The organism is Brevibacillus fluminis, assembly GCF_003710825.1.
Lineage (GTDB): Bacteria > Bacillota > Bacilli > Brevibacillales > Brevibacillaceae > Brevibacillus_D > Brevibacillus_D fluminis.
In genome coordinates this window covers 1-57,671 of record NZ_RHHQ01000020.1, presented here as the reverse complement: position 1 = coordinate 57,671, position 57,671 = coordinate 1, and the positions used below count along the sequence as shown (strand labels likewise).

Below are 57,671 nucleotides of genomic sequence, written 5' to 3'. Positions count from 1 at the left end.
CGCCGGATGGCAAAACGTACACATTCAAGTTGCGCCAAGGCGTCAAGTTCCATGACGGCACCGACTTCAATGCCGAGGCAGTCGTGTGGAATTTCAACCGCTGGATGGACAAGAGCAATCCGTTCCATAACAAAGACGGCTATGTATACTACAATGACATGTTCGGTGGCTACAAAGGCGACAAAGACCATGTGATTGATACGGTGAAAGCGATCGACGCGAGCACAGTGGAATTCAAGCTGTTCCGTCCGGTGTCTCCTTTCCTGAACAACCTGGGGATGTATTGCTTCGGAATCTCCTCTCCGACTGCCGTACAAAAATTCGGCGACAAATACATCGAAAACCCAGTAGGAACCGGTCCGTTCAAATTCGTGGAATGGAAGCGCAACGATTCCATCACGCTCGAGAAAAACCCAGACTACTGGAACAAAGGTCTGCCTAAGCTGGACAAACTGGTCTTCAAAGTCATTCCGGACAACTCTGCACGCTTGACTGCACTGAATTCCGGCGAAATCGACATCATGGATGGTCTGAATCCAGATGACGCGCAATCTGTCAAAGACAACAAAGACCTGCAGCTGTTCCTACGTCCTGGTATGAACGTCGGCTTCCTCAGCTTCAACGTGGAGAAAAAGCCGTTTGATAATCCAAAAGTTCGTGAAGCAATCGCGTATGCAATCAACAAACCAGCACTGATCGAAGCATTCTTCGCCGGTCTTGGCGAGCCAGCTGTTAACCCAATGCCGCCATCTGTATGGGGCTACAACGATGCGATCAAAGACCGTGAGTACAATTTGGACAAAGCAAAACAACTGTTGGCAGAAGCGGGCTTCCCGAACGGCTTCAAAACGAAGTTCTGGGCAATGCCGGTGCCGCGTCCATACATGCCAGACGGTCAAAAAATCGCAGAAGCAATCCAGCAAGACCTGAAAAAAATCGGCGTCGAAACCGAGATCGTAACGATGGAATGGGCAACGTACCTGGAAAAAACGAAAAACGGTGAACAAGACATGTACCTCTTGGGTTGGACAGGTGATAACGGTGACCCTGACAACTTCCTGTACGTCTTGCTCGACAAAAACAACATCGGCAGCGGAAACCGCTCGCGCTATGCAAATGAAGAGGTGCACAAGCTCTTGCTGCAGGCGCAATCGGAGCCGTCGAAAGATAAACGTACCGAGCTGTACAAACAAGCGCAAGAACTGATCTACAAAGATGTACCGCTAATTCCGATCGCGCATGCAACACCCCCGATCGCGGGTAAAGCAGGCATCACTGGCTACCAACCGCATCCAACAGGTTCGGAGAGCCTGGAAAATGTAGAGTGGAAATAGGTCTGTAGGAACGAAAAAGCTCCCATTGCAGATGGGGGCTTTTTCCTGATAGGATGAACAAGAAAACAAGGAGAGGATGACGCGCAGATGGATCAACAAAAATTGCAAACGCTTCATACATATATGAATGAGCAAGGGCTGGACGCTATGCTGCTCACCACACCAAAGCATGTCTATTATCTCACCGGATTTTTGAGCGATCCGCACGAGCGCTTCCTCGGATTGGTGATCCCAAAGCAAGGCGAAGCAGTGTTGATCGTACCAGCGCTTGATCTGGAAGCAGCGCAACAAGCCTCAAGCGTAAAGACGATCGCGACGCACACGGATACGCAAAACCCGTATGAGGTCCTGCAAGCCCACCTTCCTGCAGGGATCAAGCGATTGGGACTGGAAAAGGGCGATTTGACGGTCAGCCGTTTTGAAGCGCTTGCAGCGGTTATCCAAGCAGCCGATTATGTAGATGTCGATGTGCCTATTCGCCAGATGCGAATGGTAAAATCTGCAGACGAAGTCAGCCGGATCAAAAAAGCTCTGCAAATCACCGAGGATGCCCTGGCAGCCGTCGTGGGCCAAGTCAAAGTAGGCATGACTGAGCTCGACGTTGTAGCGGAGCTGGAGTATCAAATGAAAAAGCTAGGCTCGGAAGGACTCGCATTCCCAACGATGGTGCTGGCGGGCGAAAAGTCGGCAATGCCGCATGGCGCTCCAGGCAATCGCACTATCCAGGCTGGCGAGCTGCTCTTGTTTGACCTGGGTGTAGCCTATGACGGCTACTATTCGGATATTACTCGCACATTTGCGGTTGGCGAGGTCGGAGCGAAGGAACAGGAAATCTATCAAACGGTGCTAGCAGCGAATCTGGCAGGGATCGAGGCGACTAAAGCGGGCGTCACCTTGGCGAACATCGACCGCGCAGCGCGCGATGTGATCGCAGCAAAAGGGTATGGCGACTATTTCATCCATCGTTTGGGTCACGGGCTCGGCATGGATTGCCACGAATATCCATCCGTTCATGGAGAAAATCAGGATTTGCTACAGACCGGGATGGTTTTCACAATCGAACCGGGCATCTACGTTCCTGGCATTGCGGGTGTCAGAATCGAGGATGATGTCTGGGTGACGGAAAACGGCTGCGAAGTGTTGAGCCGGTTCCCGAAAGAGCTGCAAGTCATCGGGGTGTAGCGAAACAAAAACATAAACAAAAACAAAAAGTCGATCTGTCACGGGAATCACAGGATTCTCATAGCGGATCGGCTTTTCTTTTTGGCTATTGATGGATAACTCATTTCAGATCAAGAATGTCAAGGTAGTCATCCAGGAGTGCGGACGTTTTGGCAAAATACTAGTTCGATTAAGATCAGAACATGTACACGAGAGAGAGTTGAGACCGACAAGATGGGTTATGTAATCCTACCAGAAGGGATTAAAATTGATAGAATTTTGCATAAATAATGCGAGAATTTTGACATTTGTACTCACGCCCGCTCGCTATAATGAAGACAAATCCAAAAAGCCGGGGCAAATCAGTAAGGAGTGTGCACATGAGCGAGTGGGACGTATTATTGCGCGAGCTAGATGAAATACCAGGCGTCAGTGGGGATGAGGAACGGGTAGCGGCCTATATGCGCCAAAAACTGCTGCCTCTATCGAACGGTCATTGGGAAGATGCTTTGGGCAACCAGATTTTTGTCAAACATGGCAGCCGTCCGGATGTGAAACTTATGCTTTCGGCCCATATGGACGAGATTGGCTTCATCGTCCGGCATATTGATGAAAACGGCTTTGTTTACTTTCACCCGGTCGGCTATCACGACAGCCGGATGCTGATGAACCAAGTGTTGACCATCCATACGGAAGCTGGGCCGCGGCAAGCGATCACAGGGACGATGCCGGCACATCTGCTGACGGCCGAGATGGCCCGCAGATCCATTCCGCTTGCGGACATTTACCTTGACCTCGGTACCTCTAGTCGGGCGGAAACGATGGCGCTTGGCGTACAAATTGGGGACATGATCACGTTTGAACGAAAAGGAACCTTGCTGAACGGAAGCAAGCTGTTTACGGGCAAGGCCGTAGACAATCGCTCAAGCTGCGCCGTTTTAATTGAAACGATGAAGCGACTGAGCGGCAAACAGGTTCAACCGACGATCTATGCGGTAGCATCCGTTCAGGAGGAGGTAGGGCTGCGCGGAGCAGGAACAGCGGCGTTTGCTATCAAGCCTACGGTGGCGATCGCGATTGATGTGACATTTGCCGGAGATTCACCCGCGCTGCCTGCCACCCTGCCGCCGATGAAACTGGGGGGCGGTCCGGTCATTAAGTACTATGATTGGACACCGGATACTGGACAGGGGAACAACGTGCCGAAATCGCTGACCAGACAGCTGGTGCGCACAGCAGAATCGCTGGGAATTCCCTATCAGCATCAAACGGTGTTGAACGGAGGGACGGATGCAGCCACGATCAGTCTCGCTGGAGCGGGAGCTGTAACCGGCATCATTTCCTTGCCATCCCGCTATATTCATTCCGCTACAGGCTGCGTCCATCTCGATGATTTAGCTTACACGGTTGATTTGCTTACGGCTTTTATCGAACAAATGGAATAGTTCGTGAAAAAAACGGAACTGACTCGTTCCGTTTTTTCTTTTTGTAAAAAAATCCGTAACAAAAGTTATGCAGCTGCATCTAAACAAGCGAGAGAGAATAAAGAGGTGAGGATGCTGGCTGATACGGAACAATTGCAGAAAACCCCGGAGGCTGTTCTCGCGCAGCTGATGCAAGAATATGGCACTCGGGTGCTGCGCCTCGTAACCTTGTTCGTGAAAAACAAAAGCCTAGCGGAAGATATCACACAAGATGTGTTCGTTAAGGTGTACCGGAAGCTTCCAGACTTCCGCGGCGACAGCTCGGTTAAAACGTGGATCTATGCAATCGCCGCCAATGAGTGCAAAATGCAGATTCGATCGTGGTCGTTCCGAAACCTGATCTTCAAATCGTGGGTGGACCGCACAAGTGAGAAGTCGGTGGAGATGGAAGTGGTGAGCGAATCGGAACGGGAGCAACTGCTCGCACAAGTGCTTGCTCTCCCGTATGCATACCGCCAAGTCATTGTTCTGCACTACTATGAGGATCAGAAAATTAGCGAGATTGCCTCAATCTTGTGTGTGCGGGAAGGAACCGTGCGGACGCGGTTGCACCGAGCAAGACACATGTTGAAGGCTGCGCTGGTCGCAGAGGAGGGAGGGGCTGAATGGATTTCGACAAGTCGCTGAACGAATTAAAAGGATACGCAAACAAAGGCTTGCTGCGCGATGTGGAATTTACGGCAGAGATGCAGCGGGCTGTGCAAAAGAGGATCGCGAGCATACCGCGGGCCGGTACAGGCATTCACTTTGGCTGGAAATGGCTCGGTGGCGCCGTTTGCGCCTGCTTGATCGGTTTTGGCTTGCTTGTGCCGAACACCCCCAACCCCTTGCCACCTGAGGCTTCCGACGGCAATCTTTGGCAGCCTGCCGCTGAACACACGACGCCTTTCGAAGGTAAATCGTTCACTTATCTGGGCGAAAAACCGGTGCGGGTCATCACAGGGGACATGTATGAAAAGCAGGGGCAAAAAGTGATGTTTTTGCTGAACGGCCCGCTGATGGCAAATGAAAAGGTGCAGTTGGTCGGCGAAAATCAGCAGGGCGAGCGAATCGATTTGGGCAAGTATGCGATCGGAAGTAAGCTGTACGATGCCGATGGACATTTTCCAACGGGGCTCACGCTTCCGACAGCAGGCTTGTGGAAAATCGAAGTGCGGTATCGCAATGAAGTGCTCGGAAACGTTTTTTTGACGATCAAGGCGGGCGTTTCACCATCCAATGAGTCGCTCGTCCTGCCGCTCATCACGCAATTTTTGCAAGCGACAGACGATTTTGCTTGGATTGGCGATAAACGCAAAGTAAGCCTGGAATTGCTTGGTGTCGACAGCCCAAATGCGGAGCAGCGCATCGTCTACGCAAAGGTGACGATCGAATCGGAGCAGACGAATGGATCGGCTGTTGCAGCCCCAATGAAATTCAACATTGTGTATCGGGGCGGCGATTACCGCGTGATCGATTATCAGATGCCCCGGGACGGAAGTGACTATTGGTTGGATATACAAACGATTTTCCCGTCCGAGATCGTCGAGAAGCTCAGAGCAAGCGGTCACGCAAAACAAGGATAACGACTTTAAGAAAAAAAGTGCGGCAAGCCCACAATGGCTTTCGCACTTTTTTCTTACTGTCCGATGATGATCCTCTCGGTCGGATAGCGATAATGTGTAATTTGATCGTCTTTTTTCAAGAAGAGCAGCATGTTGATAATCCCAATGCGTCCGATCACCATCAGGACGATCATGATGATTTTTCCCGTCGGGCTGAGCGAAGCGGTGATCCCGGTAGACATGCCGGTGGTCCCGAACGCCGAGCATACCTCGAACAGGAGCTGTTCCATCGGCAATCCTTCGGTCCAGGCAAGCAGGATGACAGCGGCGATGACCAAGCTGATCGCGAAAAAGAACACGAGGAACGAACGTAAAATATCGTCATCCGCCAGCTCCCGCCCAAACACTTTTACCCGCTTGTACCCGCGCATGTAGGACAAAATGGTTGCGTACAGGATGAAAAACGTTGTGGTCCGTATCCCGCCGCCTACGCTGCTTGGCGACGCACCGATGAACATAAGCAGCGACATCATGATCAGCGTCGGTGTAGAGAGCATGCTGATATCCATCGTAGTCAAACCGGCGCTGCGTGCCGAGACGGATTGAAACAACGAATAAAAGACGGACGGGATGAAACCTTTATCCGCCAAAAAGGCGCCCCGCTCAAACAAATAAAACAGAAGCGCACCCGCTACTAACAGGGTAAAGAAAGTAGCAGTCGTCACTTTCGTGAATAAAGAGAAGGTAAAGCGAGGTTTGACCCGTCGGTGCAAAACATAATGCTGCAGCTCGATCAGCACAGGAAAGCCGATCGCCCCGCAGATGATCAACAGCATATGGATCGTCTGGAACACATAGTCGTGCGAAAAATCGAGCAGAGAGTTGCCGTACAGATCAAATCCAGCATTGGTAAACGCGCTGACAGAGGCGAAGAATCCGTGGAAAAAAGCCATATACCAATGATCCACATAGCCGCGCAGCAGCAAGTAACTGCCCAACAAGAGCGTGCCGGCGACCTCGATGATGACGGCGAGCAGCAAGATGTTGCGCATCAGGTCGACCATCCCCGCCAATTTCGGCCGGTTGTGGTCAGTCGCGATCCAGATGCGTTGTTCAAGCCCGATTTTTTGGCGGAATAAGAGCCAGAAAAACGTGCCCAGCGTCATAATCCCGATCCCGCCTACCTGAAACAGCAGGGCGAGCAAAATGATACCTGCATGATTAAAGAAAAGATCGATTTGGATGACGGAAAGTCCAGTAACGCTGATGGCGCTGGACGCGGTGAAGAGGGCATCCAAATAAGTCAGCTGAACGCCGGGCTTGTGGAAAATAGGCATCCATAATAAAAGAGACGAGATCAAAACCGAACAAATATAAAAGCATACAATAATTTGTACGGAGTTTAACCGTCTTTTTTTCGATTTCGGCGGCAAAACACACGTCCTCCTGAAGTCATTTTTTCTCCTATCTTATCCAAGAAACGCGTTTCATGCAAAAAGCGCTTCGATCAGCAATGGATGGCGATCATTCGGCGTTGTTTCCCTCAAGCAGGATTCCGGTCGGATCAAAGTAAGCGAATGAGTAAGAATCGGCTGATTCCAGGCGTAGCGTCGCATTCGCAAGCGGGAAAAGCGCGGCATGCATGTCGGTGAAGTTCAGTTGGGTGCAGCTGATTTTCAAGATTTTCTCCAGCAGGCTGGAATCTGCAGTAAGCGTCGTGGTGCGCAGGATCGCCGCTTGGGGGAAGCCGGACGCAGACGGACGCGGCTTATCATACTGGATGAACCAAGGCAAATGTGGATAGGAACCGACCATGCGAAAGCTGACAGTTTGGCCGGTCGGATCGGTGACCTCGTGTACCCCGCTGTCCGAAACCGGATATTGCTCCTCCTGCAAGACGCGGATCACATGTTCCAAGTCGTCGGTTTCGAGGACGAGTGAAGTATAACCGTCGCCGTTTTCTGCTAAAAAGTCGCGAAGCTCATGTCCACCTTCCGAGGAATCGAGCTTGCTTTCGTCCGTAACATAAGCAACTTCAAGAAATCCGCCACCAGGGAACGGATAGGTGCGCGTAGATATGCCGGGAAAGGATTGGCCTGTGGCGGCAAGCGTCAGGCCACGCTTTTCGGTCAAAAATTGATGGAGCCAGTCCGGTTTAGCAGTTGCATAAATCAATCGGTCAATTTGAAACATCGTAACTCTCCTTTCATATCCCATCTACAATACCATGAAATTACCAGCCGGAGGGTGAAAAACGTTGTAATGCCGCAAGATAATCTTTATTGCTACACAAAAACGGCTTTGTTATAATAAATCTTAGTGTTTTTTTCACCGATGCCTTGTCCAGTGGCAAGGCAAGGACGTGAAACGCAGGAGGGAACGGAATTAATGGATCGCCTGGAAAGACAGAAAAAAATTCGCAATTTCTCTATCATCGCACATATTGACCACGGTAAATCAACGCTTGCCGACCGGATACTCGAATTGACAGGCGCATTAACCGCTCGCGAAATGGAAGCGCAATTCCTCGATACGATGGAACTGGAAAAAGAGCGCGGCATTACGATCAAGTTGAATGCAGTACGTCTCAATTACAAGGCGGATGACGGTGAGGAATACATCCTACACCTGATTGACACACCGGGACACGTCGACTTCACCTATGAAGTATCGCGCAGCCTGGCTGCCTGTGAAGGGGCACTACTCGTCGTGGATGCGGCCCAAGGGATTGAAGCACAGACGTTGGCAAACGTTTACCTCGCCCTTGACAACAATCTGGAGATCATTCCGATTATCAATAAAATCGACTTGCCAAGCGCGGAGCCTGAGCGCGTGAAACAGGAAGTGGAAGATGTAATCGGCTTGGATGCGAGCGAAGCGTGCTTGACATCCGCAAAAGCGGGTATTGGCATCAAGGACGTGCTGGAAGCCGTCGTGAAAAAAGTGCCAGCGCCAACAGGCGACCCGGACGCACCGCTGCAAGCCTTGATTTTTGACTCGTACTTCGATCCGTATCGCGGCGTTATCGCATCGGTGCGTATCGTAAACGGTACGTTGAAAAAGGGCATGAGGATCAAAATGATGGCAACAGGCAAGGCGTTCGAGGTTACCGAGGTGGGAACATCGACACCGCGCCAAACGCAGGTGGAAGAGCTGACCGTCGGGGATGTAGGCTATGTTGCCGCTTCGATCAAAACGGTAGGCGATACGAGCGTGGGTGATACGATCACAGATGCGGCCCGTCCGGCGGTAGAACCGTTGCCAGGCTACCGCAAAATCAACTCGATGGTATTCTGCGGTCTTTATCCGATCGACACAAGCGATTACAATGACCTGCGCGACGCCTTGGAAAAATTGCAGCTCAACGACGCATCGCTGCAATTCGAGCCGGAAACGTCGCAAGCCCTTGGCTTCGGCTTCCGTTGCGGATTCCTCGGACTGCTGCACATGGAGATCATCCAGGAGCGCATCGAGCGCGAGTTCAACATTGACCTGATCACGACGGCACCGAGCGTAATCTACCGCGTCACGCAGACGAACGGGGATACGTACGAAATCGACAACCCGTCCAAAATGCCCGACGTGCAAAAGATCGAAAAGATCGAAGAGCCTTACGTGACAGCGACCGTCATGGTACCGAAAGAATACGTCGGCGACGTAATGCAGCTTTGCCAAGGCAAACGTGGCGATTTCCTCGACATGCAATACCTCGGCGAAAACCGTGTGCAGCTGAAATACGACATGCCGTTGTCCGAGATCGTCTACGATTTCTTCGATCTGTTGAAATCGGGCACAAAAGGCTATGCATCCTTTGACTACGAGCTGGCTGGCTACAAACCATCCAAGCTGGTCAAAATGGACATTTTGCTCAATGGCGAAGAGGTGGACGCCCTGTCCTTCATCGTCCACAAAGACACGGCGTATCCGCGCGGTAAAGTGATTTGCGAAAAGCTGAAGGAACTGATTCCGCGCCAGCAATTCGAAGTGCCGATCCAAGCAGCGATCGGGCAAAAGATCGTTGCCCGCGAAACCATCAGTGCGATGCGCAAAAACGTACTCGCGAAATGCTACGGCGGTGACATTAGCCGAAAGCGGAAGCTGCTTGAGAAGCAGAAGGAAGGGAAAAAGCGGATGAAAGCCGTTGGTTCCGTCGAAGTACCACAAGAGGCGTTTATGGCCGTGCTCCGCATGGATGAGAAAAAATAGGGAGTTGCACAGACCTGACGAAAGCTATGCGTCAGGTCCTCTTTTTATCGCAGGCCCTTTACCCATGAACGAATGATCATCAACAGACAGGAGGGGAGCAGCAGTGACCCCGCAATCGGTTTACATTCACATTCCATTTTGTACAAATAAATGCTTTTATTGCGATTTCAACTCGTTTGTCACCAATAACCCGCAGCTCGTCTGGGACTATTTGGAGGCGCTGAAAAAAGAAATGCAGCTGACATTTGCCCAAACACCGCCGGAGCGAATCAAGACGATCTTTGTTGGCGGTGGGACACCGACGTTTCTCGATGCCGAGCAGATGCGCTTTTTCCTCCAATCCGTACAAGAGAATCTGGGGCAATATCTCGAGAGCGATCTTGAATTTACCATGGAAGCCAATCCGGGCACGACAGACCGCGAAAAGCTCAAGGTGATGCGCAGCTTCGGCGTAAACCGACTTTCGTTTGGGGCGCAATCGTTCGATGATGAGCTATTGAAGCGGATCGGACGCATCCACGATTCGGCTGCGATCGGCAAAAGCATTGAGAATGCACGCCTCGAAGGGTTCGAAAATCTCTCCATCGACTTAATGTTCGGCTTGCCGGACCAAACGATGGACAAGTTCGCGGATTCACTTGATCGGGCGTTCGAGCTGCCGACCACGCATTTTTCCGCTTACAGCTTGAAAGTCGAGGAGAACACGCTGTTCCATACTCTCTATCAAAAGGACCAGCTGCCATTGCCGACAGAAGAGACCGAGCTTGCCATGTATCTGCTTTTGATCGAACGGATGGAGACGCAAGGCTATCGGATGTATGAAATTAGCAATTTTGCCAAGCCGGGCTTTGAAAGCCGGCACAACCAGACGTATTGGCGCAATGAAGCCTACTACGGTTTGGGAGCTGGCGCACATGGATATGTGAACGGGCAGCGTCATGTGAATGCAGGACCGCTTGCCATGTACATGCAGATGGCCAAAGACGGGTTGCCACGCGTGGAGCACTTTGCGGTTACGCGCGTGGAACAGATGGAGGAGCAGATGATTTTGGGGCTGCGCCTTCGTAGAGGAGTCGACATCGCACAATTCGAGCGTAGATTCGGCGAGTCAATGACGCAAAAATTCGGTGCGGTGATCGAGGCTGAGAAGGCCAAAGGGATGCTGGAGGAAAGCGAAGGCTATTTACGGTTGACTCAGCAGGCACTTCCGCTTGGCAACGAGGTTTTTGCCAAATTCCTTGGTATAGACAAGTAGAAACGGCCCATTACGTCGTTTTTGCCCACAAAGTTTCCCAAGGAAGCGTCCAAGAGGCGTTGACAAATGATCGTTCACTTGATAAGTTAATACTATATTTAGCACTCAATCGCGCTGAGTGCTAACAAAACGATCTTGCATCGTTTGCCAAAGGGAGGCGACCGTTATGTTATCAGAACGACAACGTTTGATTTTGAGTGCGATTATCGACAATTACATTCGTTCCGCAGAACCTGTCGGCTCCCGAACCATATCGAAGCGCGATGATGTTGGATTTAGTTCCGCTACGATTCGCAACGAGATGGCCGACCTCGAAGAGCTGGGCTATCTTGAACAGCCGCATACATCGGCGGGACGCATTCCTTCTACGCTAGGCTACCGTTTTTATGTGGACCATCTCCTTCAACCACAAGGTTTTAATGAAGAGGAAATGGGAAACTTTAAGCAGGTATTCGCTGAGCGCATCATGCAGTACGAGCAAGTTTTTGATTACACAGCGGCAATGCTGTCGCAAATGACCAACTACACCTCGATTGTCTTGGGACCGGAGATGTTTGAGCACCGGTTGAAACATATCCAGATCGTGCCGCTCTCGGAACAACAAGCGGTAGCGATTGTGGTGACGCACACAGGTCGGGTGGAAAACAAGCTGATCGATATCCCTGCGGGCGTACCCGCCTCGGAAGTGGAGAAGCTGGTTAATTTATTGAACCACCGCTTGCAGGATGTGCCGGTATGGCAGCTGCGACAACGGTTGTACCAGGAGATTGCCGACGAGATGAAGCGTCATATGGAGCACTACGAACAGATGCTGCACATGATCGAGGGAACATTCGAGGAGGATGTCTCCGATCGTTTTATCCTGCACGGCACAACCAAAATTATGAACCAACCGGAGTTTCGCGACGTAGAAAAGGTAAAGGATATATTGGAGCTTCTTGAGCAGAGCGACCAGCTAGTTAACTTGTTTGGCATGCCCCAGGACGGCATGCAGATTCGCATTGGACAGGAGAACCAAGTGAATGCCGTGAAAGATTGCTCGATAATCACAACATCCTATTATCTCGACGGCAAGCCGGTAGGGAAAGTAGGTATTCTTGGGCCGACCCGCATGGATTACAACAAGGTGATTTCCGCATTGAACTACATCGGGCACGGACTGTCGCGCTTGCTCGCCAAACAGTTCGATTCCAAGTAAGCACATAAGCAAGACCGGTTCTTCCTTCGCAAGAGCCAGTACCTAGAAGACTTATTTCGTACAGACAGGAATCCGTCAACTTTCTTGTCCAGTATAAGAAAACCGATAGCTCTGCCAACAACCGCAGGGCAGTCCGGTTTTCGAACCAGGAGGGTATCAAGGTGAGCGACGAAAAAACAGCTGTGGACCAGCAAAACCAAGCGGAATTTCCCGAAGACGCACAGGAGCAGGTTGAACAGCCTGCAGATGCTGTAAATTTGGGAGAGGAAGCGGAGCGCTGGAAAAAAGAGGCGGAGGAAACCAACGACCGTCTGCTGCGGGCCATGGCCGATATGGAAAACATGCGCCGCCGTTTCCGCAAAGAGCAGGAGGATATGCAGAAGTATGCAGCTTTGCCGGTAGTGGAAGCACTGCTTCCTGCGATCGACAATTTCGAACGCGCTATGTCCGTCGATAAGGAAAACCTGACGGTCGACTCTTTGCTGCAAGGCATCAATATGGTGTACCGTCAAATGGTGCAAGTGTTTGAGAAAGAAGGCCTGCAAGCGATTGAATCGGTAGGGAAGCCGTTTGACCCTCATATTCATCAGGCGGTCATGCAGGTGGAAGACTCGGCGTATGAGCCGGGAACCGTTGTGGAAGAACTGCAAAAAGGCTACCAATTCAAAGACCGGACCGTGCGCCCGGCGATGGTAAAAGTAAACGGATAAGAACAACAACAATTAACTACACTTTTCTGTGATCATTCAAGGAGGTTTTTTTTCATGAGTCGCGTAATCGGTATTGACTTAGGTACAACTAACTCTTGTGTTGCGGTAATGGAAGGCGGAGAGCCAGTCGTTATTGCCAATCCGGAAGGCAATCGCACTACACCATCTGTTGTGGCATTCAAAAATGGCGAGCGCATCGTCGGTGAAGCGGCGAAGCGTCAAGCAATCACCAACCCTGACAACACTGTTATCTCCATCAAGCGCTGGATGGGGACAAACCATAAAGAAACGCTGGAAGGCAAAGAATACACACCGCAAGAAGTATCCGCAATGATTTTGCAAAAACTCAAAGCTGACGCAGAAGCGTATTTGGGCCAACCGGTGACCCAAGCGGTTATCACCGTTCCTGCTTATTTCAATGACAGCCAGCGTCAAGCAACAAAAGACGCAGGTAAAATCGCGGGTCTGGAAGTTCTGCGTATCGTCAACGAGCCGACAGCAGCTGCACTCGCTTACGGTATGGAGAAAACAGAAGACCAAACTGTACTTGTTTATGACTTGGGCGGCGGTACGTTCGACGTATCCATCCTCGAACTTTCCGAAGGCTTCTTCGAAGTAAAAGCGACTTCCGGCGACAACAAGCTGGGCGGCGATGACTTTGACCAAGTGGTTATCGATTATTTGGTAGCCGAGTTCAAAAAAGACAACGGCATTGACCTTTCTAAAGACCGCATGGCGATGCAACGTTTGAAAGACGCAGCGGAAAAAGCGAAAAAAGACTTGTCCGGCGTGTTGACTACAACCATTTCCCTGCCATTCATCACGGCAGATGCAACCGGTCCAAAGCACTTGGAGCTGAACATGACTCGTGCCAAATTCGAAGAGCTGTCTGCTCATCTGGTTGAGCGCACATTGGGCCCAACTCGCCAAGCGCTGCAAGACGCTGGCATCTCCCCAAGCGAACTGCATCGCGTCATTCTGGTCGGTGGTTCCACTCGTATCCCGGCTGTACAAGAAGCGATCAAAAAGCTGACAGGCAAAGAACCGCACAAAGGCGTTAACCCAGATGAAGTAGTTGCACTTGGTGCTGCTGTTCAAGCGGGCGTTTTGACCGGTGATGTAAAAGACGTGGTACTGCTCGACGTAACACCGCTTTCCTTGGGTATCGAAACATTGGGCGGCGTATTTACCAAGCTGATCGACCGCAACACCACGATCCCAACAAGCAAATCGCAAGTGTTCTCTACTGCGGCTGACAACCAGCCATCCGTTGAGATCCACGTGCTGCAAGGGGAGCGCCAAATGGCAGCGGACAACAAAACATTGGGCCGCTTCACCCTCAACGAACTCCCGCCAGCACCGCGCGGCATTCCGCAAATCGAAGTTGCTTTCGACATCGATGCGAACGGTATCGTAAACGTGCGTGCGAAAGATCTGGGAACCGGACGTGAGCAACGCATCACGATCACTTCCAACTCCGGCTTAAACGATGCCGATATCGAGCGCATGGTAAAAGACGCAGAACTCAACGCGGAAGCGGACAAAAAGCGCAAAGAAGAAGTGGAAGTGCGCAACGAAGCAGATCAACTGGTGTTCACGACTGAAAAAACCATGAAAGATCTGGAAGGCAAAGTGGATCAAGCGGAGATCGACAAAGCGAATGCAGCCAAGGAAAAAGTGAAAACAGCACTGGCTGGTGGCAACTTTGACGAGATCAAAGCAGCGAAAGACGAACTGTCCGAAATCGTGCAGCAGCTGTCTGTGAAGCTGTATGAGCAAGCGGCTCAAGCACAGCAGCAAGCGCAAAACGCGCAAGGCGGCGCTGACGCATCCGACAGCAAAAAAGACAATGTGGTCGATGCGGACTACGAAGTTGTAGACGATAAAAAATAAGGTTAGACATATGGAAAAAAGTCAAAGTCAAGCTACCTTGGCTTTGACTTTTTTCCTGTCTGCATCCTGAAGCAGGCACTTTGACCGGGTTTTCTCCATAACCATACACGCGTTCATTGAAGCTTTGATGATTGCGTGCTATGATAACATTTGACTGTTTTCGACACGGGAGTGATTTGTTGCATGAAACGCGATTATTATGAAGTGCTCGGAGTGGCGAAAGACGCGGACGCGGAAGATGTCAAAAAAGCGTACCGCAAGCTGGCGAGACAGTACCACCCCGATGTAAATAAAGAAGCGAACGCAGAAGAGAAATTTAAAGAAGTAAAAGAAGCCTACGATGTTCTGTCGGATACCCAGAAGCGTTCTCAGTACGATCGATTTGGTCACCAAGACCCGAATCAAGGGTTTGGCCAAGGTGGATTCGGTGGCTTTGACAGCTCTGGAATGGGTGGTTTTGGCGACATTTTCGACATGTTTTTCGGCGGTGGTGGCGGCGGACGGCGCAGCAATCCGAATGCACCGCGCAAAGGTTCTGATTTGCAATACAGCATGTCCATCGAATTCACGGAAGCCGTGTTCGGCAAGGAAGCGGACGTGGAAATTCCGAAGGAAGCGGAATGCGACACGTGCCACGGTACAGGCGGCAAGCCTGGTGCTGACGTGGAAACGTGCAAAACGTGTAACGGTTCCGGACAGCAGGAAGTGCAGGCGAATACGCCATTCGGCAAAATCGTCAACCGTCGCGTTTGCCAAACGTGCGAAGGAAAAGGAAAAGTGTACAAGGAAAAATGCGGAACGTGCCGCGGCGCTGGCCGCGTTAAAGTGCGCCGCAAAATCCATCTCAACATTCCTGCCGGTGTGGATGACGGAGCACAGCTGCGCGTAACCGGCGAAGGGGAACCTGGCTTTAATGGCGGGCCAGCAGGCGATTTGTATGTGGTGCTGCGCGTCAAAAACCACGATTTCTTCGAACGTGAAGGCAACGACATATATTGCGAAGTGCCGATCTCCTTTGGGCAAGCGGCTTTGGGTGCAGAAATTGAAGTGCCTACGGTCGATGGCCGTGTGAAATTGAAGGTTCCAGCTGGTACGCAGACCGAGACGTTTTTCCGTCTCCGTGGAAAAGGCGTGCCGTTCCTGCGTGGAAGCGGCCGGGGTGACCAGCATGTGAAAGTGCGCATCGTGACGCCGAAGAAACTGACGGATCGTCAAAAAGAATTAGTCATGGAACTGTTTGAGATGAACGAAGGTGCGGTTGTGGAAACGCACGCATCGGATGAGAGCTTTTTTGAGCGAATGAAACGGGCATTCCGTGGAGAATAATTTTACTTTTGCAACCCTATCGTCATATGGCGATAGGGTTTAAGAAACGGGGAGAAGCGATGAAGTGGTCAGAAATCAGTATCCATACAACGGCTGAGGCAGTGGAAGCCGTCTCGAACATTTTGCATGAAGCAGGAGCGAACGGAGTTGTCATTGAAGATCCGGAAGTGCTCTACCGTGAATGGGATACACCATTTGGCGAGATTTATCAGCTCTCCCCGGATGATTTTCCGAAAGAAGGCGTGCTGGTCAAAGCGTATCTGCCGGTCAACAGCTATTTGGGAGAGACGGTAGAGGAGATCAAAGGGCAGCTAAACGAGCTTTTGCTCTATGGGCTTGACCTCGGCAGTGGCACCATCACCGTGACGGAAGTGCATGAAGATGAGTGGGCGACCGCTTGGAAAAAGTATTACAAGCCCGTCACCATTTCCGAGCGGATCACCATCAGTCCGGTCTGGGAAGAATATCAGCCGAAGAGTGCCGATGAGCTGGTGATCGAGATGGACCCAGGTATGGCTTTCGGCACAGGGACCCATCCGACAACCGTATTGTGCATTCGTTCGATCGAAAAATACTTGCAGCCGGGCGACCGCGTGTACGATGTAGGAACAGGAACGGCGATTTTGTCCATTGCGGCTGCCAAACTCGGCGCTGACCACATTTTGGCAATGGATCTCGATGAAGTCGCTGTCCGCTCCGCAGAAGCGAACATCAAGATCAACAAGGTTGCAGATAAAATCAACGTGAAACAAAACAACCTGCTGGATGGCATCGAAGAACAGGTGGAAGTGATTGTCGCTAACATTTTGGCGGAAGTGATCCTGCGCTTTACCGATGATGTGGCCAGATTGCTCCTACCTGACGGAACCTTCATTGCGTCCGGCATCATCAAAGCACGTGAAGCGGATGTCGTTGCGGGCTTGGAGCAAAGCGGGCTTACGATCTTAGAAACAGTTTACATCGACGACTGGGTAGCAATTGTGGCAAAAAAACGTTAAAATATTGAGGTCAATCCCTATGCAAAGATATTTTATTGATCCGAGCCAGTGGTCTCTTACTCAGGTGGAAATCACCGGAGACGATGTTCATCATATCGTTAATGTGATGCGATCAGCCGTTGGTGAGGAAATTATCGTAAGCGATGGTGCAGGCAAAGCTGCATTGGCTCGCCTGGCCGTCATTGAACCGAAGCGGGTGGTCGCTGACATCGTCGAGCCGCTTGCAAGTGAGAGTGAACTGCCAGTGCGCGTGACAATCGCGCAAGGCTTGCCAAAAGGCGACAAAATGGAATGGATCTTGCAAAAGGGAACGGAATTGGGCGCGTTCGCCTTTTTTCCTTTTTCATCGGAGCGTACGATCGTGAAGCTGGATGCCAAAAAAGAAGCGAAGAAGCTGGAGCGGTGGCAAAAAATCGCAAAGGAAGCCGCGGAGCAGTCGCACCGTGCGGTTTTGCCCGAGATTTACGCACCGGTCAGTTTTGAAGCGCTGCTAAAAGCATCGAAGAATTATAGCGCTGCTGTCATCGCCTATGAAAAGGAAGAGGAGAACGGCTTGCGCGGCGTGCTTACCGGCCTTACTCCGGGAGATTCCCTATTAGTGCTGATAGGCCCAGAAGGCGGCTTTAGTGAAGATGAGGTGAGTCGGGCACAGGCGGCAGGTATCCGTTCTGTCACATGCGGGCCTCGTATTTTGCGAACGGAGACAGCCAGCCAGTACGTATTGTCTGCTGTCTCGTACCAGTTTGAGATGTAACTAGGTTGGAAGGAGGATCAGCAATGTCTACCGTTGCTTTTCATACACTCGGCTGTAAAGTGAACAGCTATGAAACAGAAGCGATCTGGCAGCTTTTTGAAAAAAACGGCTACCAGCGCGTAGATTTTGAAGAAGATACGGCAGATGTCTATGTTATCAACACATGCACGGTCACCAATACGGGGGACAAAAAGAGCCGGCAAGTAATTCGCCGTGCCATTCGTCGTAACCCGGAGGCAATCATCGCCGTTACAGGGTGCTATGCGCAGACGTCACCGAAAGAGATAGCTGATATTCCGGGCGTCGATATCGTGCTCGGTACGCAAGGAAGAGACAAGCTGCTCGACTATGTAGAGCAGATTAAAGCGGAGCGTACGCCGATCAATGCGGTGGGCAATATCATGAAAGCCCGCGATTTTGAGGAGCTTGACGTGCCGGCATTTACGGACCGCACTCGTGCTTCCCTGAAAATCCAGGAAGGCTGCAACAACTTCTGCACCTTCTGCATCATCCCTTGGGCGCGCGGTCTGATGCGTTCCCGCAAACCGGAGAGCGTTGTAGAGCAAGCGCGCAACCTCGTGGCGGCTGGCTACCTAGAGATCGTGCTGACCGGCATTCATACAGGCGGCTATGGCGAAGATTTGGAAGACTACAACCTGGCGAAATTGCTGGTTGATCTGCATCAGGTGGAAGGCTTGAAACGGATTCGCATCAGCTCCATCGAGGCAAGCCAAATCACGGATGAGGTGATTTCCGTCATCGACGGCTCCGACCTGATTTGCCGCCATCTGCACGTTCCGCTGCAAGCGGGCGATGACGATGTGCTGAAACGGATGCGCCGCAAATATACGACCGCCGAGTTCAGAGAGAAGATGGAGAAAGTCCGCAAAGCGCTGCCGGGCGTTGCGCTGACTACGGATGTGATCGTCGGTTTCCCTGGCGAGACGGAAGAGCAATTCGTAACTGGCTACAACTTTATCAAGGAAATCGGCTTCGCGGAATTGCATGTTTTCCCGTATTCGATGCGCACAGGTACGCCTGCCGCACGGATGGAGGATCAGGTTCCAGATGAGATCAAGCGTGAGCGCGTTGCGAAGCTGATCGAGTTGAACAACGAGGAATTGACGATCAATTACGGCAAGCAATTCGTCGGCGATGTGCTGGAAGTCATTCCAGAACGTTTGTATAAAGAGGATCCCGAAAGCGGCATGCTGATGGGTTACTCCGACAACTATCTCAACATCGTCTTCCCGGGAACGGAAGACATGATCGGGAAAGTGTGCAAAGTTCGCCTTGATGAAGTGGGCTCTGAATACTGCCAAGGCACGTTTGTACGCGTACTCGACGATGCTGCGGTCCTGGTAAAGGACAAAGCGGTATGATCGAAATTTCGGCAGGTGGAGTTGTCTACAAGGAAGAAAACGGCGAATTGCAGTTTCTTCTGATTGAAGATCGATATGGCAAGCGGACGCTGGCCAAAGGAAAGCAGGAACCGGGCGAAACGCTTGAAGAGAATGCGCTGCGTGAAGTCTTGGAAGAAACGGGTGTTAGGGGTCAGATTATCAAGCCGCTATATACTGTCCACTATCAATACAAGCACGCGAAGACCGGGGAACTGGTCGACAAAGAAGTGCACTACTATCTCATCGAGGCGTTGTCAGGTAAGCTTGCTGCCCAAATCGAGGAGATCAATGCGGTTCACTGGCGCAGCCCTGCTGATGCTTGGCACGATCAGGTGACACAAGGTTATTCGAACAATGATCAAGTGATGAAACTGGCGCTTCACCATTTCGGGATCGAGGTGTAGGCATGAAGCTGAACAAATCCATCTACCATATGCTTCACAAACAGGAAGCGACGGCAGTCATGTTTGGCAAACTGTGCGCAGACGCCACATCGCTTGCGTTGGTGAAAGCGGGTGCGATCCGGATTAGGGCTAGTGCGGGCGTTTCGATCGTTTCGAGAGAAGAAGCTACAGAAAGCGGCTACTAGGCGATAGAACTCGACCAAAATGGTCGGGTTTTTCGTTTTTGTAAGTGCAACCGCGGCTACGCCAAAAAGATCGGCGTATCCAGGTTTTCTAATCGTATAAGAATGTATAAGTGCTTGCGCTTATAAAATCTGGAGCGGAAGACGGAGTACCTCAGCGTCACTTCCAGCATAGGCATCGGTAAAAGCTTCCACAGATCGAAGGATCTGCTTCTTGAAAGGACTTCTAAAAGAAGTTTTTCTTATGCGATCGACTTGCAGGAAAGGGGAATCGGAAGAGATGTGGGGATGGGTTATTATCTTTGCGTTTTGGGGCCTTGGGGTTGTTTGCAACCAGTGGCTGCACATTCCATTTCCGGGCAATCTGCTTGGAATGCTCTTTCTTGTCGTCTTTTTAGCGTTTGGCTGGATCAAGCTTGATCTTGTCGAAAAAGCAGCGTCGTTTTTGATGAAGCATATGCTCTTGTTTTTCGTACCAATCATGGTCGGCGTGAGCCAGCAATTCCATATGATTGAAGAGAATCCGTGGCCCATTCTTTTGGCCTTGACGATCGGTACGGCAGTGGTGATGCTTGTCTCTGGGACGATTATGGAACAATACATGCGCCGCAAAAAAGCAAAAGAGAGCCAACATTCAATCGTGTCAGAAGAGGGAGAGGTGCGCCGCAATGCTTAGCGCAGCAGCCATTATTCTTACATTGATCGTGTATGCAGCGGTACGCCGCTTTTCCCATCGGTTGAAGTGGGTTCACCCGATTATCGCAGCATCCGTGGTAATCGGGGTGATCTGGTATGTGACAAGCGGCGATTGGGCCGCTTATGCTGCTGGCGGACAATGGATTACCGTCTGGCTCGGCCCGGCAACGGTGGCTCTCGCCGTGCCGCTTGCCAAACAGTTAAAAGAGCTGAAAACGTTATGGCCGGGCATCTTGCTTGGCGTCGGGATCGGCTGCGGCACATCCATTGCAATCGTGTGGGCGCTTGTCAGCTTGTTTGGAGGCGATCCTGTCGTACTCCACAGCATGCTGTCCAAATCGGTCACGACTCCAATTTCTGTTGAATTGGCTAAGGTGGTTGGCGGCAATCCGTCACTGGCGGCCTTGTTCACGGCAGGAACCGGTTTGGTCGGAGCAAGCATGGCGCGCAGCCTGTTGAAAATTGCCCGCATTAACGATCCGTGGGCGGCCGGCATCGCTGTCGGCACGACCGCACATGCGATCGGAACCGCAGGCTTTCCACAGGAGGAGCAGCAAAAAGTGGCGGCGTCCACGCTTGCGATGATTATGGCGGGGATCATTACATCACTTTATTTGGTTCCTTTCCATTTGGGATGATCCAGTCCATCCATTTGGCCAGAATCGACACGAACGGCAGCGCAATGACGGAGCAAGCCACATTGAAAATCGATTGGGCATGTGCGATCTGTTGAGACGGATCGTCCGTAAGCGTAGCGGTGATGCTGGCCAAACTACCTAACAACGGAATGAAAGAGATCGCGCCGGCCAAGTTGAACAGCGTATGGAACCAGGCGACTTGTTGAGAAGCGCGATTTGTGCCAATACTGGCGATGAGGGCGGTAAAGCAGGTTCCGACGTTGGCGCCGAGCACGACTGCGAGTGCGGTGTCCATGTTCATCACGCCATGGGCCAAAAGGTTCATCGTGATGGCGATCGTCGCAGATCCACTCTGGATCAATCCGGAGAAAAGTGTGCCGGTGATCAGGCCGATCCAGATAGAATGGCTGCTCTCCAAAAAGAGGCCGCGAAACGTCTGAGATTCCTCCAACGGGCGGGCCATGACCTGCATTGTGTCGATCCCGAGAAAAATCAACCCGAAACCAGCGATGATCAGCCCGATGCAGCGGTACAGCTTGCGGGATTGCAGCCAAAAGATCACGCCGATCAACAGCATCGGCACAGCCAGCTTTTCTAAGCGAAGCGCAATCAGCTGCGTCGTGATGGTGGAGCCGATATTGGCTCCCAAAATAATGCCGATCGTCTGGGCGAACCGAATGATTCCCGCTTGTGTCAAGCCGATTGTAAGCACGGTGACAGCACCGGAGCTTTGCAGCACGAACGTGGAAATCAGCCCAGAGAAGAAACTGTGCACCGGTGTGCGGGTAAAGCGCATCATCAACGCTTTCATCCGGTCGCCGGCGAGGTTTTGGAAGCCGATGCGCATCGCGTACATACCCAGCAGAAAAAAGGTAAGGCCGAGGGCAAAAGGAACGGCTATGTTATAGAATGGCGACATGGTACGTCCATTCCTCCTCACATTTGGTCGATAGTAAAACGTTATGCTTGGACTAAGACAGGCATGACAAGGAGGCGTAAGCAAAATGGCAAAGGTATTCATGGTGAAAAACCGTAAAAAACGATTGGAAAACGGGCATCCGTGGATTTATCAATCGGAAATTCAGGAAGTCGTAGGCGAGTATGAGCCGGGTGACATCGTGGAGGTCGTCAACCATCAGGGGCACTTCCTGGCAAAAGGCTACATCAATCCGAGCTCGCAGCTGATGGTGCGGGTGATGAGCTACGATCCGAAAGAAGAGATCGATCTCGATTTTTTCATCCGGCGCATCTCCCGGGCAGCCGCCTATCGCACGCGTTTTGTCAGCAATCCGGAAGCGTGCCGCGTCGTATACGGCGAGGGCGACTTTTTGCCTGGCCTAATCGTCGACCGCTACAACGATATTTTGGTTGTGCAAATTTTGTCGCTCGGCATGGAAGTGCGCCGCGACTTTATTCGCGATGCGCTGGTACAGGTGTTTGAGCCAAAAGGCATCTATCTGCGCAATGACGTTCCGGTACGCGAGCTGGAAGGCCTCACGCAAGCCAAAGAAGTCTTGTACGGGGAATGCCCGCGTGAGATCACGATTCAGGAAAATGAGCTGTCCTATGTCGTTGATATCGTTGAGGGGCAAAAAACCGGATTCTTCTATGACCAACGCGAGAACCGTGCGTCGATCGCTCCCTTAATGAAAGGCTGGGGTGCTTCACATGGAATAACGATGCAGCCGCAGGGCGAAAATGGTGCTTTGGTACCGGTTGACAAAAGAGGCAAAGTGATGAAAAATCCTTTTTGGGACGGCGCTGAAGTATTGGAGTGCTTTACCCATACCGGATCCTTCACATTGAATGCTTGCAAACACGGGGCAAAAAAAGTGACTGCTTTGGACATTTCTGAGCATGCTATAGAGACAGCCCGCCGAAACATCACGATGAACGGATTTTTGCATCGCGTCGATTTTGTCGTTGCGAACGCGTTCGATTATTTGCGTGAATCGGTGGAGGCTGAAAAATCGTGGGATGTAGTGATTCTGGATCCACCTGCCTTTGCAAAATCCCGCTCGGCTGTAAAGGGTGCAACCCGTGGTTACAAAGACATCAACCTGCACGGCATGAAGCTTGTCCGTCCAGGCGGCTATTTGGTCACCGCTTCTTGCTCGTACCACATGTCGGAGGAGCTGTTTCTGGAGACAATCCAGGAGGCTGCGTACGACGCGAAGAAAATTTTGCGCTTGGTTGATTGGCGTGGAGCAGGCAAAGATCATCCGCAAATTACAGGGCAAGAAGAGGGCCACTACCTGAAATTTGCAATTTTTGAAGTTCGCCCCCGCAAATAGCTTTCTTTTCTGAAGTTTTTCTGGTAGTATTGATATTCTGTGACACTTGGCGGTAAAAGGAGCAATTTTAACGTGAAAACCTTTCAAGAATTTGAGTTACACCATTCTTTAACTCGTGCCATTTCCGAGATGGGATTCGAAGAAGCTACGCCGATCCAAGCCCAGGTAATTCCACTGGCACTGACCGGCCGCGATTTGATCGGCCAGGCTCAAACCGGAACTGGTAAGACGGCGGCATTCGGTATCCCGCTTCTCGAAAAAGTAGATATAGACAATGATAAGGTGCAAGGTCTCGTTCTCGCACCTACACGCGAGCTGGCGATCCAGGTGGCGGAAGAATTGTCCAAAATCGGAGCGCATAAACGCGTTAAGATTTTGCCCATCTACGGCGGGCAGGACATCGGGCGCCAAATCCGTGCGCTGAAAAACCGTCCACATCTGATCATCGCGACACCAGGACGGCTGATTGACCATCTGGAGCGGCATACTGTTCGTCTGGGTGACGTGGAAACCGTCGTATTGGACGAAGCGGACGAAATGCTGAACATGGGCTTCCTCGAGGAAATCCAAAAAATCTTGTCTCAAGTACCGACTGAGAGACAAACCATGCTGTTCTCTGCTACCATGCCTGCGCCAATTCGTAAGCTGGCAGACCAGTTCCTGAACAATCCAGAGCACATTTCGGTCATCCCAAAAGTGGTGAAGGCACCGTCGATCGCACAGTTCTACTGTGAAGTGTCGGAGCGTCAAAAATTTGACGCCCTGTGCCGCATGATCGATATTGACGGTCCTGACCTGGCAATCGTTTTCGGACGCACGAAGCGACGCGTCGATGAGCTGGCTGGCGCTTTGCAGAAACGCGGCTATATGGCTGAAGGGCTGCATGGCGACCTGTCGCAAAATCAGCGCGACCAAGTTATGCGCAAATTCCGCGAAGGCCAAATCGAGCTTTTGGTTGCGACTGACGTAGCTGCACGCGGAATCGACGTTTCCAACGTGACTCACGTCTACAACTTCGACATTCCGCAAGATCCAGAAAGCTACACCCACCGTGTCGGCCGTACCGGGCGTGCGGGTCGCGAAGGTACTGCGACGACATTCGTCACACCGCGCGAAACCGAGCATCTGCATTTCATTGAGCGTATCAGCAAATTTAAAATCGCCAAGCGGCAAATGCCGACATTCGCTGATGCAGTCAACAAACAAATGCAAAATGCCGTTGAAAAAATCGTGGATACAATCGAATCCAACGAATTGGATACGTACATCACCATGGCAAATGAACTGTTGGATGAGCATGATTCCAATCGTTTGATCGCGGCGGCGCTGAAGCTGTTGACGCGCGAAACCAATAATGTAAATATCGAGCTTACGCCAGAAGCGCCTCTGCGCAGCAAAAAGCCGAAATTCGGCGGTGGTGGTAGCCAAGGCTCGTACCAAGGCAACCGTCGTCGCGACGATTTCCGCGGCGGTAAACCAGGTACAGGCGGCAGACCAGGCGGCTATGGTAGCAAGCCTAGTGGCGGCAAACCAAGCGCTGGCAAACGCGGCTTCTATGATGAACTTCGCGGCAAGCGCAAAAAAGAAGATCGCCCATTCAAAAAAGAAAAAGACTTCGTGAACGTGTAAGCGAACCACGAAGGAAAACAACAAACCCGACCATGCTCTGATAAAGAGCGGTCGGGTTTTTGTGCTATGCAAATTGTTTGTCGCGCAGGACACGCTCAACGACCTCCAGCGCTTTCTTCATCGCCAGCTCTTTTCCTAAGAGAACCTGCGATTCCGCGGGTGTCGCTCCCTTCATTGAGCTGATCTGCTCCAGCTCATAGCGGAGCAAATGGTCGATGATGTGCACCTGAACGCGCCCGATTTCACGCTGCTTCCTACGGTCTCGTTCGTTGAATTCCTTCTGCGCCCTGCTTTCCTCCACGTATTTATCGATATCATCCTCTAAGAAATGTGCCGCCGTGCAGATGATGGTGCGGTACTCATCCGTTTGAGAGGGGATGACACGCAAGGTATGCCCCAAATGCGCGAGTAAAAACTTGTTCAGCACAATGCTGTTGTGTGTATAGTCGTTGAACAAAAGGGAGTACTCGCCTAGAAAGTTGCCCGTTTCCTTTTCGAACTCGTGCAAGAGCGTATAATTCGAACAGTACGTACAAAAAAGCAGATAATCTCTCATCCCTGCTTCCTCCTAAGTAAGTGGCCTCGACTGGTCAAATTGTTATTGTTACTTTATGTGGCTGGGCCAAAAGTAGTGAACTGCTTGGGCTCTTGAATTGGCTGGGGAGAGAGTGTATGCTTGGAAAGAAAAAATGACAGACAACAGATAGGCGCACCTATCGTCCGCCTGGCATACCATGACAAAGAGATCAAGATTGTACTGACGGTAGTAAAGAGAGGGATTGGAACATGGGGAACAAAATTCGACTGGGCATCATATACGGAGGCAAATCATCGGAGCATGAAGTCTCCCTCCGGACGGCACATTCCATTATGAAGGCGGTCGATCCAAATAAATACGAGCTAACACCGGTTTATGTGACGCTTGATGGCGGTTGGGTGCAGGGCAGTCCGATTGCCGAGCGGATCGAAAGTGTCGAGCGGCTTCGCTTGCAGCCGGGAGAAGCTGCAGCTGACGCGGCGGAAACCGGAGTGCAAAAGGTGGAGACGAAGCAATCGTCACTTCTGAATCTGGGCGGAAAGGTGGATGTCATTTTTCCGGTCATTCATGGACCGAATGGCGAGGACGGGACGATCCAAGGCTTGCTGGAGCTTGCAGGTCTGCCATACGTCGGCACAGGCGTGATGGCATCGGCAGTCGGCATGGATAAATGGATGATGAAAAACGTATTCGCGCAAGCAGGGCTCAAACAGGTTGCATTCATCGGCGTACTTCGCTCCCGCTTGGAACGGGAAGAGGAGCAGGTCGTCGTGCAAATCGAGCAGGAGCTGGGCTATCCATGTTTTGTGAAACCGGCAAACATGGGTTCGTCTGTCGGGATCAGCAAAGCGAAAAATCGCGAGGAACTGCACGAAGCACTTGCACTTGCTGCCAAGTTCGACCGACGTCTCGTTGTGGAGGCGTTCGCAAAGGGACGTGAAGTCGAAATCGGTGTTTTGGGGAATGACGAGCTGATCACATCGGTCGTGGGCGAAGTGATTCCAGCGAAGGAATTTTACGACTATGAAGCGAAATATAAAGGCGCGGGAACCGAATTACAGATCCCGGCCCAGATCCCGGATTCCGTGTCCGAGCGAATTGCTGAGACCGCGAAGCAGGCGTTTGTGGCGATCGACGGCTCCGGCTTGTCGCGCGTCGACTTTTTCTGGGATGAAGAAAGCGATGAGCTGTATATTAACGAAATCAATACAATGCCAGGCTTCACTCCGTTCAGCATGTATCCGATGCTGTTCCAAGCGGCTGGCATTGAGTACAGCGAGCTGATTGACCGCTTGGTTACGCTGGCGTTGGAGCGTCACCGCGAAAAAGAGAAAAACATCGTCGCCGCTGAAGAGCTGGAATAGCAGCGAAAGAGACAAAAAACCCGAGGCACGGTCAGTTGCCTCGGGTTTTTACGTATCAATGAATAATTACAGGGCTGCTGACAATTCCGCAGGGAAATCTTTCAACAAAGTATTACGAGATGCTTTGAACAAAATTGCGTTGCCGTTTACCGCAAGTGATGACAAAAGCGGAGCGGAATCTTGTTTCGTCGCGAAATGCTGCTTTTCTCCCGCATACGCATTATGAATGTGGAGGGCTTCTGTACCAATCGTGATGACAAGTGCGAAACGGTCGCGGTAGACATTCAAAAGCTCACCGATACCTGTATGCATCGCATCGCTGTCAGGCCCCAGCTCAAGCATGTTTCCGAGGACCAAGATACGCTTCTTGTCTGGGAAAATGCCTGCAAATGTTTCGATTGCAACTCGCATGGAGGTAGGGTTTGCGTTGTAAGCGTCGTTAATGAAGATGGCGCCAGTAGGTGACTTGATAATCTCGAAACGCATGGCAGAGAGGCTTACAGACGCCAGAGCGGCCTGAATCTCTTCTTTGGTAAGGCCGAATCGGAGGGCGATCGCAATTGCTGGCAAGCAATTGGAGACGTTATGCTTCCCGAACAACGGCACGGACACAGTAAAGCGCACGCCATCGGTCGATACGTATGTAAAGTGCGTACCTTCTTGCGTGCTGGTAATGTCTTCTGCCCAAATGTCTGCGGTGCCTTCCACCGAGTAGTACATAATGCTTCCGTCGTACAGATGGCTGACGCGACGCAAATACTCATTGTCACCGTTCAGGAATACGACCCCGTTCGGATCGGTGTGCGGCAACAGCTCCGCCTTCGCCAACGCCACCTTTTCCTTGGTGCCGAAATATTCAAGATGTGCCTCACCGATATTCGTGATCACGCTGTATTGCGGACGTACGATGGAAGCGAGCAGATCGATTTCGCCAGCGTGGTTCATCCCAAGCTCCATAACGGCTGCCTGATGCTCGTTCTCAAGCTGCAGCAAGGAAAAAGGCACACCGAGATGATTGTTCAAATTTTTATACGTTTTGTAAATGGTCAGTTTGCTTGCCAGCAAATGCCCGATGACATCTTTTGTCGATGTTTTTCCGACGCTGCCGGTGACGGCCACAAACGGGATGTCAAACGTGTTGCGATAGGCCTCGGCCACTTTTTGATAGGCGCGCAGGGTGTCGTTGACCAGAACCAAGGCAAAGCCATCTGGCAGATTGTGGGGTAGCTTCTCTTGATCGGAAATGATCGCGGCACAAGCGCCTTGGGCAATGGCGGCTCCAAGGAAGTCGTGTCCGTCCCGATCACCTTTGATCGCAATGAACACACCGCCGCTTGCAAGCTCGCGACTGTCGAAATGAAAGTGGTTGACCGCAAGCGCCGGATCCCCGCTCAAGAGCAGGCCACCTGCCATTTTCGCCACCTGTTGAATGGTAATCGGATTCATTGTTCGCTCTCCTTCTTCCCAAAAGTATCGAAGCCATGCTATCATGCTAAGGTGAGCATAGCAAGCATTGGTTATAAAATCATCGTCAACACAGTAAATGTATGGTGAATCACCAAGAGCTATGTACGGGATAACAGGGGTTTTGGTGCATTCTGGCAAATTTTTGGGATAAACCTTCGCATTGTAGGTTGACCAAAGGTGGGTATCTGTCCTATAATGTAATTTGACAGTCTGTGCTTATACAGTTGTCCCACGGTTTCAAGCGGAGGGAGGGAAGACAGATGGCAGAAATTCGCGTTCGTAAAAACGAGTCCTTGGAAAGCGCACTACGCCGTTTTAAGCGTGAAAGTGCAAAGGCTGGTGTGATGGCTGAGCTTCGCAAACGCCGCCACTTTGAAAAGCCTAGCATTAAGCGTAAGAAAAAATCCGAAGCGGCTCGTAAGCGCAAGTTCTAATTTTCGGAGGGCGAATCATGAGTGTAATGGAGCGACTCAATCAAGATTTAAAGCAAGCGATGAAGGACAAAGCAGCAATTAAACTCTCCGTTATCCGCATGGTGAAGGCCGCTATTAAGAACGAAGAGATAAACAAAGGCAGCCTTTTGTCCGAAGATGAAGAGCTTTCCATCTTGACCCGTGAGTTAAAGCAACGCCGTGAATCCCTCCAAGAGTTTGAGAAGGCCGGTCGTGAAGATTTGGCGGAGAAAATCCGTGAAGAAATCATTGTGTTGACTTCTTACATGCCTGCTCAATTGAGCGAAGATGAAATCCGTCAGATTGCAACCGAAGTAATTTCGCAAGTCGGAGCCTCCTCGAAAAAAGAGATGGGCAAAGTGATGGGAGCAATGATGCCGAAAGTCAAAGGTAAAGCCGATGGCAACCTCGTGCAAAAAGTTGTTTCCGAGCTTCTACCATCGTAAGTATAGATACGAACCAAGACCCAGTCTCTGATGAGGCTGGGTTTTTCCATAGGGCGAAAAGAAACTTGAAACTTTTCCACATTTCTGCCGTAATTCATACAGAAGATACGACACGTAAAGCGAGGAGGGAAACGAAGTGTATGATACGAAGCGAACCGCTCGCCGCAGCAGGCTGATCGGTTGGCTGTCGCTCGTCGCCCTACTATTCGTCGGGTTAGCCTATTCCCAGGCCGGGTATGCTGCGGAATATAAGAAAGTAGTCCGCATACCGGTAGACCAAGGAATAGAGCGCGGCTTGGAAAGCTTTCTGGAACGCGCATTCGCTACGGCTGAGAAACAAGGTGCCGATTTGGTCATTTTGGACATCAATACGCCGGGCGGCGAGGTAAATGCCGCCGACCAAATCGGAGCGCTGGTCCGCCAAGCCCCGATGCATGTCATCGCGTTTATCGATAACCAGGCTTTCTCGGCAGGAACCTACATCGCGCTCAACGCCAATGAAATCGTCATGACGCCGGGAGCAAGCATCGGAGCGGCGGCGCCAATCGATCGAGCGGGCAACACTGCTGACATCAAGACCATCTCAGCATGGTCGGAAAAAATGGAGGCGGCAGCCAAGCTGAACCACCGTAATCCGGATATCGCCCGGGCGATGGTGGAGGTAGAGACGGAGTTTCCGGGCATCAAGCCAAAGGGCACTGTTCTTTCGCTTGAAGCGCAGCATGCCAAGCAAGTAGGCTATGCGGATCGTCTGGTTGCAAACGAAGCAGCGCTTTTTCAGGCGTTAGGCGTCAGCCAGGATCAGGTGACTGATATTACGCCGACGCTGGGTGAAAAAGTGGCGCGAATCGTCACGAGTCCTTATGTCATGAGTCTTTTGCTCGTCATCGGCCTTGTCGGCTTGGCGATCGAATTGATCGTGCCAGGATTCGGTATTGCTGGTACAATAGGGATCTGTGCCTTTGCCCTTTACTTTTTTGGGCATGTGATCGCTGGCTTTGCGAGCGGCATCCACATCGCGCTGTTTGTAATCGGTGTACTGATGCTTATCATGGAGATATTCCTGCCGGGCGGCATCGTCGGCACGCTGGGCGTAATCAGTATGGTGAGCGGCCTTGTGCTCGCTGCCTATGATACTGAGCAAGGATTAGCCTCCCTGGGAATCGCTGCGCTGATTACAGCGGTCGTCATCGTCGTTCTCGTCAAATATTTGGGCGTGCGCGGAATGTGGAGCAAGTTCATCCTGAAGACCGAGCAAAGCAAAGAGAGCGGCTATGTCGCACCGCGTGACCAGAGTTCCCTGATCGGCAAAGAAGGGATTGCAATCACACCGATGCATCCGTCGGGCATGATTCGTATCGACGGAAAGCGGATTGATGCAGTAAGCGTAGGCGGCTTCATCAAAGCGGGCACGCCAATCTGTGTCATCCAGGTTGAAGGAACGCGCATTGTCGTGCAGGAACAAGAACAGTAAATAAAAAAAGTGTAGGTGAGATGAATGTTGGAATCGGGTTTACTGCCACTTATTTTAATGATTGTGGTAGCGTTGATCGTTTTGTCAGTCTTCTTTTCATTCGTACCTGTTATGCTGTGGATTTCAGCATTGGCGTCAGGCGTGCGAATCGGCATCATCACTCTGGTCGCAATGCGGTTGCGCCGTGTTTATCCGGCTCGTATCGTCAATCCGCTGATCAAGGCGCGCAAAGCGGGCCTGGAGCTGGATACGAACCAACTGGAGAGCCACTACCTGTCCGGTGGTAACGTTGACCGCGTTGTGGACGCACTTGTAGCCGCGCAACGCGCTGACATCCCGCTCGGCTTCGAACGGGCGGCTGCTATTGACCTAGCGGGACGCGACGTGCTACAAGCCGTGCAAATGAGCGTTAATCCGAAAGTAATTGAAACGCCTGTTGTTGCTGCAATGGCGAAAAACGGTATCGAAGTGCGTGCCAAAGCGAAAGTTACGGTACGTGCAAACATTGACCGGTTGGTCGGGGGTGCTGGCGAGGAAACCATTATTGCCCGCGTCGGTGAAGGAATTGTCACAACCATCGGTAGCTCCGAAATGCACAAGGACGTCCTGGAAAATCCGGACCGCATCTCGCAAACCGTTTTGAACAAAGGGTTGGATGCTGGCACGGCGTTTGAAATCCTCTCGATCGATATCGCGGACGTGGATGTAGGGAAAAACATCGGTGCACAGCTGCAGACGGATCAAGCGGAGGCAGACAAGCGGATCGCTCAGGCGAAAGCGGAAGAACGCCGCGCGATGGCGGTGGCGACCGAACAGGAAATGAAAGCGCGCGTACAGGAAATGAAGGCAAAAGTCGTGGAATCCGAGGCGGAAGTACCGCTTGCGCTCTCAGAAGCGCTGCGTTCCGGAAAGCTCGGCGTTATGGATTATTACAATCTGCAAAATCTCGTGGCAGATACTACGATGCGCGAGTCGTTTGGCAGCACTACGGATAATAAACATAAGGACATCGAAGGCGAGCAGAAATAGGAGGGAGGACCATGGACGGCCTGCTGGATCTGTTTTTTGCACTGCTCGCTCTGGCTGGTAAGTACTGGTTTGTTGTACTTGGCTATGTGATCTACCGAATGCTCGGCCTCGATAAAAAGAAGAGCGCAAAGGAAGCGAAGCGCAGCCAATTGCCGCCGCTCACGCCTACGACATCCGGTGGGGAAAATAGACGGATGACAGTCGGTCAAAGACCTGCAGCATCCCAGCAGCAGGACGCGCAGCCGATGCCGGACGAGACGGGAGAAACGCTTGAGAACAGGGATGACGAGTGGAAGCCGATCCCGAAAGCGACCTTGACGCACGTGGAGCAAGGCGAGTCCGCCACGCCACCGGGAATTTTGGTGCCGATCTACCAAGATGCTGCCCCGATCGAGACCCATGTGCCGGTTGAACCACAGCATGCGGTTGCCAAAGAAAAGCTCCGCGAAGGGATGAAATGGGCGATTATTTTTTCCGAGCCACGGTCCAGATCCCCTTATCGGCCCATGCGCGGGATCCATAAAAGCAAATAGCAAAAAACCGAAAGGAGCACAGATGTGCTCCTTTTTTGTATAAGTGCAACCTGGCTGCATCAAAAAGTTTGGCGCAGCCAGGTTTTTCTAATTGCAAGAAACGGCATGAATTCATTCCCTTGCTCATAGGTTTATAAAAGAGAAAGGGGGCTTACCCATGAAGCGTTGGGGCCGCCGACTTCGCCATTTGGCAGTAGGGGTGCTGGATATACCGCAGGATGTGGTATTAGAAGTCCCGAGAATCACCATGATTGGCCAATTGCAAATGTATATCGAAAACCATCGTGGGGTGCTCCATTTTACCGAGAGTGAACTCCGCTTGCTTTTAACAAATGGACAGTTGATCGTATACGGGGAACAGCTGGTGATCCGGGCGATATTACCGGAAGAGCTGCTGCTGGAAGGACGAATTGGCGGTGTGAAATACTTGCAGCCGCAATAATCATGGGGGGATCACGGATGCGAAATGCACTTCGGGAATGGCTAGGCGGCCATGTGACAATCAACATCCGCGGTAAACGATTTGAACGCTTCATCAACCGAGCGGTTAAAGAAGGCTTGCATATCTGGAACATCAAACGGCTGGGCGAGGAGTCTGGCCAGTTTGACATGCTGGTGGAGGATTACAAGCGAATACGTCCGCTCTTACGTGAGACAGGCTGTCGTACGCACGTCCATGCACGGAAAGGTGGACCGTTTTGGCTGCGGATGGTATACCGCAGACTCGGGTTTGCGATCGGTGCTTTGCTGTTTCTTATCGGCGTGTATATGCTGTCCACGTTTGTTTGGTCGGTGGAAGTGAAAGGGACGAAAAAACTGCCGGTCTACAAAGTGCTGCAGGTGGCTGAACAATACGGAATTAAAAGAGGGGCATGGCAGCCTGCGCTCGGCGAGCCGACTACCTTGCAGCGAAAACTGCTCGGGTTGCTGCCGGAGGCTTCCTGGATCGGTGTGGAGAAAACTGGGACAAAGATCATCATCCAGGTAGTCGAAAAGGAGCAGCCAGAAAAACCACCTGTGGAAGGTCCACGCAATATCATCGCCAAGAAAAAAGCGGTCGTGCACACTATTCTTGCGGAAAAGGGTAAAACTATGGTGCAGAAGGATCAATTTGTGCAGAAGGGACAAGTTCTGATTTCGGGCATCATCGGGAATGAAATGCGTCAGGCCGTCGTTGCGGCACGCGGCAAAGTGGAGGGGGAGGTATGGTACCAAACAAAGGTTACAGTTCCGCTCAACCAGACGCGCTACATGTTTACCGGCCATAACCAGAATAATGTCTACCTCACGCTTGGTTCCCAATCGATCCGAATCTGGCCGCTGCAAGGGGATGAATATGCCAGCTTTGAGACGAAAAACGAACAGACGCTGCTGTCTTTAGGGCGGTTTTTGCTGCCGATTGGCATTACGTCTTCCGACCAGATGGAGACGGAGCCGCAAATCCGCATGTTGTCCAAAGAGCAAGCCATCGAGCTGGCAAAGCAGGTCGCCAGGCAGGATGTGCTGCGCCAGGCAGAGAAGGATGCGAAAATCGCGGACGAAAAAGTTTTGCAGATAAAAGAAGAGAATGGTAAAGTTTACTTGAGCATGCATTATACAGTCATCGAAGACATTACGGCAGAGCAGCCGTTCACGAATGTGCAGCCTGCCCCATAGACCAATTCCCATAATACGAATTACGGAATGAACCGTACCAAGGAGATGGAAGCCTTTTGCACGTAAGAGATGAGGTAACAATCCCATTTACGGATGCAGCAGAAGCACTCATGTTGTTTGGACCGCATGATACGTATCTGCAAAAGATCGTGGAAAACACCACTGCCAAAATTGTCACCAAGGATGGCGAAATCGTCATTCAGGGCGACAGGGAGGAAACACAGAAGCTGGCATCGCTGTTTAACATTTTGCTGCAGCTGATTCGCCGTGGAATCACGCTGTCGGAGCGGGATGTCTCCTACGCGCTGCAACTGGCCAAAACAGGCGACGCCGAGCAATTGCTCCACGTATTTGATGAAGAGGTAGCCCGTACGCAGAAAGGAAAAGTCATCCGCGCGAAAACGTTGGGACAGCGCCATTACTTGGCGGCGATCAAACGGTCGGACATTGTGTTCGGAATCGGGCCAGCGGGTACAGGGAAAACGTATCTGGCTGTCGTGATGGCCGTAAACGCGCTGAAAAACGGACGCGTGAAAAAAATTGTGCTTACCCGCCCTGCTGTGGAAGCGGGAGAAAGCCTCGGCTTCCTTCCGGGCGATCTGCAAGAGAAGGTTGACCCGTATTTGCGGCCGTTGTACGATGCTCTATACGATATGCTGGGCAATGAGCAGGTAACCAAAATGATGGAGCGCGGCTTGATCGAGGTTGCTCCATTGGCATATATGCGCGGTCGCACGCTTGAAGATTCGTTCGTCATCTTGGACGAAGCGCAAAACACGACCGGCGAACAGATGAAGATGTTTTTGACTCGTCTCGGCTTTGGATCCAAAATGGTTGTGACCGGTGATATCACGCAGATCGACCTGCCAAGAGGTAAAAAATCGGGCCTGCGCGAAGCCGATCGCATTTTGAAGCCGATCAAGGAGATCGCCTTCATCGCCTTTCAGGAGGAGGACGTTGTGCGTCACAGCCTCGTCCAAAAAATCATCCGGGCATACAATGTGGAAGAAACGGCGGAATTAGTTTCGCCTAGAGGAAGTGAATGACATGTTGCAAATTGAAATGACGAATGAGTTTGAGGAAGCGCTCACCGATGAGCATCTGGCGCTTGTGGAGAAATGTTTACAGGCAGCAGCCGAGCGTGAAGAGATCTCGGGCGAGGTTTCCCTTACATTCGTCGGCAATGAGCGGATTCATGAGTTGAACCGCGATTTCCGTGGCGTGGACCGCCCGACAGACGTGCTCTCCTTTGCGATGAATGAGCAAGGGGAGGATGAGCTCGACATCTACGTGGATGAAGAGGACCTCGCCGATTTCCCGAATATGCTTGGGGATATCGTCATTTCCATACCTAAAACGCGCGAGCAGGCTGGAGATTACGGCCATTCCTTTGAACGGGAACTGGGCTTTCTCGCCGTGCACGGTTTCCTCCATCTGATCGGCTACGATCATATGACGGAAGCGGATGAAAAAGAGATGTTTTCACGTCAGGAAGAGATTTTGCAATCAATTGGCCTGACAAGATAGGAGAAGGCCGGTGAAAGAGCGGAAGGGATTGTATCGGTTCCTGTGCAGTTTGCGGTTTGCATGGGCGGGAATCCGCCATGCGGTGATGACTCAGCCCAACATGCGCATCCATCTCTTTTTTACGGCAGCTGTGCTTGCCGGTGCCTGGTGGCTGGCCATACCGCGAGATGACCTGTTGCTTTTGCTGCTGTTTATCGCGCTGGTGCTGTCGCTTGAACTAGTGAACACGGCGATTGAAGCAGCGGTTGATCTGGTGACGACCAACCGGCATCCACTGGCCAAAGCTGCCAAGGATGCGGCGGCTGGGGCTGTCCTGGTGGCAGCCGCTGCTTCTGTTGTCGCTGGTATCATCGTGTTCGGCCCGCCGTTGTACCGCAAAATTGCGGAGTGGCTGATGTAAGAAAGCCTTGGGGAGAGTAAAGAAAAGGGGAGACGTGTATGAACGAAAAGGAACTGATACAGCAGGCCGTAGCGGCTCGAAAAAACGCCTATGTGCCGTATTCCAAGTTTCCCGTCGGGGCAGCGCTTTTGACGACCTCTGGCAAGGTGTATCTCGGCTGTAATATCGAGAACGCTGCATACCCGCTGTGCAATTGTGCGGAGCGCACAGCGATTTTCAAAGCAGTTTCGGAAGGGGAAAACGCTTTTGCTGCAATTGCGGTCGTAGCCGATACGCCTGGCCCTGTATCGCCGTGCGGTGCATGCCGACAAGTGCTCGCGGAGCTGTGCCCTGCCGATATGCCGGTCATTCTCGCCAACTTACAAGATAATGTCAGTGTAACCAGTGTCCAAACCCTGTTGCCCGGGGCATTCACCAAGGAGGATTTACGTGGATAAAAGCAAGACCAAACAAGTGTTCAAATCGGGATTCGTCTCGATTGTCGGCCGGCCAAATGTCGGCAAATCAACGCTCTTAAACCATATCGTCGGTCAAAAGATCGCGATCATGTCAAACAAACCGCAGACGACGCGCAACAAAATCACGGCGGTTCACACCACTGCTGAGGGGCAGATTATCTTCCTCGATACGCCGGGCATTCACAAGCCCAAGTCGAAGCTCGGGGACTACATGGTCTCGGTAGCGGAGAACACCCTCAATGAAGTTGACCTCGTGCTTTTTGTCATCGACGCCACGGAAAAGCGGGGAGCAGGGGACGAATATATCATCGAGCGACTGAAGCAGGTGAAGACACCTGTTTTTCTTGTCATTAACAAAATCGACAAGATTCATCCCGAAGCGATCCTGCCGATCATCGACGATTACCGCCAGCAGCTGTCATTCAAACAGATCGTGCCGATTTCCGCTTTGGAAGGAAACAACACGCAAGCGCTGCTTGAATCCATCTACAACGAGATGGAAGAAGGGCCGATGTATTACCCTGCTGATCAAGTGACTGATCATCCGGAGCGCTTTATTGTGGCTGAGCTCATCCGGGAAAAGGTGCTGCAGATGACGCGTGAAGAAATTCCGCACTCCATTGCGGTCGGCGTAGAGGAGATGAAGCGCGGCGACAACGGCAAAACGCTGTACATTTATGCGGCGATCTATACCGAGCGCGACTCGCAAAAAGGCATCCTCATTGGCAAAAAAGGGGACATGCTTAAAGAGATTGGCAGACGTGCGCGCATGGACATCGAGCGGCTGATGGGCGACAAAGTATTTTTGGAACTGTGGATTAAGGTGAAGAAAGATTGGCGCAACCAGGATCGCATGCTGCGCAATTTCGGCTTTTTTGATGAAAAGTAACGGGATCGGGTAAGACATTTTTTTCAAGGATAGAATCAGGCGAGAGAGCGGATGCTATAGAGGAAGTGGATACAGCCCGTAACAGGAAAGGATGATGCATTTTGCTTCGTGACTTTTCTTGGAGTTATTTCGCTTCCACCGGTGACATCCATGCTTATCTCTTGTACCGGGAACACGATCAACAGCCGATCCCAGTTATTCAAGAGGAGCCTGATTCGATCCAGGGAGAACTGGGTGAATCGTAAACATGCTTGCAAAATGGGAAGGTATCGTGATCCGCACCGTTGACTACGGAGAAGCGGGCAAAGTGTTGACTCTTTTCACCAGAGAACACGGCAAAGTCGGCGTCATGGCTCGAGGTGCTAAGAAGCCGCGAAGCCGTCTGGCTGCCGTGTCTCAACCATTCACCTATGGCTACTTTCTCGTAAAAACAGGCGGTTTCGGCATGGCCGATCTAACACAAGGCGAGATCGTCGAGTCATTTGCCGCCCTGCGTCAAGACCTGCTCTTGACCGCATATACGGCCTATATCGTAGAGCTCTTTGACCGATTGACCCACGAAGGTGAGGTCAATCCTTTTCTGTTTCAACTGCTCTTGCTCACGCTGCGCTATCTTGATGAGGGCAGGGATGCGGAAGTGCTCAGTCGCATTTTTGAAAGCAAAATGCTGATTGTGGCGGGGATCAAGCCGCAGCTTCACGCCTGTTCCGATTGTGGTAGCACGCAGGAGCCATTTGTGATTAGCGTCACGCACGGTGGATTGCTGTGCCCTAATTGTCAGGTTCACGATCCGTACTCCATCACGGTGACTCCTACTACCTGGAAGCTGCTGCGCCTGTTTCAAATGTTTGATCTCGAGCGCTTGGGCGAAATTGATGTCAAGCCGTCGACGCGCAGCCAGTTAAAGCACGTGCTTCGCCGCTTCATCGACGAACATTTGGATATCCGTTTGAAAAGCCGCAATTTTCTCGATCAGATGGAAAAGCTACCGTGAGAAGCGCCCTGTTGACAGGGGGGGTGTTTTTCGCTATGATATTTTGCAATAGCAGTACGTACATATTGTGATGCAATGAAGGAAAAGAGTAGTTGTCCACTGGCTGTGTAGCGAACCGGGGAAGGTGAAAGCCTGGTAGTCAAGACGATGAACGGCATTCCGGAGCATCTTGAACCAAAGTGGGTGTAATGTCTGCATAGCATTGCGCCAAATAGGGTGGAACCGCGGGAGATCCTCTCGTCCCTATACCAGCTCATCGAAGCATGGTATAGCGGATGGAGAGGTTTTTTATTTGCCTCATAAGCGCATTCGCATACACCATGGGTGAGATGAACAAGTTTTGCGTACGCATCTGAACGGTCGTCCAGGTTGCGGAGAGGTTTACTGGCATGGAACTTTTTACGGAGGTGGAAAGAAGATGAAAATGAATTTTCAAGACATTATTTTAACCCTGCAAAATTATTGGGCAAAACAAAATTGCATCATCGTTCAGCCATACGATGTGGAAAAAGGTGCGGGTACGATGAGCCCGATGACGTTTTTGCGCAGTATCGGACCTGAGCCGTGGAACGTGGCTTATGTGGAGCCTTCTCGCCGCCCGGTTGACGGCCGTTACGGGGAAAACCCGAACCGTCTGTATCAGCATCACCAATTTCAAGTGATCATGAAGCCGTCGCCTGACAATATCCAGGAGCTGTATTTGGAAAGCTTGCGCGCGCTTGGCATCGAACCGCTCGATCACGACATCCGTTTTGTCGAAGACAACTGGGAAGCGCCGACGCTTGGTGCGTGGGGTCTCGGCTGGGAAGTGTGGCTGGACGGGATGGAGATCACCCAGTTCACATACTTCCAGCAAGTGGGCGGTATCGACTGTAAGCCGGTGGCCGTAGAAATTACGTACGGCCTGGAGCGGATGGCATCGTACATTCAGGAAAAAGAAAACGTGTTTGACCTTGAGTGGGTGAATGGCTTTACTTATGGCGATGTGTTCCATCAGCCGGAGTACGAGCATTCCAAATACACGTTTGAAGTATCGGACGCCGACATGCTGTTCAAGCTGTTCAACACCTATGAAGCAGAAGCGAAGCGCGTCATGAAGGAAGGTCTCGTGTTCCCGGCCTATGACTACGTGCTGAAATGCTCCCATACGTTCAATCAGCTCGATGCGCGCGGTGCGATCAGCGTAACCGAGCGTACAGGCTACATTGCGCGGGTGCGCAACCTGGCGCGCGAAATTGCGAGTACCTATTACAAAGAGCGGGAGCGTCTCGGCTTCCCGATGCTTGCGAAAGGGGCGAATAGCCATGAGTAAACGCGATCTATTACTGGAAATCGGAATGGAAGAGCTGCCAGCCCGTTTCGTAGCACCGGCTGCAGCGCAACTGAAGGAAAAGCTGGAAAAATGGCTGCAAACCGAACGAATCTCGTTCGATCAAATTAACCTGTACGAATCCCCACGCCGCTTGGCCGTACTGGTGGCGGGTGTGAGTGAACAACAGGCAGACCGCAATGATGAGGCGAAGGGGCCGGCGAAAAAAATCGCCCAAGACGAAGCGGGCAACTGGTCGAAAGCGGCGCTTGGTTTTGCGCGTAGCAACGGCGTTGATCCGGAGGCGCTCTATTTCAAAGAAGTGAACGGTGTTGAATACGTCCATGCACGTAAAAATGAAGTGGGACGTGCAACCTCCGAGCTGCTGCCAGCGATTAAAGACGTGATCGTCGGTATGAGCTTTCCGAAAAACATGCGCTGGGGCGCGCATGAGCTCAAATTCGCCCGTCCGATCCGTTGGATGATCGCATTGTTCGGCGACGAAATCATCCCGTTTGAAATCGAAGGCGTGCAAACAGGCCGTGTCAGCCGTGGACACCGTTTCCTCGGCCACGACGTCACCGTTACGAACGCGGCGGATTACAAACAGCTGCTTGCTGACCAGTTCGTCATGGTTGACCCTGAGGAACGCAAAGAAGTGATTGTGCGCCAATTGAAAGAATTGGAGCAAAAACAAAACTGGATCATCCCGATCGATGAAGGCCTTTTGGATGAGGTCGTTCATCTTCTCGAATACCCAACAGCGCTGTTCGGAACGTTTGAAGCGGATTTCCTCAACATCCCACGCGAAGTGTTGATCACCTCGATGCGTGAGCACCAGCGTTACTTCCCGGTACAAGATCAGCAGGGCAAGCTGTTGAACCATTTCGTGACCGTACGTAACGGGGATTCCCGCTCGCTTGAGACGGTTGCGAAAGGGAATGAAAAAGTGCTGCGTGCCCGTTTGGCTGATGCACGGTTCTTCTATACCGAAGACCAGAAGCTGGCAATCGCGGACTGCATCGCAAAGCTGGAAAACATCGTGTTCCATGAAGAATTGGGCACAATCGCCGATAAAGTGCGCCGTACCGTAAAAAATGCCGATCAAATCGCAGACGCGGTTATGGCCGATATCGCGACCGTCGAACGCGCGGCGTCCATCGCTAAATTCGACTTGGTCACAAACATGGTCAACGAGTTCCCGGAACTGCAAGGGATCATGGGTCAAGATTACGCTAAAAAAGCGGGAGAAACCGAGGCGGTTGCACATGCGATTTTCGAGCACTACCTGCCGCGTTTTGCCGGCGACATCTTGCCAGAATCGGCGGAAGGCGCTGTCGTCTCCATTTCCGACAAACTCGATACTATCGTGGGCTGCTTTGCGATCGGCATCATTCCAACCGGCTCTCAAGACCCTTATGGCTTGCGTCGCCTGGCTGCAGGGATTGTCAATATCCTGGTTGCACGCAACTGGACGCTTTCGCTTGATGCGCTGTTTGATATCGCCCTGGCTAACTATCAAGCGCAAGGCGTGAACAAGCGGGAAGCGGCTGACGTGAAAAAAGACTTGTTCGATTTCTTTGCGCTCCGCCTGAAAAACGTGCTGCAAGAAGAAGGCGTCCGCTACGACGTGATCGACGCGGTGCTGGCTACCGACCTGTCGGTTGTGCCAAACGTTCTGGCGCGTGCGAAAGCATTGATGGAAATCGTTCGCGACGATTCGTTCAAGCTGACAGTAGAGCAGTTCAATCGCGTTAACAATCTGGCGCAAAAAGCGACTAGCTTGGAAATTGACGAGGCGGTATTCACCGAAGAGGTGGAAAAATCGCTGCATCAGGCGTATGTATCTGTAAAGCAAGAGCTGTCACAGGTGGAAGCGACTGGCGATTTTGTGAAAATGCTGGAAATTCTGGCGTCCTTGCGCGAACCGATCCAGACCTTCTTTGAACAGATCATGGTCATGGTCGAGGATGAGCGGGTCCGCCAAAATCGACTTGCTTTGCTCGCAAATGTGGCGAAAACGATTTTTGCCTATGCGGATTTTGCCAAGATCGTGTTTGCATAAAACACCAATCCACGCCGTATGATCAAGTGTGGGCGGGCATCTTGCTCGCCCACTTCACTTTCAAGATTCGACTTTTTTCTAGTATATTCGCCTCCGATTGAAACGGAGGCTTTACATTTTTCTGTCGCAAAGCAGGAGATTTGCTAAAAAGAGAGTAATACTAGACATATAAAGATGTAAGGATCGGTGGTGATTTGTCATCGAACTGACGAAACGACAAGAGCATATTTTACAGATCGTGAAAGATCATGGGCCAATCACCGGTGAGCAGATTGCAGAACGACTTCATTTGACACGGGCAACCCTTCGACCAGATTTGTCGATTTTGACCATGTCCGGGTATCTGGATGCAAGACCGCGTGTCGGCTATTTTTATGCCGGAAAACAAGCGGGAACGGTGATCAGCGAACGCCTGCACAAGATGCTCGTCAACGATTACAAGGCCGTGCCGATCGTCGTGCAGGAGAATGCTTCTGTATATGATGCCATCGTAACGCTCTTTCTCGAGGATGTAGGAACCTTGTATGTGGTAAACCAAAAAGGGTATTTGGCTGGTGTGGTCTCCCGCAAGGATTTACTGCGCGCATCTCTTGGGAACAAAGGTTTGGAAGGGATTCCTGTCAGCATTATCATGACTCGTATGCCCAACATCGTCACCTGCGCTCCGGAAGAGAGCCTGTTTATGGCGGCGAAAAAACTGATCGACTTCCAGATTGATTCGCTTCCTGTGGTCAGGCCGGCCGAGGAAGACAGCCGTCAATCGGAGCTGATTGGCCGGGTAACCAAGACAACCATTGCCAGAGCTTTTGTCGAGCTTGGCAGCGAGCCCTTTTTGTAGGAGGAGAAGCGATGAGCAACGATCAATCGGGTCAAATTATCTACGTCGTATCAGATTCCATCGGCGAGACGGCCGAGCTTGTCGTTCGCGCCGTAGTCAGTCAGTTTGATTCTCGTCTGATTGACATTCAGAAGTACCCCTATATTGAAGATAAAACGTCGATTGACGAGGTGATCGCCTCGGCAAAAGAGTCAAAGGCGATGATTGTGTTTACGCTAGTGATTCCAGAATTAAAAGCGTACATTATGGAGTGTGCGGCCGCAGCGGGCATTCCGATCATCGACATCATGGGCCCTCTGCTGTTGACCCTGCAAGAGACATTAAACGTGTCGCCAACGGGAAAGCCAGGACTTGTGCGCCGCCTTGACGAGGAGTATTTTCGGAAAGTGGATGCCATCGAGTTCGCAGTCAAATATGATGATGGCAGGGACCCTCGGGGCCTTTTGCGCGCCGACGTCGTGCTGATCGGCGTTTCGCGCACCTCCAAAACGCCGCTGTCCATGTACTTGGCGAACAAGCGGCTGAAAGTGGCCAACGTGCCGATCGTGCCGGAGGTTGACCCGCCGGAGGAATTGTTCCAAGTGCCGAAAGAGCGTTGTATCGGACTGATCATCAATCCGGAGCACTTGAACGCAATCCGAACGGAGCGGTTAAAAGCGCTGGGACTTACAGCTCAAGCCAATTATGCCAATTTAGACCGAATTAACCAGGAACTGGAGTACTCGCGTAAAATCATCGAGCGTATTGGTTGTCCAATCATCGATGTGTCCCAAAAGGCTGTCGAAGAGACGGCAAACATCATTTTGGAGATTATCAAGAGAAATCAGGCGAAAAAATAACGAGGGCAGCAGGAATTTGCCGAAATTTGACGAACTACATTAACTCATTGTTAGAAAACAGGCTCGTCAAGCTTTGCTTTGCGGCGAAGCCTTAGTTGCACTTATACTGGATAGGTTTCCTATCTGTACAAGAAAGGTGCTAACACGCATGGCTAAATCCAATGACGAATTTGTCCAGCAGGTTCGTTCAGCGGTGGACATTGTCGATATCATCGGCGAATATGTTCAACTAAAAAAAAGCGGAAGAGCGCTCGTGGGCCTGTGCCCGTTTCATTCCGAGAAATCCCCTTCGTTTAATGTGAATGGGGGACGGCAATTCTTCCACTGTTTTGGTTGCGGCGCTGGTGGTGATGTGTTTTCGTTCGTCATGCAGATCGAGGGTTTGACCTTTCCGGAAGCGCTCAAAAAGCTGGCTGAGCGCGTTGGTCTGACAATGCCTTATGAGCAGGCAGAGTCACCAATGGAGCAGGACAGCAAGGCAGTCATGTATGAAGCGCATCGTCTCGTGGCGAAACTATATCATCACGTACTTACGTCCACGCCATACGGACAAGCAGCGTTACGCTATGTGGAGAAACGGGGGCTGTCAAGACAGATCATTGATGAATTTCAAATCGGTTTTGCGCCTGATTCCTGGGACTTTACGACTCATTTTTTGAAAAAGAGAGGGTTTGAGCCCCAGGAAATGGTCGAGGCGGGACTTTTGGCGCAAAATGACAACGGGCGAATCTTTGATCGGTTTCGAGGCCGGATTATGTTTCCGATTCAGGATTCCCAAGGAGAGGTCATCGGATTTGGCGGGCGGGCAACAGAAAATATACAGCCCAAGTATTTGAACAGTCCGGAAACAAGCCTGTTTAACAAGAGCAGAACCGTATTTAACCTGCACCGCTCACGCACGCACATCCGCAAGCGGAATCAAGCCATTTTATTTGAAGGATATATGGATGTGATTTCGACATGGCAAGCAGGGATCAAAAACGGCATCGCCACATTAGGCACGGCTTTTACGGAGCAACATGCCCGCGTGATCCGAAGGAATGCAGAACAGGTTATCCTTTGTTATGACGGTGATAATGCCGGTCAGGAAGCGACGGCGAAGGCGCTGGGAATTTTGCAGCAGGTGGGATGCACGGTGCGCATTGCACCACTCCCGCAGGGAATTGATCCCGATGACTTTATCAAAAAGTACGGAGCAGACGCCTTTTCGCAAAAGGTCATTTTGCAGGCAATGCCTGTCACACAGTTTCGATTGAAACATTTGCGGGGCAAGCGCGTATTACATGATAAGCATGATGAGGCAAAATACATCCAGGAGGCGCTGGAAGTAATCACGCAGCTAAGTAGCCCGATTGAGCGGGACATGTATGAGCGGCAGCTAGCTGATGAATTTACGGTGCCCTTGGAGACCATCAAGGCAGAAGCTCGTCAGGTGCACAAGAACAAGCAAAAAATAAATGAGCAAAGGGATAAAGTAGAGCCAGTATGGAATAATAGTATAAATAATGGCAAATTTGTGGGTGCAAAAAATTCGCCTCCTGTGACGGCTCATGCAAAAGCGGAGAGAATGCTGCTCCATTATATGATGAAAAGCCAGGATGTCGCTGACCGTGTGCGGGAAGAATGCAAGGTGGATTTCCAGCAGGACGAACACAACGCGCTAGCGGCTTATCTTTATGCTTTCTATGCCGAAGGCAATCCGGAAGATCCTGGTGATTTTATCCGTTATCTGGACGATGAAAACTTAAAGCAACTAGCCTCGGGATTGGCTATGATGGAGTGCAACGAAGACGTTTCTGACAAAGAGATTAGTGACTACATCAGACAAGTGAATATCTACCCGTTACAAAGTTTTGAGTTGGAACGTTTGCGTGAGGAGTACAATTTCCTGATGACTCAGCGCGGCGAATGTGAAGAGGAAGAACGACGTAAGCAATTGATGGATCAAGCTCGCCTTGTGGGAATGAAGATTCATGAATTAGAAAATGCTTTAAAGGAAGGGTAGGATCATTAACATTCCCGAGGAAGGAGGGAAAGTAGATGAACAAGCAAAACATGACTCCTGACATGGAGGCCACATCCATTGAACAGGTAAAGGAACAACTGGTTGAGCTAGGCAAAAAACGTGGCGTACTGACATACAAAGAGATCATTGATCGTCTCTCCGGATTTGAGCAAGACTCGGACCAAATTGATGAGTTCTTCGAGTTCCTTGGGGATCAGGGCGTAGAAGTATCGAACGAAAACGAAGAAGATGTCGATCAGATGATGAAAGATGAGGATTCTGAGGAATTCGATTTCGATGATCTCTCTGTCCCGCCTGGAATCAAAATTAACGACCCGGTACGCATGTATTTGAAAGAGATCGGTCGTGTTCCTCTGCTTTCTGCTGAAGAAGAGATCAAGCTGGCACAGCGTATCGAGCAAGGTGATGAGGAAGCGAAGCGCCGTCTGGCAGAAGCCAACCTGCGTCTCGTGGTCAGTATCGCCAAGCGGTACGTTGGACGCGGCATGCTCTTCCTTGACTTGATCCAAGAAGGTAATATGGGCTTGATTAAAGCGGTGGAGAAATTCGACTATCGCAAAGGCTACAAGTTCAGTACGTATGCCACATGGTGGATTCGCCAGGCGATTACTCGTGCGATTGCTGACCAAGCGCGTACCATCCGAATTCCGGTGCACATGGTGGAGACAATCAACAAGCTGATCCGTGTGTCACGCCAATTGCTCCAAGAGCTTGGACGAGAACCGTTGCCTGAAGAGATTGCGGAAAAGATGGATTTGACTCCGGAAAAAGTACGGGAGATCATGAAGATTGCGCAAGAGCCTGTATCCTTGGAAACACCGATCGGGGAAGAAGACGACTCCCATCTGGGCGATTTCATCGAGGATCAGGAAGCACTCGCTCCTTCCGATGCAGCTGCCTATGAACTGTTGAAAGAGCAGCTCGAAGACGTGCTGGATACATTGACCGATCGGGAAGAAAACGTTCTTCGCTTGCGTTTTGGCCTCGACGATGGACGCACACGCACACTGGAAGAGGTAGGAAAAGTGTTCGGTGTCACTCGTGAGCGTATTCGACAAATTGAGGCGAAAGCACTACGCAAATTGCGCCATCCGAGCCGTAGCAAACGCTTAAAAGATTTTCTTGAATAGCCGATAATTAAATAGATGCTGGCCTACGCTTTCGCATTTGGGAGGGCGTAGGCTTTTCTATTGTATATCCCTCATCCTCACTCGTTTTGTAAGGGGGTTCTCCATGGAGGATCAGCGTAAGAAGATCATTGTCAAAGAAATTGAGCATTGGCGAAAAAATCATTTGCTGCCCGAGCATTACTGCATTTTTTTGCTGAATCTGTACACCGAAGGAGAGCGAGCAGCGCAAGCGGATTCGCAAGTTGCAGCAGGTCAGGCTGTAGGTGGCCGGTCGAAAAACACTTCAGGCTCTCAGCAAGGAGTAGGCTGGAACAATACCGTATCATGGAAAATGATCCTGTTTTGGCTCGTTGGCGCTGCCGTCATCGCCGGCTTCATCTTGCTTGCCTTTCATTTTAACGATTTCAGCTTTCTAATGCAAATTACCATTTCTTCCTGCATCACACTTTTTTTCTACATATTGGCACACGTTTGTCGACGGTTTTCACCCGTCTTTACACACGTCTCCTTGCTCCTATCCTTTTTGCTGCTAATTTTCGGAGGCGTCTATTTTCTGAAGCAAATCGACGCAGCGACTGATATGCTGATGATGTTTTTGTTGGCGATCTGCCTTCTGTTTTGTTTGAATGGACTTATTTTTCGTTTCTTGTACTTGGTTTACTGCGGCTTCATCGGTTTAGGCTTGCTCTACGGATATGTGACGCTGGATCGGGTAAGCGCGTTGTACAGCTGGTGGCTCGCTGAACTGTACTGGGTGCCGTTTGCGTTGTTTATGATTGGGGTAGGCTTTCTTCTCAATCAGCGCAATCCACGAATCGCCGGAGCGCTTTGCATCTGCGGCATTTTGTTTTTCTTTGGTGCGGAGGTGCAATCGCTGTACATCTCGCAGGCAAAGCAAGATACGATTCAACTGTTGCTTTTCATCAAAATTTTCATCAGCTCGCTGTTTTTTTTCTTTACACGACAGCAGTGGTTCACATGGCTCCGCCTGTAATAGGCGGGGTCTTTTTGTGCAACCGCGGCTCCGCCAAAAGCTTGGCGTAGCCAGGTTTTCTAATCTCTCTTCTCGCTTTTTTCAATTCACACACAATTGTAACTGGCTTGTGTATAATAAAAGTATCATTCTGAACAAACGCTCAGTCAACAAGAATAACGGAATAAATGATAAGGTGAGGTGAGCACAAATGAATTTTGATTTGACACAAGAACAACGGATGCTCCACAACATGATTCGTGAATTCGCTGATGAAGTCGTGGCTCCGAGTGCTGATGAAAGGGATAAAAGTAAGCGCTTTCCGGTAGAGATCTTCCAAGAGATGGCGAAGCTCGAGCTGATGGGCTTGCCATTTTCGGAGAACTATGGAGGCGCAGGGGCGGATACGATCAGCTTCGCCATCGTGGTAGAAGAACTTAGCCGTGCATGCGGTTCGACAGGCATCACGTACTCTGCACACATTTCGCTTGGCGGTGCTCCCCTTTCATTGTTTGGCACCGAGGAGCAGAAGCAGCGCTACTTATCGCGGATTTGCTCTGGTGAAAGCATGGGCGCATTTGGTCTCACGGAGCCTGGTGCTGGTTCCGATGCGGGCGGTACGCGCACCACTGCTGTAAAGACTGACAACGGCTGGGTGATCGATGGCTCCAAATGCTTTATCACCAATGCTTCCTACGCCAAATTCCTTGCTTTGACGGCAGTTACGGATAAGAGCCAAGGAGCAAAAGGGATTACGGCATTTATCGTGCCGACCGATGCGAAAGGCTTCAGTGTCATCGACAATTACGAAAAACTCGGGCTGCATAGCTCGAACACGACAGAGCTTGTTCTTGAAGGGGTACAGGTGGACGAGGACATGGTGCTAGGCAAAATGGGGGAAGGCTTCAAGCAGTTCCTGATCACCCTTGACGGCGGCCGAATCGGTATCGGCGCGATGGGAGTCGGGATCGCTCAGGCTGCTTTTGACAAAGCGCTGGCATATGCCAAGCAGCGCCAAGCGTTCGGTCAATCGATCTCCAACTTCCAGGCGATTCAGTTCAAGCTGGCGGATATGGCGATGCAAATCGAGCTTGCCCGCACGATGGTGTACAAAGCCGCATGGCTCAAAGACCAAGGTCGCCCCTTTTCAAAAGAAGCGGCAATGGCAAAGCTGTACGCATCCGAGGTGGCGATGGCTGCTACGCACCAGGCCATCCAGATCCACGGCGGCTACGGCTATATGAAAGAGTATCAGGTGGAGCGATTTTTCCGCGATGCTCGCCTGTTGGAAATTGGCGAAGGAACGTCGGAAATCCTGCGCACTGTCATCGCTCGTCAAATTGGTTGTTGAATCCAGACGAGAAACCCCGATCAGCTTTTGTCGAGCTGACGGGGTTTCTTTTGTTAGGCTTTTGCTAGTAAATAAGGTAGAATAGTGGAGAATAACAGCAATGCAGCGGGGGAAAGAAATGACAACAATTCCTATATCGAAACGACTTCAAACGATTGCAGCGTATTGCCCTGCCGGTGCTCGCGTGGCGGACATCGGATCGGATCATGCACTGCTTTCTGCTTATTTGTTACTGAATAATATCGCATCCCATGTCATTCTAGGGGAGCTTAACGAAGGGCCATACCAAGCAGCTTGCCGTCAAATCAATGGGCTGGCGACCCGCGTTCGTGCGCAGGTGCGAAAAGGAGACGGGCTTGCAGTCCTGTCCCCAGGCGAGGTCGATGTGATTTGCATCGCCGGGATGGGCGGGCAGTTGATCGTCTCCATTTTGCAGGATGGGCGCAACAAGCTTCCGGGCGTGAAGCGGCTGGTGCTGCAGCCTAATGTCGGTGAGGAGCTTGTCCGGCGTTGGCTGTACGAAAACGGCTGGCAATTGATCGACGAAACGATCCTTGAAGAGGACGGCGTCATTTACGAGATATTGGTGGCAGAAGTAGGGGAGCCGGTCGTGCCTTACGAGGGACAAGACCGTATGACAACCGAGCTGTTCCGCATCGGACCGTTTTTATGGCAAAAAAAGCCCGCCATCCTCGCACAAAAATGGGAGCGGGAAAAAAATAAGTGGGAATCGATTAAAAAGCAGATCGAAAGCTCCGCACGCACGGAAGCGTCGGAAAAGCTTACACATATACAAGCAGATTTGGACTGGATGAATGAGGTGATCGCATGTTTGCAAACGGACAAACCATAATTCAATATATGGAGCTGCTTGCTCCAAAAGCATACGCGATGGAGGGGGACAAGATCGGCTTGCACGTGGGAACGCTGCAAAAGCCGATCAAAAAGGTGATGGTCGCACTCGACGTCCTAGACAACGTCGTGGACGAAGCGATCGAGCAAGGGGTGGATTTGATCATTGCCCATCACGCGATCATTTTTCGCCCATTGAAGCATTTGCGCACCGATTTGGCCGCTGGCAAAACGTTTGAAAAGCTGATCAAGAATGATATTGCCGTTTACACAGCCCATACGAATTTGGACGCCACAGATGGCGGGATTAACGATTGGCTAGCGGAGGCTATCGGCTTGACACAGGTGGAAGTGCTCGATCCTTCTTATACAGACTCGTTGAAAAAGCTGGTGGTATTCGTGCCGACCACTCATCTGGATGTCGTTCGCGATGCGATCGGTCAAGCAGGTGCAGGTGCGATCGGCAATTACAGCCATTGCACTTTTGCTGCGCCAGGCACCGGGACGTTTTTGGCACAAGAAGGCACTACCCCATACATAGGAAAGCATGGAAAGCTCGAAAAAGTGGAAGAAGTGAGATTGGAAACCATCGTGCCGGCATCCAAACAATCGGCTGTGATTAAAGCAATGAAGGCGGCTCATCCTTATGAGGAAGTCGCTTATGATGTGTATCCACTTGAACTGCCTGGTAAGTCGTACGGCATCGGACGCATCGGTAAGCTGCCACAGCCGCAGACGTTGAAGGAACTGGCACAGCATGTGAAGCAAGTGTTCGGATTGACTGGCCTGCGTGTTGTCGGGCCGCTGGACGCGACGATCAAAAAAGTCGCGGTTGTCGGTGGCGACGGCAATTCCTTTGTTGGTAAATCAGCGTTCCGCGGTGCAGACGTGCTTATTACTGGCGATATCTACTACCATACGGCGCATGATGCTATGGCAGATGGCATGCATTTGATCGATGCGGGACATAACATTGAAAAAATCATGAAGGGCAAAGTGGCCGATTTTTTGCGAGACCGACTTATACAAAACGGATACACAACAGAAGTCGTGGCGTCAGCCATCCACACTGATCCGTTCACGTATATGTAAAAGAGGTGAGAGGCATGGCGTCTGTAAAGCAGTTGTTGGAATGGCATGTGAAGCAAGAATCGTTGGTAGCGGCGCGTGCCGCTCATGCGCAATTGGAGAAAATGCAGGGGGAGCTTGCACAAAGTGTGGCCCTCTGTGAACAAAAGGCGGCGGCGCTTGTGAATCCGACTACACCTGATGAGGAGATCGCCCAGCTGCTTGCAGAACAGGAGCTATGGCTTGCCCGCAAGGCACTCGCCCAATTCGACGATGAACAGGAAGCGCAGTTACTCAAGCTGCTGCAGCGGATGCAGGAGCTTGATTTCGAACTGGCTATATTGGGCCAAAGCCTGCCGGAAGAATGGGCTGCCGAATATTACCGCTTGGCGAAATTAAAGCAAAACCCGATTGTAGAAGTAAAGGGAGAGGCTTGTACCGGTTGTTTCCGTGAGCTCTCCCTCCATAACCGCAATGAATGGCGCAGGGGGAAAGGTTTGGTACATTGTGATGAGTGTGGACGGATTCTCGTTTAGGAGGATGCCTGTGTCAATGATAAAAATCATTTCCGGATGCGCCCTGATAGGATCACTGCTCTTGCCAACGGTGGCGGGGGCTGCACCTGCTGCGTTGCCTTTTAGTGATATCAGCAAGCATTACGCAAAAAATGCGATCGTGTACGGCTATGAAAATGGCTTGTTCAGCGGTGCAAAAGGAAGTGCGAAATTTGAGCCAGACCGATACATGACGCGAGGGGAATTCATGGTCGTTCTGGATCGTTTGTTTTCACAAAACGAACAGGTGTTTTATCCATTGCTCATGCTTTCGGAGCATGACGAGCTCGGCCTAGGTGAAGGCTTTGACGAACCGCATCTACCCTATGTGGATGTCGACCGGATGACATGGCTGTACCAGCCGGTGCTCAGAATGGAGATCGCTTTTAACAAAATGTACGGTCCCAATGCATTGGAGCGGATTTTCTCCGGTAAGGAGTTCCATCCCAATCAACCGATTACAAAAGGTGAAGTCACCCAACTGTTTGCACTGTTCCATTCTGGTCCAGCGGCAAATGACGACATGAGCAAGAAGCTGTTTCTACTTTTACAAGCAGGCCAACAAACGGACAAGCTGACTCGGGGTGACGGTGCCATCCTTGCGGTCAACATGCTGGGCTACATGGCGGCGGGGCCGATTTTGCCGCTGCTTGATCCGAGCCAGACAAAATTCCCGATCGTGCCTGAGATTGAAGATATTTTTCCGCTCTTTGGCGTATATACCGATCAAATCAGTCCGGATGAATCGCTTTATGTAAAAGCAGCAGCCAGAATCCGCAATTACAATGACGAAGCGAATACGTGGAAGACGCTGCAAAAGCTGGCCGATGAGAAATTTTACAACCAAGTTGGGGTTCACTACTATTTAAGCTGGAACCCGGAAGTGTCGCTGCAGGAGAATATGAAAGAAGCTTTTCTATCTATAGACGCTTATTTCGCGGATAAAGTCGTTCTCTCGGACACACTGGAATTATTGGTTGCGAATGTGTACGATCTTGCATTGAAAATCGAAACGGAAGATCCGAAAATTTTTGACACGGTGCTCGCCCATCTTCGCACCTACGAATCCAAAATCAAACCGCAAAGCCAAGAATGGCAGGCACTTGCTACTTATGAGGCGGCAATGGAAGCGAAACGCGGGAATACCCAGAACGCGATCGATCTTTATACACAGTTTCCGCAAAACGACCATGCGCTGCTCAATGCCGTGTATTATTTGAACGAATTGAAAAAAGATAGTGAGATTCAGCAGCTGCTTGACACGAGCAGAGACAAAGAAACGCAAATGCATCACGCCTTGATGATTGATTCGATCAAGCAAGAACTAAACTTGCTCGCGCAGCAATCGAGTTTTGCGAATGACTTGTCGTATGCGCTGCACCGTACCGACAATACACCGAATGTGACCATCCAGGGTGAGTCGCAGTTGAACGGGTACTCGTTTAAATATCAGCAAACGGTGGACAATGAGGGTAAGTTCAGCCATGTCACGGGTTACTACCAAGCGCCTGAAAGCCTCGTGCTGCAAAAGCTGGAAACGTACTATGACGATTCTGCGAACGTCGAATATTTGCATGATTTCGAAGAGGATACTTGGTCCAAACAATCCAAATCGACGATTGATTACATGCATGAATGGGTGGACAAGCAATCGGTCTTCGATCGGGTGACAAAGCTCAATGCCCGTTACTTGAAGCAATCGTTTGGTGATTACGATGTCATCACGGAATGGATTCCGTCCGACAGGCTGCGAACACAATCCGCAAAGCTGCAATTGGGAGCTGGAAGGCTGAAGAGCGTCCCGACGTTTGTTACAAAGTATTACCTCGATCACAAGACCAATTTGCTCGTACGAAAAGTTTGGCGCTATGAAGAAATATACGACAAAGAATACGCAGCGTACTCAGGCAGTGATACGTACCAGGATTACGGAACCAGCGCACTGCGCATTCCGCTAGATACGCTGAAAGGGGCGGTGGAACAGAAATGAAGAAAATGCTGCAGTCCGTCTCACTCTCGCTGGTGCTTATGTTTGGTGCTGTGCCGATCGCACAGGCAGCGGGGCAACCGACAACGGCCAATGAGTTTGATGACATCTTCTTTGACCTCGTATCTTTCCATATCAGCAAGCCGAAGGTAGCTCAGCTCGTAACGGGTGCCTTGAAGACGGTCAGCGAGGAATTGAGCAAACAAACAAAAGGCGCTTATGTGTACGCTGCCGATGATGATACGTTGCCTGAGCTGAAGACACGACTGGCGGCGTGGCAAAAGCAAAGCGGCCTCGATCAAAAAAAGCTGGAGCGTCTCGCGATTGCCGGAATGCTTGGCACATTGAATGATCCGTACACAATGTTTTTCAGCAAGGAAGAATTGAAGCAGTTTCAGGAGGCGGTCGAAAATGAAATCGTCGGTTTCGGCTTCAAACTGCGCATGTCGGGCGATCTTCCAATGATCCGCGAGGTGGTTGCCAATTCACCTGCTGAGGTGGCTGGCGTGGAAGCGGGAGATTTGCTTCTGACTGTCGATGGAACGGCAATGAAGGGAAAGTCGTTTGAAGACGTCTTTACGTTTTTAAAAGGAGATGAAGGGACAGGTGCGTCGTTCGTCTTTTACCGCGCGGAAGAAAAACGGCAGTTCACTGTCAAGATGAACCGTGCTGTATTGGAAATTCCCGAAACGACGGCGGCTCACTTTACGGATGACATCGGCTATATTCGCTTGGATACATTCAGCTCCGATGCCGGAGAGCAGTTCCAAAAATCGCTGCAAACGCTGACCCAAGGCAACCGGCCGCTGAAAGGGCTGATTGTGGATTTGCGGGATAACGGCGGGGGCTATTTGAGCTCGGCCCGGGATATCGCATCTCTTTTCATGGAGGACGGCATCCTGATGTATACCACCAACCGCAATGGAATTGAGGTGTCTACCCGCGTCTACAACGGCCAAACCGTCAAATTTCCTGTGAGCATCCTTGTCAACGATTCTACAGCATCAGCCTCAGAGATGTTGTCCGGCGCGCTGCAGGACAATGGGATCGCCAAGCTAGTTGGCACCAAAACATTCGGAAAAGGAAGCGCCCAGCAAGTCATACCGCTCGTCGATGGCGATGCATTGAAAATTACGCTGCATGAATATTTCACTCCGAAGCATCGAGTCGTTAACCATGTTGGTTTGACGCCGGATGTCATTGTCTCTGACGATATCGCTCAAGTGATTGCGGGGTTGAAGACCGAGGGTGTGAAGAATTTCCGCATCGAGGAGCAGGACGAACAGATTCTAATCAATGGCGTTGCGTTTCCGGCGATCGCCCCGTTGTTCACCAAACAGGGATCGAATGTTTCGATCCGCACGAGTGTTCTGAAACAACTGCAAGGCAATCAGGCGGAAAGTGCTACTGATCCTGTGTACACATCACTGACCGATGCGGTTGCGAAAGCGGCTGGATTGCAGCTGACCGTAAACAAAGACAGCATTCGCATCGATAAACAGTAAGCACATCCATGCATAGATGATCGGCAAAGGCCAAGACTAACGGATACGGATTGACTCTCGTAGGGGGTGAGGGAGGTACAGGATGAAAAAGGTACTTCTTTTCCTTGTTGACTCAATGATGCCCGATGTCTTGGAGCAATGTGTTGCCGAAAATAAAGCACCAGCATTTCAATACATGATGGAACACGGTCAGTACATTAACGATTGTGCGACCGTTTTTCCAACAATGACGGCCTCCATTGATTGCTCGCTTATCACAGGGGTCTATCCCGATCAACATACGGTGCCGGGCCTTGTTTGGTATGAACCAGATACGAAAAAAATCATTAATTACATCAATGGTGCCATGCCTGTTGCCAAAATAGGGATCGCCCACTGTGCACAAAACGTGCTCTATGATTTGAATGAGAAGCATTTGAGCCGATATGTCAAAACGATTCATGAAGTGCTGGAGGAACAAGGCTTCGTTTCCGGCTCCATCAATGTGATTGCCCACCGCGGACATAAAAAGCATACCTTGCAGCTACCTCTCGCGCTGCAAGCCGTAACTGGTGGACAGATGCCGCGGAAAGTGAGCGGACCTTCTATTTTTAGCATGGGGACCATGGCTGTTCCAAACATTTTTCGCCCGATTCCGTGGGGGATGGGGCATACATCGCTCGGTTCCTACGGGATCAATGACGCATACGCAATCGATGTTCTGATTGAGGTCGTCACAAGCGGGAAACAGCCGGATTTTACACTTGTGTACTTACCGGATAACGACCACAAGTTGCACCGCTCTCCCATGAAAGCCACTGAGCACTTGGCAGCTGTCGATCAGCAGATCGCTCGCTTTCTCAACACATTTCAATCATGGGAGAAGGCTCTTGAGGAAAATGTTTTCATATTTATCAGCGATCATGGCCAAACGACGATCGGCTTGGATGATTCTCATAATATCGAGCTGGAAAAATTGCTCGCCTCGTTTCGACTGCATAAGTTGGGCGAGGAGATCAAGAAAGAAGATGAGATCGTTATCTGCAATAACGAGCGGATGACCTATCTGTATCCGATGTACGATGGATTGACGCCAAAGATCGTGGCTGCCGTTACGGGTGAGCCACGGATTGACCTCATTGCCTGGAAGGAGAACGGGTGGGTTCATGTGCAAAATGGCGGACGAGGGCATAACACGCTCAAATATCGAAAAGGCGGAGGGCAGTCCGATTGTTATGGAATGCAGTGGACCATCGAGGGAGATTTGAAAGTCCTTGATTTGCAGCTCGACTCACAAGGAAATATTTTCTTTGACAGCTATCCGGATGCATTGAGTCGTTTACATGGTGCGCTTTTTGCCAGAAATGACGAGGTGGTCATCATTACGGCTGCCCCGGCATACGAGTTTTATTCAGAGTATGCACCGACGCATCTTGGTGGTGGTAGCCACGGCTCCTTGCATAAGCGCGATTCACTTGTTCCGCTGATTGTGGCAGGAGCAAAGCACGTCATGAAGAGACCGGCGCGCCTTGTGGACGTAAAAGACTTTATTTTGCAGGAGCTAGCTGTTCAGGCAGTTCCAGTGTAACCAGCAGCGGGTAATGGTCGGAGCATTTTGCCCGCAACACGGTGTAGTTTTTGATGCTCCACTGAGTCGAAGCAAAAATGTAATCAAGTCGCTTCTTGATCGGGACGAGCGTCGACTGATTTGTTTGGTTCATGGCAACTGCGCAGTCGACCAAATCCGGATGGAACGTAACGCTTGAAGAATTAAAGTCACCCAGCAAGAGCAGCGGGGTGTCTTTTTTTTCTGCTACGAGGCCCGTAATGTATTGGAGCTGTTGGAGGCGGCTTGTTTTGTCTAAACTGCAATGGGTGACCATGATGGAGATTTCGCGGTCGCAGGCAGGTACGGTGGCGTACAGAAGCATCCTTGGCTCGCGCGTCGCGGGCAAGCGGATGGATTCCGCAGAAGTAAGAGGAAACCTTGAAAGAAGGGCATTACCGAATTGGCCGTCTGCGATAGCCAAAGCTGGGGCGAATGCATATACATAGTGGAGTCGCTCGGCCAGATAAGCTGCTTGAAAGCCCATTCGCGAATTTTGGTGCACTTCCTGGAGACCGATCAGATCAGCGCTGCTTTGTGCCAGTACATCTGCCATCGCATCGAGGCGATTGCGCCAAAACATATCTTTTCCGCTATGGATGTTGTAGCTTGCGATTCGCAGCATTCTGTTCAGTCCCCCAGTGACACGTTTCATTTTTAAAAAATGTTCTTGCATTAGTCTAGGGCATATGCTATATTAATAAACGTCGCCTCTGATAAATGAAAAAACATCAGCGGTGCAAAACATGAGCAATCGTGATTAGTTCCTTGAAAACCAGATAGAATCCAAGTATCACAAATCGTAACAAAAGTCACGTTGACTTGATGTCAGATCAAAAACTTTAATGGAGAGTTTGATCCTGGCTCAGGACGAACGCTGGCGGCGTGCCTAATACATGCAAGTCGAGCGAGTCCCTTCGGGGGCTAGCGGCGGACGGGTGAGTAACACGTAGGCAACCTGCCTGTAAGACTGGGATAACATAGGGAAACTTATGCTAATACCAGATAGGGTTTTGGATCGCATGATCCGAAACGGAAAGATGGCGCAAGCTATCACTTACAGATGGGCCTGCGGCGCATTAGCTAGTTGGTGGGGTAACGGCCTACCAAGGCGACGATGCGTAGCCGACCTGAGAGGGTGACCGGCCACACTGGGACTGAGACACGGCCCAGACTCCTACGGGAGGCAGCAGTAGGGAATTTTCCACAATGGACGAAAGTCTGATGGAGCAACGCCGCGTGAACGATGAAGG

General features: G+C 51.1%; 55 protein-coding genes and 1 rRNA gene (1 of these 56 running past the window's edge). 50 read left to right on the top strand and 6 right to left on the bottom strand.

The window, feature by feature from the left end; all coding sequences use genetic code 11:
• The 5 genes from EDM56_RS23605 to EDM56_RS23585 all read left to right on the top strand — a co-directional run.
• A protein-coding gene (locus EDM56_RS23605) for an ABC transporter substrate-binding protein (protein WP_122920395.1) crosses the window boundary here: on the top strand, positions 1-1,334 show its 3' portion. It extends 337 nt beyond the left edge of the window; 1,334 of the gene's 1,671 nt are visible here — the last part of the coding sequence; its start codon lies beyond the left edge, outside the window; the stop codon is at positions 1,332-1,334.
• Positions 1,335-1,421: 87 nt separating this feature from the next.
• Positions 1,422-2,516: a M24 family metallopeptidase gene (locus EDM56_RS23600; RefSeq protein ID WP_122920394.1), complete on the top strand. Its 1,095-nt coding sequence runs from the start codon at positions 1,422-1,424 to the stop codon at positions 2,514-2,516.
• 359 nt (positions 2,517-2,875) lie between these two features.
• Positions 2,876-3,940: a M42 family metallopeptidase gene (locus tag EDM56_RS23595; protein ID WP_183192568.1), complete on the top strand. Its 1,065-nt coding sequence runs from the start codon at positions 2,876-2,878 to the stop codon at positions 3,938-3,940.
• A gap of 111 nt (positions 3,941-4,051) precedes the next feature.
• Positions 4,052-4,606, top strand: a complete 555-nt coding sequence (locus tag EDM56_RS23590; RefSeq protein ID WP_122920392.1) for a sigma-70 family RNA polymerase sigma factor — start codon at positions 4,052-4,054, stop codon at positions 4,604-4,606.
• A complete protein-coding gene (locus tag EDM56_RS23585; protein WP_122920391.1) occupies positions 4,585-5,544 on the top strand; it encodes a hypothetical protein in 960 nt (319 codons plus the stop codon). Before EDM56_RS23590 ends, EDM56_RS23585 begins: the two co-directional genes overlap by 22 nt.
• Before the next feature lie 53 nt (positions 5,545-5,597).
• Here the strand turns inward: EDM56_RS23585 and EDM56_RS23580 are convergent, their stop codons facing one another.
• Together EDM56_RS23580 and EDM56_RS23575 are read right to left on the bottom strand one after the other, a co-directional pair.
• Entirely contained in the window at positions 5,598-6,956 is a 1,359-nt protein-coding gene (locus EDM56_RS23580) for a TrkH family potassium uptake protein (protein ID WP_122920390.1), read from the bottom strand.
• 91 nt (positions 6,957-7,047) lie between these two features.
• Complete coding sequence (locus EDM56_RS23575) at positions 7,048-7,716, bottom strand: VOC family protein (protein WP_122920389.1); 669 nt, start codon at positions 7,714-7,716, stop codon at positions 7,048-7,050.
• A gap of 195 nt (positions 7,717-7,911) precedes the next feature.
• Here EDM56_RS23575 and lepA point away from each other — a divergent pair, with 195 nt between their 5' ends.
• From lepA to EDM56_RS23510, 13 genes are all read left to right on the top strand, one after another.
• Complete coding sequence (gene lepA / locus EDM56_RS23570) at positions 7,912-9,729, top strand: translation elongation factor 4 (RefSeq protein ID WP_122920388.1); 1,818 nt, start codon at positions 7,912-7,914, stop codon at positions 9,727-9,729.
• Between the two features lie 103 nt (positions 9,730-9,832).
• Positions 9,833-10,984: a radical SAM family heme chaperone HemW gene (gene hemW / locus EDM56_RS23565; RefSeq protein WP_122920387.1), complete on the top strand. Its 1,152-nt coding sequence runs from the start codon at positions 9,833-9,835 to the stop codon at positions 10,982-10,984.
• A gap of 166 nt (positions 10,985-11,150) precedes the next feature.
• Positions 11,151-12,182, top strand: a complete 1,032-nt coding sequence (hrcA, locus tag EDM56_RS23560; RefSeq protein WP_122920386.1) for a heat-inducible transcriptional repressor HrcA — start codon at positions 11,151-11,153, stop codon at positions 12,180-12,182.
• A gap of 161 nt (positions 12,183-12,343) precedes the next feature.
• Entirely contained in the window at positions 12,344-12,892 is a 549-nt protein-coding gene (gene grpE / locus EDM56_RS23555; protein ID WP_246009505.1) for a nucleotide exchange factor GrpE, read from the top strand.
• A 54-nt stretch (positions 12,893-12,946) separates the two neighbouring features.
• Complete coding sequence (gene dnaK, locus EDM56_RS23550) at positions 12,947-14,785, top strand: molecular chaperone DnaK (protein ID WP_122920384.1); 1,839 nt, start codon at positions 12,947-12,949, stop codon at positions 14,783-14,785.
• A gap of 183 nt (positions 14,786-14,968) precedes the next feature.
• Entirely contained in the window at positions 14,969-16,111 is a 1,143-nt protein-coding gene (gene dnaJ, locus EDM56_RS23545; protein WP_122920383.1) for a molecular chaperone DnaJ, read from the top strand.
• A 59-nt stretch (positions 16,112-16,170) separates the two neighbouring features.
• Entirely contained in the window at positions 16,171-17,109 is a 939-nt protein-coding gene (gene prmA, locus EDM56_RS23540; RefSeq protein ID WP_122920382.1) for a 50S ribosomal protein L11 methyltransferase, read from the top strand.
• A gap of 19 nt (positions 17,110-17,128) precedes the next feature.
• Positions 17,129-17,863, top strand: a complete 735-nt coding sequence (locus EDM56_RS23535; RefSeq protein ID WP_122920381.1) for a 16S rRNA (uracil(1498)-N(3))-methyltransferase — start codon at positions 17,129-17,131, stop codon at positions 17,861-17,863.
• A gap of 23 nt (positions 17,864-17,886) precedes the next feature.
• Complete coding sequence (gene mtaB, locus EDM56_RS23530; protein ID WP_122920380.1) at positions 17,887-19,245, top strand: tRNA (N(6)-L-threonylcarbamoyladenosine(37)-C(2))-methylthiotransferase MtaB; 1,359 nt, start codon at positions 17,887-17,889, stop codon at positions 19,243-19,245.
• Positions 19,242-19,670, top strand: a complete 429-nt coding sequence (locus EDM56_RS23525) for an NUDIX hydrolase (RefSeq protein ID WP_122920379.1) — start codon at positions 19,242-19,244, stop codon at positions 19,668-19,670. The genes mtaB and EDM56_RS23525 overlap by 4 nt, the downstream gene beginning before the upstream one ends.
• 2 nt (positions 19,671-19,672) lie before the next feature.
• Complete coding sequence (locus EDM56_RS23520; RefSeq protein WP_122920378.1) at positions 19,673-19,855, top strand: hypothetical protein; 183 nt, start codon at positions 19,673-19,675, stop codon at positions 19,853-19,855.
• 277 nt (positions 19,856-20,132) lie between these two features.
• Complete coding sequence (locus EDM56_RS23515; protein WP_183192567.1) at positions 20,133-20,528, top strand: CidA/LrgA family protein; 396 nt, start codon at positions 20,133-20,135, stop codon at positions 20,526-20,528.
• The gene (locus EDM56_RS23510; protein ID WP_122920376.1) at positions 20,521-21,186 is read left to right on the top strand and encodes an LrgB family protein; all 666 of its coding nucleotides are present in this window, start codon (positions 20,521-20,523) and stop codon (positions 21,184-21,186) included. Before EDM56_RS23515 ends, EDM56_RS23510 begins: the two co-directional genes overlap by 8 nt.
• On the opposite strand, the gene EDM56_RS23505 is transcribed toward EDM56_RS23510, so the two are convergent.
• Positions 21,149-22,105, bottom strand: coding sequence for a Na/Pi cotransporter family protein (locus EDM56_RS23505; protein ID WP_122920375.1), 957 nt, complete (start codon positions 22,103-22,105; stop codon positions 21,149-21,151). The two genes, EDM56_RS23510 and EDM56_RS23505, sit on opposite strands and share 38 nt — an antisense overlap.
• 85 nt (positions 22,106-22,190) lie before the next feature.
• Here EDM56_RS23505 and EDM56_RS23500 point away from each other — a divergent pair, with 85 nt between their 5' ends.
• Positions 22,191-23,480, top strand: coding sequence for a class I SAM-dependent rRNA methyltransferase (locus EDM56_RS23500; protein WP_122920374.1), 1,290 nt, complete (start codon positions 22,191-22,193; stop codon positions 23,478-23,480).
• A gap of 72 nt (positions 23,481-23,552) precedes the next feature.
• On the top strand, positions 23,553-25,109 hold the full coding sequence (cshA, locus tag EDM56_RS23495; RefSeq protein ID WP_122920373.1) for a degradosome RNA helicase CshA: 1,557 nt from the start codon (positions 23,553-23,555) through the stop codon (positions 25,107-25,109).
• Positions 25,110-25,173: 64 nt separating this feature from the next.
• On the opposite strand, the gene EDM56_RS23490 is transcribed toward cshA, so the two are convergent.
• On the bottom strand, positions 25,174-25,665 hold the full coding sequence (locus EDM56_RS23490; protein ID WP_122920372.1) for a hypothetical protein: 492 nt from the start codon (positions 25,663-25,665) through the stop codon (positions 25,174-25,176).
• A 230-nt stretch (positions 25,666-25,895) separates the two neighbouring features.
• Here EDM56_RS23490 and EDM56_RS23485 point away from each other — a divergent pair, with 230 nt between their 5' ends.
• Positions 25,896-27,011, top strand: coding sequence for a D-alanine--D-alanine ligase (locus EDM56_RS23485; protein WP_122920371.1), 1,116 nt, complete (start codon positions 25,896-25,898; stop codon positions 27,009-27,011).
• 66 nt (positions 27,012-27,077) lie between these two features.
• On the opposite strand, the gene EDM56_RS23480 is transcribed toward EDM56_RS23485, so the two are convergent.
• A complete protein-coding gene (locus tag EDM56_RS23480) occupies positions 27,078-28,457 on the bottom strand; it encodes a UDP-N-acetylmuramoyl-tripeptide--D-alanyl-D-alanine ligase (protein ID WP_122920370.1) in 1,380 nt (459 codons plus the stop codon).
• 281 nt (positions 28,458-28,738) lie between these two features.
• Here EDM56_RS23480 and rpsU point away from each other — a divergent pair, with 281 nt between their 5' ends.
• The 28 genes from rpsU (at position 28,739) to EDM56_RS23340 (ending at position 56,400) form a co-directional block, all read left to right on the top strand.
• Entirely contained in the window at positions 28,739-28,912 is a 174-nt protein-coding gene (gene rpsU / locus EDM56_RS23475; protein ID WP_122920369.1) for a 30S ribosomal protein S21, read from the top strand.
• Between the two features lie 17 nt (positions 28,913-28,929).
• On the top strand, positions 28,930-29,376 hold the full coding sequence (locus EDM56_RS23470; protein ID WP_122920368.1) for a GatB/YqeY domain-containing protein: 447 nt from the start codon (positions 28,930-28,932) through the stop codon (positions 29,374-29,376).
• Between the two features lie 136 nt (positions 29,377-29,512).
• The gene (locus EDM56_RS23465) at positions 29,513-30,850 is read left to right on the top strand and encodes an NfeD family protein (RefSeq protein ID WP_122920367.1); all 1,338 of its coding nucleotides are present in this window, start codon (positions 29,513-29,515) and stop codon (positions 30,848-30,850) included.
• A gap of 24 nt (positions 30,851-30,874) precedes the next feature.
• Positions 30,875-31,879 (top strand): flotillin-like protein FloA, encoded by a 1,005-nt coding sequence (floA, locus tag EDM56_RS23460; RefSeq protein WP_122920366.1) that lies wholly within the window; start codon positions 30,875-30,877, stop codon positions 31,877-31,879.
• A gap of 11 nt (positions 31,880-31,890) precedes the next feature.
• Positions 31,891-32,412, top strand: a complete 522-nt coding sequence (locus EDM56_RS23455; RefSeq protein ID WP_122920365.1) for a hypothetical protein — start codon at positions 31,891-31,893, stop codon at positions 32,410-32,412.
• A gap of 157 nt (positions 32,413-32,569) precedes the next feature.
• Positions 32,570-32,854: a sporulation protein YqfC gene (yqfC, locus tag EDM56_RS23450; protein ID WP_122920364.1), complete on the top strand. Its 285-nt coding sequence runs from the start codon at positions 32,570-32,572 to the stop codon at positions 32,852-32,854.
• Between the two features lie 17 nt (positions 32,855-32,871).
• Complete coding sequence (gene yqfD / locus EDM56_RS23445; RefSeq protein ID WP_122920363.1) at positions 32,872-34,068, top strand: sporulation protein YqfD; 1,197 nt, start codon at positions 32,872-32,874, stop codon at positions 34,066-34,068.
• Positions 34,069-34,124: 56 nt separating this feature from the next.
• The gene (locus tag EDM56_RS23440) at positions 34,125-35,114 is read left to right on the top strand and encodes a PhoH family protein (RefSeq protein ID WP_122920362.1); all 990 of its coding nucleotides are present in this window, start codon (positions 34,125-34,127) and stop codon (positions 35,112-35,114) included.
• 1 nt (position 35,115) lies between these two features.
• Positions 35,116-35,595 (top strand): rRNA maturation RNase YbeY, encoded by a 480-nt coding sequence (gene ybeY, locus EDM56_RS23435; protein ID WP_122920361.1) that lies wholly within the window; start codon positions 35,116-35,118, stop codon positions 35,593-35,595.
• 10 nt (positions 35,596-35,605) lie between these two features.
• Positions 35,606-35,995 carry a diacylglycerol kinase gene (locus tag EDM56_RS23430; RefSeq protein WP_281274983.1) on the top strand — a complete coding sequence of 130 codons (390 nt, stop codon included), beginning with the start codon at positions 35,606-35,608 and terminating at the stop codon, positions 35,993-35,995.
• A 38-nt stretch (positions 35,996-36,033) separates the two neighbouring features.
• Positions 36,034-36,432 carry a cytidine deaminase gene (locus EDM56_RS23425; protein ID WP_122920360.1) on the top strand — a complete coding sequence of 133 codons (399 nt, stop codon included), beginning with the start codon at positions 36,034-36,036 and terminating at the stop codon, positions 36,430-36,432.
• The gene (gene era, locus EDM56_RS23420) at positions 36,425-37,342 is read left to right on the top strand and encodes a GTPase Era (protein WP_122920359.1); all 918 of its coding nucleotides are present in this window, start codon (positions 36,425-36,427) and stop codon (positions 37,340-37,342) included. Before EDM56_RS23425 ends, era begins: the two co-directional genes overlap by 8 nt.
• A 101-nt stretch (positions 37,343-37,443) precedes the next feature.
• Positions 37,444-37,587 (top strand): YqzL family protein, encoded by a 144-nt coding sequence (locus EDM56_RS23415; protein ID WP_122920358.1) that lies wholly within the window; start codon positions 37,444-37,446, stop codon positions 37,585-37,587.
• A gap of 2 nt (positions 37,588-37,589) precedes the next feature.
• Positions 37,590-38,336, top strand: a complete 747-nt coding sequence (gene recO, locus EDM56_RS23410; protein WP_122920357.1) for a DNA repair protein RecO — start codon at positions 37,590-37,592, stop codon at positions 38,334-38,336.
• A 424-nt stretch (positions 38,337-38,760) separates the two neighbouring features.
• Entirely contained in the window at positions 38,761-39,648 is an 888-nt protein-coding gene (gene glyQ / locus EDM56_RS23405; RefSeq protein WP_183192574.1) for a glycine--tRNA ligase subunit alpha, read from the top strand.
• Complete coding sequence (gene glyS / locus EDM56_RS23400) at positions 39,641-41,710, top strand: glycine--tRNA ligase subunit beta (RefSeq protein ID WP_122920355.1); 2,070 nt, start codon at positions 39,641-39,643, stop codon at positions 41,708-41,710. Before glyQ ends, glyS begins: the two co-directional genes overlap by 8 nt.
• Before the next feature lie 205 nt (positions 41,711-41,915).
• Positions 41,916-42,548 carry a transcriptional regulator CcpN gene (gene ccpN, locus EDM56_RS23395; RefSeq protein ID WP_122920354.1) on the top strand — a complete coding sequence of 211 codons (633 nt, stop codon included), beginning with the start codon at positions 41,916-41,918 and terminating at the stop codon, positions 42,546-42,548.
• Between the two features lie 11 nt (positions 42,549-42,559).
• Positions 42,560-43,387, top strand: a complete 828-nt coding sequence (locus tag EDM56_RS23390) for a pyruvate, water dikinase regulatory protein (RefSeq protein ID WP_122920353.1) — start codon at positions 42,560-42,562, stop codon at positions 43,385-43,387.
• A gap of 148 nt (positions 43,388-43,535) precedes the next feature.
• Positions 43,536-45,392, top strand: a complete 1,857-nt coding sequence (gene dnaG / locus EDM56_RS23385) for a DNA primase (RefSeq protein WP_122920352.1) — start codon at positions 43,536-43,538, stop codon at positions 45,390-45,392.
• Between the two features lie 35 nt (positions 45,393-45,427).
• A complete protein-coding gene (gene rpoD, locus EDM56_RS23380; protein ID WP_122920351.1) occupies positions 45,428-46,543 on the top strand; it encodes an RNA polymerase sigma factor RpoD in 1,116 nt (371 codons plus the stop codon).
• 103 nt (positions 46,544-46,646) lie between these two features.
• A complete protein-coding gene (locus EDM56_RS23375) occupies positions 46,647-47,537 on the top strand; it encodes a hypothetical protein (protein WP_122920350.1) in 891 nt (296 codons plus the stop codon).
• A gap of 190 nt (positions 47,538-47,727) precedes the next feature.
• Positions 47,728-48,867 carry an acyl-CoA dehydrogenase family protein gene (locus EDM56_RS23370; protein WP_122920349.1) on the top strand — a complete coding sequence of 380 codons (1,140 nt, stop codon included), beginning with the start codon at positions 47,728-47,730 and terminating at the stop codon, positions 48,865-48,867.
• 118 nt (positions 48,868-48,985) lie between these two features.
• Positions 48,986-49,720, top strand: a complete 735-nt coding sequence (locus EDM56_RS23365; protein WP_122920500.1) for a tRNA (adenine(22)-N(1))-methyltransferase — start codon at positions 48,986-48,988, stop codon at positions 49,718-49,720.
• Entirely contained in the window at positions 49,696-50,811 is a 1,116-nt protein-coding gene (locus EDM56_RS23360) for a Nif3-like dinuclear metal center hexameric protein (RefSeq protein ID WP_122920348.1), read from the top strand. Before EDM56_RS23365 ends, EDM56_RS23360 begins: the two co-directional genes overlap by 25 nt.
• A 14-nt stretch (positions 50,812-50,825) precedes the next feature.
• A complete protein-coding gene (locus tag EDM56_RS23355) occupies positions 50,826-51,323 on the top strand; it encodes a C4-type zinc ribbon domain-containing protein (protein WP_122920347.1) in 498 nt (165 codons plus the stop codon).
• 16 nt (positions 51,324-51,339) lie between these two features.
• Entirely contained in the window at positions 51,340-53,331 is a 1,992-nt protein-coding gene (locus tag EDM56_RS23350; RefSeq protein ID WP_246009513.1) for an S-layer homology domain-containing protein, read from the top strand.
• A complete protein-coding gene (locus EDM56_RS23345; RefSeq protein WP_122920345.1) occupies positions 53,328-54,833 on the top strand; it encodes a S41 family peptidase in 1,506 nt (501 codons plus the stop codon). The genes EDM56_RS23350 and EDM56_RS23345 overlap by 4 nt, the downstream gene beginning before the upstream one ends.
• A gap of 82 nt (positions 54,834-54,915) precedes the next feature.
• The gene (locus EDM56_RS23340) at positions 54,916-56,400 is read left to right on the top strand and encodes an alkaline phosphatase family protein (protein ID WP_122920344.1); all 1,485 of its coding nucleotides are present in this window, start codon (positions 54,916-54,918) and stop codon (positions 56,398-56,400) included.
• Here the strand turns inward: EDM56_RS23340 and EDM56_RS23335 are convergent.
• Complete coding sequence (locus EDM56_RS23335) at positions 56,360-57,043, bottom strand: endonuclease/exonuclease/phosphatase family protein (protein WP_246009503.1); 684 nt, start codon at positions 57,041-57,043, stop codon at positions 56,360-56,362. The two genes, EDM56_RS23340 and EDM56_RS23335, sit on opposite strands and share 41 nt — an antisense overlap.
• A 217-nt stretch (positions 57,044-57,260) precedes the next feature.
• On the opposite strand from EDM56_RS23335, the gene EDM56_RS23330 reads away from it, so the two are divergent.
• Positions 57,261-57,671, top strand: a 16S ribosomal RNA gene (locus tag EDM56_RS23330); the annotation flags it as partial.

Bases quoted from the DNA above. Each gene is read 5' to 3' on its own strand.
- EDM56_RS23600 (WP_122920394.1), top strand. From the start codon at position 1,422: ATGGATCAACAAAAATTGCAAACGCTTCATACATATATGAATGAGCAA.
- EDM56_RS23595 (WP_183192568.1), top strand. From the start codon at position 2,876: ATGAGCGAGTGGGACGTATTATTGCGCGAGCTAGATGAAATACCAGGC.
- EDM56_RS23590 (WP_122920392.1), top strand. From the start codon at position 4,052: ATGCTGGCTGATACGGAACAATTGCAGAAAACCCCGGAGGCTGTTCTC.
- EDM56_RS23585 (WP_122920391.1), top strand. From the start codon at position 4,585: ATGGATTTCGACAAGTCGCTGAACGAATTAAAAGGATACGCAAACAAA.
- EDM56_RS23575 (WP_122920389.1), bottom strand. From the start codon at position 7,716: ATGTTTCAAATTGACCGATTGATTTATGCAACTGCTAAACCGGACTGG.
- lepA (WP_122920388.1), top strand. From the start codon at position 7,912: ATGGATCGCCTGGAAAGACAGAAAAAAATTCGCAATTTCTCTATCATC.
- hrcA (WP_122920386.1), top strand. From the start codon at position 11,151: ATGTTATCAGAACGACAACGTTTGATTTTGAGTGCGATTATCGACAAT.
- dnaK (WP_122920384.1), top strand. From the start codon at position 12,947: ATGAGTCGCGTAATCGGTATTGACTTAGGTACAACTAACTCTTGTGTT.
- dnaJ (WP_122920383.1), top strand. From the start codon at position 14,969: ATGAAACGCGATTATTATGAAGTGCTCGGAGTGGCGAAAGACGCGGAC.
- prmA (WP_122920382.1), top strand. From the start codon at position 16,171: ATGAAGTGGTCAGAAATCAGTATCCATACAACGGCTGAGGCAGTGGAA.
- EDM56_RS23535 (WP_122920381.1), top strand. From the start codon at position 17,129: ATGCAAAGATATTTTATTGATCCGAGCCAGTGGTCTCTTACTCAGGTG.
- mtaB (WP_122920380.1), top strand. From the start codon at position 17,887: ATGTCTACCGTTGCTTTTCATACACTCGGCTGTAAAGTGAACAGCTAT.
- EDM56_RS23525 (WP_122920379.1), top strand. From the start codon at position 19,242: ATGATCGAAATTTCGGCAGGTGGAGTTGTCTACAAGGAAGAAAACGGC.
- EDM56_RS23520 (WP_122920378.1), top strand. From the start codon at position 19,673: ATGAAGCTGAACAAATCCATCTACCATATGCTTCACAAACAGGAAGCG.
- EDM56_RS23515 (WP_183192567.1), top strand. From the start codon at position 20,133: ATGTGGGGATGGGTTATTATCTTTGCGTTTTGGGGCCTTGGGGTTGTT.
- EDM56_RS23510 (WP_122920376.1), top strand. From the start codon at position 20,521: ATGCTTAGCGCAGCAGCCATTATTCTTACATTGATCGTGTATGCAGCG.
- EDM56_RS23505 (WP_122920375.1), bottom strand. From the start codon at position 22,105: ATGTCGCCATTCTATAACATAGCCGTTCCTTTTGCCCTCGGCCTTACC.
- EDM56_RS23500 (WP_122920374.1), top strand. From the start codon at position 22,191: ATGGCAAAGGTATTCATGGTGAAAAACCGTAAAAAACGATTGGAAAAC.
- EDM56_RS23490 (WP_122920372.1), bottom strand. From the start codon at position 25,665: ATGAGAGATTATCTGCTTTTTTGTACGTACTGTTCGAATTATACGCTC.
- EDM56_RS23485 (WP_122920371.1), top strand. From the start codon at position 25,896: ATGGGGAACAAAATTCGACTGGGCATCATATACGGAGGCAAATCATCG.
- EDM56_RS23480 (WP_122920370.1), bottom strand. From the start codon at position 28,457: ATGAATCCGATTACCATTCAACAGGTGGCGAAAATGGCAGGTGGCCTG.
- rpsU (WP_122920369.1), top strand. From the start codon at position 28,739: ATGGCAGAAATTCGCGTTCGTAAAAACGAGTCCTTGGAAAGCGCACTA.
- EDM56_RS23470 (WP_122920368.1), top strand. From the start codon at position 28,930: ATGAGTGTAATGGAGCGACTCAATCAAGATTTAAAGCAAGCGATGAAG.
- floA (WP_122920366.1), top strand. From the start codon at position 30,875: ATGTTGGAATCGGGTTTACTGCCACTTATTTTAATGATTGTGGTAGCG.
- EDM56_RS23455 (WP_122920365.1), top strand. From the start codon at position 31,891: ATGGACGGCCTGCTGGATCTGTTTTTTGCACTGCTCGCTCTGGCTGGT.
- yqfC (WP_122920364.1), top strand. From the start codon at position 32,570: ATGAAGCGTTGGGGCCGCCGACTTCGCCATTTGGCAGTAGGGGTGCTG.
- yqfD (WP_122920363.1), top strand. From the start codon at position 32,872: ATGCGAAATGCACTTCGGGAATGGCTAGGCGGCCATGTGACAATCAAC.
- ybeY (WP_122920361.1), top strand. From the start codon at position 35,116: ATGTTGCAAATTGAAATGACGAATGAGTTTGAGGAAGCGCTCACCGAT.
- EDM56_RS23425 (WP_122920360.1), top strand. From the start codon at position 36,034: ATGAACGAAAAGGAACTGATACAGCAGGCCGTAGCGGCTCGAAAAAAC.
- recO (WP_122920357.1), top strand. From the start codon at position 37,590: ATGCTTGCAAAATGGGAAGGTATCGTGATCCGCACCGTTGACTACGGA.
- glyQ (WP_183192574.1), top strand. From the start codon at position 38,761: ATGAATTTTCAAGACATTATTTTAACCCTGCAAAATTATTGGGCAAAA.
- glyS (WP_122920355.1), top strand. From the start codon at position 39,641: ATGAGTAAACGCGATCTATTACTGGAAATCGGAATGGAAGAGCTGCCA.
- EDM56_RS23390 (WP_122920353.1), top strand. From the start codon at position 42,560: ATGAGCAACGATCAATCGGGTCAAATTATCTACGTCGTATCAGATTCC.
- dnaG (WP_122920352.1), top strand. From the start codon at position 43,536: ATGGCTAAATCCAATGACGAATTTGTCCAGCAGGTTCGTTCAGCGGTG.
- rpoD (WP_122920351.1), top strand. From the start codon at position 45,428: ATGAACAAGCAAAACATGACTCCTGACATGGAGGCCACATCCATTGAA.
- EDM56_RS23375 (WP_122920350.1), top strand. From the start codon at position 46,647: ATGGAGGATCAGCGTAAGAAGATCATTGTCAAAGAAATTGAGCATTGG.
- EDM56_RS23370 (WP_122920349.1), top strand. From the start codon at position 47,728: ATGAATTTTGATTTGACACAAGAACAACGGATGCTCCACAACATGATT.
- EDM56_RS23365 (WP_122920500.1), top strand. From the start codon at position 48,986: ATGACAACAATTCCTATATCGAAACGACTTCAAACGATTGCAGCGTAT.
- EDM56_RS23360 (WP_122920348.1), top strand. From the start codon at position 49,696: ATGTTTGCAAACGGACAAACCATAATTCAATATATGGAGCTGCTTGCT.
- EDM56_RS23355 (WP_122920347.1), top strand. From the start codon at position 50,826: ATGGCGTCTGTAAAGCAGTTGTTGGAATGGCATGTGAAGCAAGAATCG.
- EDM56_RS23350 (WP_246009513.1), top strand. From the start codon at position 51,340: ATGATAAAAATCATTTCCGGATGCGCCCTGATAGGATCACTGCTCTTG.
- EDM56_RS23345 (WP_122920345.1), top strand. From the start codon at position 53,328: ATGAAGAAAATGCTGCAGTCCGTCTCACTCTCGCTGGTGCTTATGTTT.
- EDM56_RS23340 (WP_122920344.1), top strand. From the start codon at position 54,916: ATGAAAAAGGTACTTCTTTTCCTTGTTGACTCAATGATGCCCGATGTC.
- EDM56_RS23335 (WP_246009503.1), bottom strand. From the start codon at position 57,043: ATGCTGCGAATCGCAAGCTACAACATCCATAGCGGAAAAGATATGTTT.